51 protein-coding genes, 2 tRNA genes and 1 pseudogene (2 of these 54 running past the window's edge) are annotated in these 56821 nt (G+C 58.5%); 14 read left to right on the top strand and 40 right to left on the bottom strand.

All coding sequences use genetic code 11. From position 1 onward, the window contains the following. A protein-coding gene (locus J1G33_RS09960) for a phosphatase PAP2 family protein (RefSeq protein ID WP_032878407.1) crosses the window boundary here: on the bottom strand, positions 1-730 show its 5' portion. The gene continues 74 nt to the left of window position 1, outside the view; the window shows 730 of its 804 coding nt (coding positions 1-730); it begins with the start codon at positions 728-730; its stop codon lies off the left edge, out of view. 124 nt (positions 731-854) lie between these two features. On the opposite strand from J1G33_RS09960, the gene hslO reads away from it, so the two are divergent. Together hslO and J1G33_RS09950 are read left to right on the top strand one after the other, a co-directional pair. Then, positions 855-1757, top strand: a complete 903-nt coding sequence (gene hslO / locus J1G33_RS09955) for an Hsp33 family molecular chaperone HslO (protein WP_005783822.1) — start codon at positions 855-857, stop codon at positions 1755-1757. A gap of 179 nt (positions 1758-1936) precedes the next feature. After that, positions 1937-3478, top strand: coding sequence for a phosphoenolpyruvate carboxykinase (locus tag J1G33_RS09950; RefSeq protein ID WP_005783824.1), 1542 nt, complete (start codon positions 1937-1939; stop codon positions 3476-3478). A gap of 57 nt (positions 3479-3535) precedes the next feature. Here the strand turns inward: J1G33_RS09950 and J1G33_RS09945 are convergent, their stop codons facing one another. From J1G33_RS09945 to J1G33_RS09915, 7 genes are all read right to left on the bottom strand, one after another. Beyond that, positions 3536-4399, bottom strand: coding sequence for a DMT family transporter (locus J1G33_RS09945; protein ID WP_248128496.1), 864 nt, complete (start codon positions 4397-4399; stop codon positions 3536-3538). Positions 4400-4559: 160 nt separating this feature from the next. Then, complete coding sequence (locus J1G33_RS28080) at positions 4560-4916, bottom strand: DUF1493 family protein (RefSeq protein ID WP_223018073.1); 357 nt, start codon at positions 4914-4916, stop codon at positions 4560-4562. A 269-nt stretch (positions 4917-5185) separates the two neighbouring features. Further along, complete coding sequence (locus J1G33_RS09935) at positions 5186-5818, bottom strand: DUF1493 family protein (RefSeq protein ID WP_236648041.1); 633 nt, start codon at positions 5816-5818, stop codon at positions 5186-5188. Positions 5819-5834: 16 nt separating this feature from the next. After that, positions 5835-6317: a hypothetical protein gene (locus J1G33_RS09930; RefSeq protein ID WP_078820039.1), complete on the bottom strand. Its 483-nt coding sequence runs from the start codon at positions 6315-6317 to the stop codon at positions 5835-5837. 276 nt (positions 6318-6593) lie between these two features. Further along, positions 6594-6857 carry a hypothetical protein gene (locus J1G33_RS09925; protein WP_248090771.1) on the bottom strand — a complete coding sequence of 88 codons (264 nt, stop codon included), beginning with the start codon at positions 6855-6857 and terminating at the stop codon, positions 6594-6596. A 130-nt stretch (positions 6858-6987) separates the two neighbouring features. Next, the gene (locus J1G33_RS09920; protein WP_032878403.1) at positions 6988-7587 is read right to left on the bottom strand and encodes a putative adenosine monophosphate-protein transferase Fic; all 600 of its coding nucleotides are present in this window, start codon (positions 7585-7587) and stop codon (positions 6988-6990) included. Next, the gene (locus J1G33_RS09915) at positions 7587-7757 is read right to left on the bottom strand and encodes a YhfG family protein (RefSeq protein ID WP_003187692.1); all 171 of its coding nucleotides are present in this window, start codon (positions 7755-7757) and stop codon (positions 7587-7589) included. Before J1G33_RS09915 ends, J1G33_RS09920 begins: the two co-directional genes overlap by 1 nt. A gap of 267 nt (positions 7758-8024) precedes the next feature. On the opposite strand from J1G33_RS09915, the gene J1G33_RS09910 reads away from it, so the two are divergent. Next, positions 8025-9962: a RecQ family ATP-dependent DNA helicase gene (locus J1G33_RS09910; protein ID WP_223018002.1), complete on the top strand. Its 1938-nt coding sequence runs from the start codon at positions 8025-8027 to the stop codon at positions 9960-9962. 12 nt (positions 9963-9974) lie between these two features. Continuing rightward, positions 9975-10406 (top strand): thioesterase family protein, encoded by a 432-nt coding sequence (locus J1G33_RS09905; protein ID WP_032878401.1) that lies wholly within the window; start codon positions 9975-9977, stop codon positions 10404-10406. A 67-nt stretch (positions 10407-10473) separates the two neighbouring features. Here the strand turns inward: J1G33_RS09905 and J1G33_RS09900 are convergent, their stop codons facing one another. The 3 genes from J1G33_RS09900 to fdhD form a co-directional block, all read right to left on the bottom strand. Continuing rightward, a complete protein-coding gene (locus J1G33_RS09900) occupies positions 10474-10959 on the bottom strand; it encodes a glycine zipper domain-containing protein (RefSeq protein ID WP_005783837.1) in 486 nt (161 codons plus the stop codon). 258 nt (positions 10960-11217) lie between these two features. Continuing rightward, positions 11218-13566 carry an FdhF/YdeP family oxidoreductase gene (locus J1G33_RS09895; RefSeq protein WP_223018001.1) on the bottom strand — a complete coding sequence of 783 codons (2349 nt, stop codon included), beginning with the start codon at positions 13564-13566 and terminating at the stop codon, positions 11218-11220. Continuing rightward, positions 13563-14402 carry a formate dehydrogenase accessory sulfurtransferase FdhD gene (gene fdhD / locus J1G33_RS09890; protein WP_005783839.1) on the bottom strand — a complete coding sequence of 280 codons (840 nt, stop codon included), beginning with the start codon at positions 14400-14402 and terminating at the stop codon, positions 13563-13565. Before fdhD ends, J1G33_RS09895 begins: the two co-directional genes overlap by 4 nt. Positions 14403-14645: 243 nt before the next feature. Here fdhD and lysM point away from each other — a divergent pair, with 243 nt between their 5' ends. Continuing rightward, on the top strand, positions 14646-15086 hold the full coding sequence (gene lysM / locus J1G33_RS09885; RefSeq protein WP_032878398.1) for a peptidoglycan-binding protein LysM: 441 nt from the start codon (positions 14646-14648) through the stop codon (positions 15084-15086). A 107-nt stretch (positions 15087-15193) separates the two neighbouring features. Here lysM and yrfG read toward each other — a convergent pair whose 3' ends face one another. Next, a complete protein-coding gene (yrfG, locus tag J1G33_RS09880; RefSeq protein ID WP_103733979.1) occupies positions 15194-15856 on the bottom strand; it encodes a GMP/IMP nucleotidase in 663 nt (220 codons plus the stop codon). 87 nt (positions 15857-15943) lie between these two features. Between yrfG and nudE the strand changes: the two genes are divergently transcribed. Beyond that, positions 15944-16510 carry an ADP compounds hydrolase NudE gene (gene nudE / locus J1G33_RS09875; protein WP_005783845.1) on the top strand — a complete coding sequence of 189 codons (567 nt, stop codon included), beginning with the start codon at positions 15944-15946 and terminating at the stop codon, positions 16508-16510. Beyond that, positions 16507-17343: a 3'(2'),5'-bisphosphate nucleotidase CysQ gene (cysQ, locus tag J1G33_RS09870; RefSeq protein ID WP_005783847.1), complete on the top strand. Its 837-nt coding sequence runs from the start codon at positions 16507-16509 to the stop codon at positions 17341-17343. Before nudE ends, cysQ begins: the two co-directional genes overlap by 4 nt. A gap of 128 nt (positions 17344-17471) precedes the next feature. Here the strand turns inward: cysQ and J1G33_RS09865 are convergent, their stop codons facing one another. Genes J1G33_RS09865 through rfbB form a run of 7 tightly spaced genes read right to left on the bottom strand, consistent with a single transcriptional unit; the run spans position 17472 to position 24542 of the window. Next, positions 17472-17927 (bottom strand): thioesterase domain-containing protein, encoded by a 456-nt coding sequence (locus tag J1G33_RS09865; RefSeq protein WP_148853131.1) that lies wholly within the window; start codon positions 17925-17927, stop codon positions 17472-17474. Between the two features lie 25 nt (positions 17928-17952). Further along, positions 17953-19338 (bottom strand): sigma-54 dependent transcriptional regulator, encoded by a 1386-nt coding sequence (locus J1G33_RS09860; RefSeq protein WP_032878393.1) that lies wholly within the window; start codon positions 19336-19338, stop codon positions 17953-17955. Continuing rightward, on the bottom strand, positions 19335-21143 hold the full coding sequence (locus tag J1G33_RS09855) for an ATP-binding protein (protein ID WP_078820045.1): 1809 nt from the start codon (positions 21141-21143) through the stop codon (positions 19335-19337). The genes J1G33_RS09860 and J1G33_RS09855 overlap by 4 nt, the downstream gene beginning before the upstream one ends. A gap of 36 nt (positions 21144-21179) precedes the next feature. Further along, complete coding sequence (rfbD, locus tag J1G33_RS09850) at positions 21180-22049, bottom strand: dTDP-4-dehydrorhamnose reductase (RefSeq protein ID WP_148853126.1); 870 nt, start codon at positions 22047-22049, stop codon at positions 21180-21182. Then, on the bottom strand, positions 22046-22591 hold the full coding sequence (rfbC, locus tag J1G33_RS09845) for a dTDP-4-dehydrorhamnose 3,5-epimerase (RefSeq protein ID WP_223018000.1): 546 nt from the start codon (positions 22589-22591) through the stop codon (positions 22046-22048). The genes rfbD and rfbC overlap by 4 nt, the downstream gene beginning before the upstream one ends. Continuing rightward, on the bottom strand, positions 22588-23463 hold the full coding sequence (gene rfbA / locus J1G33_RS09840) for a glucose-1-phosphate thymidylyltransferase RfbA (protein WP_148853123.1): 876 nt from the start codon (positions 23461-23463) through the stop codon (positions 22588-22590). Before rfbA ends, rfbC begins: the two co-directional genes overlap by 4 nt. Then, positions 23460-24542, bottom strand: coding sequence for a dTDP-glucose 4,6-dehydratase (gene rfbB / locus J1G33_RS09835; RefSeq protein ID WP_223017999.1), 1083 nt, complete (start codon positions 24540-24542; stop codon positions 23460-23462). Before rfbB ends, rfbA begins: the two co-directional genes overlap by 4 nt. Before the next feature lie 153 nt (positions 24543-24695). Here rfbB and J1G33_RS09830 point away from each other — a divergent pair, with 153 nt between their 5' ends. The 3 genes from J1G33_RS09830 (at position 24696) to J1G33_RS09820 (ending at position 29282) form a co-directional block, all read left to right on the top strand. Beyond that, positions 24696-27605, top strand: coding sequence for an aminotransferase (locus tag J1G33_RS09830; RefSeq protein ID WP_223017998.1), 2910 nt, complete (start codon positions 24696-24698; stop codon positions 27603-27605). A 120-nt stretch (positions 27606-27725) separates the two neighbouring features. Further along, complete coding sequence (aguA, locus tag J1G33_RS09825; protein WP_223017997.1) at positions 27726-28832, top strand: agmatine deiminase; 1107 nt, start codon at positions 27726-27728, stop codon at positions 28830-28832. 234 nt (positions 28833-29066) lie between these two features. Beyond that, positions 29067-29282, top strand: a complete 216-nt coding sequence (locus tag J1G33_RS09820) for a hypothetical protein (RefSeq protein ID WP_223017996.1) — start codon at positions 29067-29069, stop codon at positions 29280-29282. 33 nt (positions 29283-29315) lie between these two features. On the opposite strand, the gene J1G33_RS09815 is transcribed toward J1G33_RS09820, so the two are convergent. Continuing rightward, complete coding sequence (locus J1G33_RS09815; RefSeq protein ID WP_194439843.1) at positions 29316-31391, bottom strand: TonB-dependent siderophore receptor; 2076 nt, start codon at positions 31389-31391, stop codon at positions 29316-29318. Between the two features lie 408 nt (positions 31392-31799). Between J1G33_RS09815 and J1G33_RS09810 the strand changes: the two genes are divergently transcribed. Beyond that, the gene (locus J1G33_RS09810; RefSeq protein WP_148853114.1) at positions 31800-33086 is read left to right on the top strand and encodes an OprD family porin; all 1287 of its coding nucleotides are present in this window, start codon (positions 31800-31802) and stop codon (positions 33084-33086) included. A gap of 85 nt (positions 33087-33171) precedes the next feature. On the opposite strand, the gene J1G33_RS09805 is transcribed toward J1G33_RS09810, so the two are convergent. The 12 genes and pseudogenes from J1G33_RS09805 to J1G33_RS09750 form a co-directional block, all read right to left on the bottom strand. Further along, positions 33172-34749 carry a M48 family metallopeptidase gene (locus tag J1G33_RS09805; protein ID WP_223017995.1) on the bottom strand — a complete coding sequence of 526 codons (1578 nt, stop codon included), beginning with the start codon at positions 34747-34749 and terminating at the stop codon, positions 33172-33174. 13 nt (positions 34750-34762) lie between these two features. Beyond that, on the bottom strand, positions 34763-35128 hold the full coding sequence (locus J1G33_RS09800; RefSeq protein ID WP_223017994.1) for a hypothetical protein: 366 nt from the start codon (positions 35126-35128) through the stop codon (positions 34763-34765). 37 nt (positions 35129-35165) lie between these two features. Then, positions 35166-36509: a CHASE2 domain-containing protein gene (locus tag J1G33_RS09795; protein ID WP_223017993.1), complete on the bottom strand. Its 1344-nt coding sequence runs from the start codon at positions 36507-36509 to the stop codon at positions 35166-35168. A gap of 197 nt (positions 36510-36706) precedes the next feature. Then, the gene (locus J1G33_RS09790) at positions 36707-36991 is read right to left on the bottom strand and encodes a DUF3077 domain-containing protein (protein WP_103733968.1); all 285 of its coding nucleotides are present in this window, start codon (positions 36989-36991) and stop codon (positions 36707-36709) included. A gap of 767 nt (positions 36992-37758) precedes the next feature. Beyond that, a complete protein-coding gene (locus J1G33_RS09785) occupies positions 37759-39411 on the bottom strand; it encodes a hypothetical protein (RefSeq protein ID WP_223017992.1) in 1653 nt (550 codons plus the stop codon). 1163 nt (positions 39412-40574) lie between these two features. Then, positions 40575-41896, bottom strand: a pseudogene (locus tag J1G33_RS09780) (integrase arm-type DNA-binding domain-containing protein). A gap of 172 nt (positions 41897-42068) precedes the next feature. Then, positions 42069-42144: transfer RNA gene (locus tag J1G33_RS09775), tRNA-Thr, on the bottom strand. 464 nt (positions 42145-42608) lie between these two features. Then, a complete protein-coding gene (locus J1G33_RS09770; RefSeq protein ID WP_223017991.1) occupies positions 42609-43796 on the bottom strand; it encodes a methyltransferase in 1188 nt (395 codons plus the stop codon). Continuing rightward, on the bottom strand, positions 43777-44466 hold the full coding sequence (locus J1G33_RS09765; RefSeq protein ID WP_032803763.1) for an ABC transporter permease: 690 nt from the start codon (positions 44464-44466) through the stop codon (positions 43777-43779). The genes J1G33_RS09770 and J1G33_RS09765 overlap by 20 nt, the downstream gene beginning before the upstream one ends. Before the next feature lie 38 nt (positions 44467-44504). Continuing rightward, positions 44505-45200, bottom strand: a complete 696-nt coding sequence (locus J1G33_RS09760) for an ABC transporter permease (protein WP_005783890.1) — start codon at positions 45198-45200, stop codon at positions 44505-44507. Positions 45201-45274: 74 nt separating this feature from the next. Then, the gene (locus J1G33_RS09755) at positions 45275-46027 is read right to left on the bottom strand and encodes an ABC transporter substrate-binding protein (RefSeq protein ID WP_005783892.1); all 753 of its coding nucleotides are present in this window, start codon (positions 46025-46027) and stop codon (positions 45275-45277) included. Positions 46028-46040: 13 nt separating this feature from the next. Further along, on the bottom strand, positions 46041-46814 hold the full coding sequence (locus tag J1G33_RS09750) for an ABC transporter ATP-binding protein (protein WP_223017990.1): 774 nt from the start codon (positions 46812-46814) through the stop codon (positions 46041-46043). A 556-nt stretch (positions 46815-47370) separates the two neighbouring features. Between J1G33_RS09750 and gabP the strand changes: the two genes are divergently transcribed. After that, a complete protein-coding gene (gene gabP / locus J1G33_RS09745; protein WP_005783895.1) occupies positions 47371-48762 on the top strand; it encodes a GABA permease in 1392 nt (463 codons plus the stop codon). Positions 48763-48877: 115 nt separating this feature from the next. Here the strand turns inward: gabP and J1G33_RS09740 are convergent, their stop codons facing one another. Further along, complete coding sequence (locus J1G33_RS09740; RefSeq protein ID WP_005783897.1) at positions 48878-49291, bottom strand: hypothetical protein; 414 nt, start codon at positions 49289-49291, stop codon at positions 48878-48880. A gap of 158 nt (positions 49292-49449) precedes the next feature. Here J1G33_RS09740 and J1G33_RS09735 point away from each other — a divergent pair, with 158 nt between their 5' ends. Together J1G33_RS09735 and J1G33_RS09730 are read left to right on the top strand one after the other, a co-directional pair. Beyond that, positions 49450-50415, top strand: coding sequence for an arsenic resistance protein (locus J1G33_RS09735; protein WP_223017989.1), 966 nt, complete (start codon positions 49450-49452; stop codon positions 50413-50415). 87 nt (positions 50416-50502) lie between these two features. Beyond that, positions 50503-52110, top strand: coding sequence for a hypothetical protein (locus J1G33_RS09730; RefSeq protein WP_223017988.1), 1608 nt, complete (start codon positions 50503-50505; stop codon positions 52108-52110). A 22-nt stretch (positions 52111-52132) separates the two neighbouring features. Here J1G33_RS09730 and J1G33_RS09725 read toward each other — a convergent pair whose 3' ends face one another. From J1G33_RS09725 to J1G33_RS09695, 7 genes are all read right to left on the bottom strand, one after another. Further along, positions 52133-53293, bottom strand: coding sequence for a Fic family protein (locus tag J1G33_RS09725; RefSeq protein WP_032878370.1), 1161 nt, complete (start codon positions 53291-53293; stop codon positions 52133-52135). 198 nt (positions 53294-53491) lie between these two features. After that, on the bottom strand, positions 53492-54163 hold the full coding sequence (locus J1G33_RS09720) for a hypothetical protein (RefSeq protein WP_005783902.1): 672 nt from the start codon (positions 54161-54163) through the stop codon (positions 53492-53494). A gap of 86 nt (positions 54164-54249) precedes the next feature. Beyond that, entirely contained in the window at positions 54250-54648 is a 399-nt protein-coding gene (locus J1G33_RS09715; protein ID WP_262416776.1) for a TonB family protein, read from the bottom strand. 228 nt (positions 54649-54876) lie between these two features. Beyond that, positions 54877-54952, bottom strand: a tRNA-Phe gene (locus tag J1G33_RS09710). Positions 54953-55055: 103 nt separating this feature from the next. Continuing rightward, positions 55056-55328: an oxidative damage protection protein gene (locus J1G33_RS09705; protein WP_005783905.1), complete on the bottom strand. Its 273-nt coding sequence runs from the start codon at positions 55326-55328 to the stop codon at positions 55056-55058. Then, a complete protein-coding gene (gene mutY, locus J1G33_RS09700; protein ID WP_223017987.1) occupies positions 55325-56392 on the bottom strand; it encodes an A/G-specific adenine glycosylase in 1068 nt (355 codons plus the stop codon). Before mutY ends, J1G33_RS09705 begins: the two co-directional genes overlap by 4 nt. Further along, positions 56389-56821, bottom strand: the 3' end of a protein-coding gene (locus J1G33_RS09695) for an AsmA family protein (protein ID WP_223017986.1). The gene runs 1784 nt beyond the window's last position; the window shows 433 of its 2217 coding nt (coding positions 1785-2217); its start codon lies beyond the right edge, outside the window — the gene reads right to left on this strand; the stop codon is at positions 56389-56391. Before J1G33_RS09695 ends, mutY begins: the two co-directional genes overlap by 4 nt.

The following is a 56821-nucleotide window of genomic DNA, read 5'->3' as shown; positions in this document are numbered from 1 at the left end:
TTACCCGCAACAGGAACCCCGACACCTTCGCCGCAAACGGCGTGTAATACCCCCACCCCAGCGCCAACAGCGCCAGCAGTACGCCACCTATGTAATCGTCCTGACCCCAGTGCGCGCCCGCAACCAGGCGCGGCATCATGAACAGCAGCGCCAGGCCCCAGATCACCAGCACCTGGCCGATGCGCTTGGCAAATACGGTCATGAACATCCCCCAGATCAACAGCACCGAGGCATGGTCGCCCGGGAAGCTCTGGCTGGAACGGTCCTTCAACTCCCAGGTTTTCTCCAGTCCCGGGAAAAAATCACTCATCTGAATCGCGCCGCTGATCACCATGGATGGGCTGCTGTGCTGCCAGCCCATATGCGCCGCGAGTTTGGAGAACAACATGCGAATAAACAGCAACAGCAGCAGAATGCCGAGGAAACCAAAGAACGCCTGGCGCACCTGCACGGCCTTGAACACCCAGTCGCCGCGGATCAGCAGCGTCAGCAAAATAACGCCGACCACTGCATCAAACGGCCGCAGGCTGGCCACGGCCCACACATGCAGCCAGGTCGAATTGGTTGCCAGCGGGCCATTGAGCAGATGAAACAGCCACTCGTCGAAAATCACACACAGCATCTGGCCCGTGGGCCACAGCCAAAAACACAGCAGTCCGATAGCGAGTAGATTGCAAAGAGCCCATCGCCGGAGGTTCCAGTTGGCTTGGAACAAACCCGGATTGTTCATAAACTGTCCCTCATCGCTCTATTCAGCTCCTTGAATTCAGGAGAAGTCGCACCAAGATGGTGCTAAAGCGTTTAATTTTATAAACCTTGTAATCATTTTGTCATCACTTCAGATACCCAGACCTATGACTGATCTACCGGATACCGACTTCACCCAACGCTTCATCTTCGATGAGAGCGATGCCCGCGGCGAGATGGTGTCGTTGGAGCTCAGCTATGCCGAAGTCCTTGCCAAGCACGCCTATCCGGAGCCGGTCGCGCAATTGCTCGGCGAGCTGATGGCCGCCGCGGCGCTGCTGGTTGGCACCATGAAGTTCGACGGGTTGCTGATCTTGCAGGCCCGTTCCGAAGGGCCGGTGCCCATGTTGATGATCGAGTGCTCCAGCGAGCGCGAAATCCGTGGCCTGGCCCGTTATGAAGCCGACCAGATCGCCGCGGACGCCACCCTGGCCGACCTGATGCCCAATGGCGTCCTGGCACTCACCGTCGACCCGACCGAAGGCCAACGCTACCAGGGCATTGTCGACCTCGATGGCCAAACCCTGTCGGAGTGCTTCACCAACTACTTCGTAATGTCCCAGCAGGTGGGCACCAAGTTCTGGCTTAACGCCGACGGCAAACGTGCCCGTGGTTTGCTGGTGCAACAATTGCCGGCCGACCGCATCAAGGATGAGGATGATCGTGCCGAAAGCTGGCGGCATATCATCGCCTTGGCTGATACGTTGAAGGCCGAAGAACTGCTGGGCCTGGACAACGAAACCATCCTGCACCGCCTTTACCATGAAGAGGCTGTGCGGTTGTTTGACTCGCAAGCCTTGCACTTTCATTGCAGCTGTTCGCGCGAGCGTTCAGGCAACGCCTTGGTCAGCCTGGGCCTGGAAGATGCGCAAAATCTGGTGGTGGAACACGGCGGCCATATCGAGATCGATTGCCAGTTCTGCAACCAGCGCTACCTGTTCGATGCCGCTGATGTAGCCCAATTGTTCGCCGGAGCGGGCATCGACACCCCTTCCGACACCCGCCACTAAAACGTTTAAGCACAGGTAAATCACCTGACAAACGCCGGATTAGAGGTGTTCTGACGGGAGGGCCCTACTCTTTTTGGGCTTTTCTGGCATAATCCGGCCCACTTTTTTCGCGGTAGTAGTGCGCAACTTTCTACTACAAAACGTTTGGAGCACTCGGCCATAGGCCGACGGGGAACCTCATGACGCAAGCCAATAACGCCGTATACACCGATCTGAGTGTTGACGATCTGGTCAAAGAAGCCCTGCAGCGCGGTGAAGGCGTGCTTGCCGATACTGGTGCGCTGGTTGTCGAAACCGGTCACCGCACCGGTCGTTCGCCGGTCGACCGTTTTATCGTTGAAGAGCCTTCCACCCAGGACGCCATTGCCTGGGGCCCGATCAACCGCAAGTTCCCGGCCGACAAGTTCGATGCCCTGTGGGCTCGCGTCGAGGCGTTCAACAACGCGCAAGAGCATTTCGTTTCCCATGTTCACGTAGGGGCCGCAGAAGACCACTACCTGGCCGTGAAAATGACCACCCAGACTGCCTGGCAGAACCTGTTCGGTCGTTGCCTGTTCATCAACCCGGCCCAGTACAACCCGGCCGGTCGTGAAGAGTGGCAGGTGCTCAACGTGGCCAACTTCGAGTGCGTGCCAGAGCGTGACGGCACCAACTCCGACGGTTGCGTGATCCTCAACTTCGCGCAGAAAAAAGTGCTGATCGCCGGTATGCGTTACGCCGGTGAAATGAAAAAAGCCATGTTCTCGGTGCAGAACTTCCTGCTGCCGGCCGCCGACGTACTGCCGATGCACTGCGCCGCCAACATTGGCGAAGCAGGCGACGTGACCCTGTTCTTCGGCCTGTCCGGCACCGGCAAGACCACCCTGTCCGCCGACGAAAGCCGTTACCTGATCGGTGACGACGAACACGGCTGGGGCGAAGGCGTAGTGTTCAACATCGAAGGCGGTTGCTATGCCAAGTGCATCGACCTGTCCGAGAAGAACGAGCCGGTTATCTGGAAAGCCATCAAGCACGGCGCCGTGCTGGAAAACGTCGTGATCGACGAGGCCAAGCACGCCGACTACGCTGATGTCAGCCTGACCCAGAACAGCCGTGCCGCCTACCCGCTGGAGCACGTTGCCAAGCGTTCCGAGAAGAACCTGGGCGGCGAGCCAAACGCAGTGATCTTCCTGACCTGCGACCTGACCGGCGTACTGCCGCCAGTGTCGATCCTCAGCGAAGAACAAGCGGCCTACCACTTCCTGTCCGGCTACACCGCGTTGGTGGGCTCGACTGAAATGGGTTCCGGCAGCGGTATCAAGTCGACCTTCTCCACCTGCTTCGGCGCGCCGTTCTTCCCGCGTCCGGCCGGCGAATACGCTGAGCTTTTGATCAAGCGTATCCGTGGTTTCGGCTCCAAGGTCTACCTGGTCAACACCGGCTGGACCGGCGGCGGCTACGGCGTTGGCAAGCGCTTCAACATCCCGACTACTCGCGGCGTGATCGCCGCGATCCAGAGCGGCGCGTTGATCGGCGCGCAAACTGAACACCTCGACACCATCAACCTCGACGTGCCATTGGCCGTACCGGGCGTTGAAACCGGCCTGTTGAACCCACGTAACACCTGGGCTGACAAAGCTGCCTACGACGAAGCCGCGAAGGCGCTGGCTGGTCTGTTTATCGAGAACTTCAAGAAGTTTGAAGTGAGCGATGCGATCAAGGCGGCGGGTCCTAAGTTGTAAGACTTAGCTGTTGTGAAAAAGCCGCCTCTTGTAGGCGGCTTTTTTGTGCGCGCAGGGTTAGTGGGCGATGTGCAGCAGCACCGCGCCGACCAGCACCAGCACAACCCCGAGCACCTGTACCGCCGACAAGCGCTCCTTGAAAAACACAAACCCCAGGATCGCCGCAATCCCTCCAGAGAGCGTACTGATCACCGTTACCACCGAAACCGAGCCGGCCATCGCGCCCCACGAAAACGCCGAGAACCCGCCGAGGTTCATCAGGCTCGCACCGGTCAACGTCGCGCAATTTTTCAGCGGTGGGATCTTCAGACCGTCCTTGATCTTCAGCACCATCACCACCAGCACGCACAGGCCCACCAGGTACCCCAACCACAACATGGTGATCGGCCCCAGTGCCGGTAGTGTGTAGCGACCTTGCAGCCAGAAACTGGTGCCGTACAGCGTTGCTGCGAGCATGGCGTAGGCGATGGACAGGCGCGGGTTGTTGTGGGGCGTGCCGTTGTCCTTGTGGATGCTGGACAGGACCACGCCGATCACGCACAGGGCGATGCAGCCCAGTTGTATCAGGCTGATGTGCTCACCGCTGGCCCAGGACAGCAGGGTGGTCACCACGCCATAGGACGTGACCAATGGCGCGACGATGGCGGCTTTGCCCAGGGCGAAAGCCTTGGACAGCGCGAGGGCTCCAGAGACGGTCAGCAGGGCCGCTGCGATGCCCAGGAGCCAGACGCTCAACGGCGCATCGAGGGATTTGAACAGGAAGGCCGGGAAAATGACCAGCAGCAGAGTCATGATCAGAAAGCCAAGGGCTTGGCCAAAATACACCGCGCGTTTAACGCCAACGGCGCGGGCATTGAGGCCCACGAGAAAGTCCGTGCCACCCCAGAGCAGGGCGGCCAGCAGGCCCATTAGTACGTCCATGTAAGGTCCTTGTTATGCATACCGCTCGCCAGATTAACGCAGAACCAATGTGGGAGGGGGCTTGCTCCCGATGGCGGTGAATCAGTCAGCTTATCTATAGCTGACCCACCGCAATCGGGGGCAAGCCCCCTCCCACATTTGGATCTCAGTGCTCTTGGGATCAGCTCAGGTTTTCCAAGGTCTGCGTGTCCCACCTTTGGGTCTTGATCGCCAGGTAGAGCATACCGATGGTCAGCGGTATTTTGTCGCCACGGCCTTTGGCGCGCCGCTTCAAGAATACGTCGAACATCGGCGGCTGAAAGTAACGATAAGCGTCGTAGTCGCTTAGGTCGACCCCAAAATCCTGTTCCAGCGCCTCCATGAATTGCTTGGCCTCAACGCCATCGCAAGCAAGGTCGAAGTTGAGCGAGGTTTGCAGGCTAATGGTCTTGTGTTGCGGCAGACCGATTTCTTCATGCAGCAATTGCAGGAGGTGCTGCATGACGGGGTCTTCGGGGAAGTGGGGGGCCAGGTTCATGGTGGGGGCACGTAGGAGTGGGTGAGGGGGCCTGTTACGCTTCAGGCGGTATTTGTTTCGAGTGATAAAGAGAGCCAAGCCTATCAAGAACAGTGCCAGGGGAAGGAGTTGAATGTTCAGAATGATGGCGACGTAGGGCAGCCAGAACAATAGAACCAGTCCCGTTATGATGAAGGTAACGGCGAAACGCTTTCGTAATGAGCAGTCGGTTATTTGGTAGTGCAGCAAAAGGTATAGCCCGATAAAGCACACTAATTGCAGGTAGAGGTTCATGGCTCATGGCACCTCTTCGCTTCGAGTGTCTGGGTATCCCAGTGCTTGGCTTTGACAGCCTGATAGAGCATGTCGATGGTAAGTGGGAGCTTTTCCTCACTGCCTCTTTCTACATATCGCAAATGTGCGTCAAGGCTGCGGTGTTTGAAGTAGCGGCTGTTTTTGTAGTCGCCTGATCTCAGGCCAAATTCTTGCTTCAGTACCCTCATTAATTGCTTGGCTTCGGTACTGCTACAGCCAAGATCATGATTGACCGATGTGTCGAGGGTGATCGCCTTGTGCTTGGGCAGGCCGATACCTTCGTGCAGGACTTGCAGAAGGTGAAGCATGATCGGGTCGTCAGGGAAGTCAGGCGCAAGGTTCAAGATTGGGGCAATCAACAAAGGGTGAGTGGTTTTTACTCTGCGATAGATATTCGGGGTGCTCAGCAACCCGATGCCTGTCACGAAGGCGACTATCGGCAGGCTTTCAAGCTGTGCCCCTATGGTCCAAGAAGTGGCATACAGCAGAACTGTTGGGCCTGTTATCAATAGACAGAGCCCAAGCCATTTTCTGAGTACGGGCAACTTTATTGTCTTATCAATAACGGCGGCCAGTACTAGGAAGAGAAGCAGATTGATCCACTGCATGTGTTCATTCACCGCACTAGCCACCTTGGAACTGCCGAACCATTGCCGACAATGATCGCTGAGGACCAATTCCGCCGTTGACCTGTGCGTCGACGCCGATAACAACGTCACCGGCGTGATAGCTGCGAATAATGCCTTTAATCGTCAGGCTAACAGCTGCTCCGGCAGCGAGCCCAATTGGAGGCGATACCAGGCTCATTGGAGCTGATACTGCGCCGCCGATGAGTCCTGCAACGATTTCCCCGCGAACGTTGAGCAAGTCAGCTCGTTGCCGGGTCAGCGGTTTGGAGATAGCAACAGTCATCTTGCAAGGCAAATCACGGGCAAGCATTTTTTCGTAGAGATCGACTAGTCGATGACGCACCTCGTTTGCGCTGGAGCCAGCTTCTAATAAACACAGCTTTGCCAGCACGTGTCGGTGGGTTGGTAAAATCGTAAGGCGAATCACCGTGAAAGTGATGCCATAGTGACCGACATATTGAGTCCTTTCGATGTTCACAAATTTATGCCGACAGAGCTTGGAGAGGGCGCTAGTTTCGCTCAGGCGAAAGGTATTTCCGTAGAGGGCGAGCGATTGTTTGAAGCAGTTTGGGAAGCGGACGTCGCGCCATTTGGTGGTTTCTTACAGTGGTTTCCTGGGTTTACGGCTTGATACCGATTTGGCAGGCTGAACTGGCAAAAAGTGGGAGCCGGGCTTGCCCGCGATGGCGGTGCGTCAGGTTTAAAAAATATAGCCCGATACGCCGCCATCGCAGGCAAGCCAGCTCCCACACGTTTAGCTGTGTAGCGGATCGCTTTGTGTTGGTTGGTCGGCCGCTGGTCGCATTTGCACGTGTTGAGTAGCTTCGAGCAAATCACAGCCGTCCTGAACGAGCAGGTACAGCGCATTGATGATGTGAGAAATGTCTTTGAGGTCGGCGTGTTCGAAGGTCAGGCAAGAGAAGGTTTCCACTAAATCGCTGGCGGCGCGGATACGCTGGTGGGCGGCGGATTGGATGTCATCACAGTGTTCCAATACAGATTCAAAGAAATACGCCAGAGGAGCTGGCACGTTTCTGCTGTTTTTCGGGTGACCAAGCCCGGTCGTTGAATTGGCAGCGACGAGCTGAACCTTAGAAGTGAGGTTGTTCTCGAGCAATAAACATATGGTTTAGTCGTTCGCGGTTCGATCAGGCTCTGGGAGGCTTACTGATACACCGCTCAAAAATCGCCTCCAGTCCTCGATAGTCACACGCCACCGCATCAATATTCGCGGGTATCCATGCCGCGTGTTTCACCAGCCACCAATTCACCGAAAATCCCGCATTCACGATGATCTGTTCAAAGAGGATCCGCTGAGCCCGTCCATTGCCTTCACGGAAGGGATGGATGACATTCAGATCGCCATAAGCTTCAGCGATGTGGTGAACGAGATCGGCCTGGGACGCGCCGGTATACCAATTGGCTTCCTGCATATGCCGAATGATCTTCGCCGCTTCCGGCGGGATGCGCTCCGGGGTGCAGAACAGCGTCTCACCTTTCTGGATGTTGACGCTGCGCAGTTCACCGGCCCAATCGTAGATGTCACCGAACAGGACGCGGTGGATGTGTTGCAGACGATCAAGGTCGTAGGGCGGCGGAAAAAGCGGAAGGTTGCCTACTGCAATCTCGGATAACTCCCGCTCTGCCTCGTGCAGGCGGTGTTCATCGAGCAAATCGAGGCGGTTGCGCAGGACGCTGCTACCGGGGTAGCAGTACGGGTCCTGGCCCACCCCGTATTTGTCGAGCATCAGCGTGAGGTATTGCGGTATTTGGCCAGGACGGCTTCGCGGGTCGGCAGGGGCTTGTCGACATCGGTCGGTTGGGTATCGAACCCTTCCAGGCGCAGGCTGGCCAGGTAATTGGAACGGCGGATCTTGTGATAGTGATCCTGCTTTTGCTCAAACGTCAGTTCGCTCATTGCAGCGTACTCCTGGGTAGCAAGGCTGTGATTGTAGCGCAATGCTTCAGGGGGAAGGCAGTATAAAAACCAAGTCGTAACCTGTATCAAAATCCCGCCGAAGATCTTAATTCAATGTGAGTTTTCGCAATATTCCCCGTCGGCCCTGGGCCATCCCCTGCCTGTGTATCATCCTGTCTCTTATTTCCTTGCGACCTTTCTCGATTCGCCGAACTTACTGGGCTACGTTTTTAAGCCACGTTCAGCGGTCAATGGAGTGACAGCCTTATGCACGACACCCTCCAGCAGGTCTTTGGTTATCCACAGTTTCGCCTGGGCCAGGAAGAGACGGTCAGCGCCGTCCTGGCCGGGCGTTCGGCAGCAGCAATTTTCCCTACGGGGTCGGGTAAATCTTTGTGCTACCAGCTGTCGGCGGTGTTGCTGCCGCACCTGACGCTGGTGGTGTCGCCTTTACTGGCGTTGATGCAGGATCAATTGGGGTTTCTGCAGCGCCATGGCATTTCGGCAGGCAGTATCGATTCGGCCCAGAGCCGTGATGAGGCCAACGATGTGATGGCCCGTGCGCGTTCGGGCGAGTTGAAAATCCTGATGATTTCGGTGGAGCGTTTGAAGAACGAGCGCTTTCGTAACTTCCTGCACAGCGTGCAGATTTCGCTGCTGGTGGTGGATGAAGCGCACTGTATCTCCGAATGGGGCCATAACTTCCGCCCGGATTACTTGAAGCTGCCGGACTACCAGCGCCAGTTCAATATCCCACAAGCGTTGCTGCTGACGGCCACGGCGACGCCCAAGGTAATCGCCGACATGCAGGCCAAGTTCGCGATTGCCCCCGGGGATGTGGTGACCACCGGCTTCTATCGGCCCAACCTCAACCTGCTGGTGGAACCGGTCAGCGGTCAGCACAAGCGCCGCAGGTTGGTTGAATGGATGCAGGAGCGGGCCAACCAACCGAGCATCGTCTATGTCACTTTGCAAAAAACCGCCGAGCAGATTGCCGAGCATCTGAACCGCCACGGCATTCAGGCCGAGGCTTACCACGCGGGGCTGCCCCACGATAAACGCGAGGGCATCCAGCAGCGGTTCATGGGTGGGCGCTCCAATTGCATTGTCGCGACGATCGCGTTCGGCATGGGCATCGATAAAAGCGATATCCGCAATGTGGTGCACTTCGACCTGCCAAAGTCTATCGAGAACTACAGCCAGGAAATCGGCCGTGCAGGGCGTGACGGGCAGCCGTCGGATTGCCTGGTGTTGGCCAATCGCGACAGCCTCAATGTGCTGGAAAATTTCGTCTACGGCGACACGCCGGAGCAAGAGGGCATTGGCCGTGTCCTCGAGGAGTTGCAGGCCGCACGCAGTGAAGGGCAGTGGGAGTTCCTGCTCAGGTCGTTGTCCGATCACAGCAATATTCGCGAGCTGCCACTCAAGACGCTGCTGGTGCAGTTGGAACTCAAGGGTGTGATCGCGCCGCGCTACGCGTTTTATGCCGAATACCGTTTCAAGTACCTGGTCGAGCCCGACGCTTTGCTCGCACGTTTTTCCGGCGAGCGGCAGCAGTTCGTCGCGGTGATCATCCAGGTGTGCAAGCGTGCGAAAACCTGGGCAACGGTGGATTTCGACGCGCTGTATCAACAGCACAATGCCGAGCGCAGCCGGGTGGTAAAGGCGCTGGATTACTTCCAGGAGCAGGGCCTGATCGAGCTGGAAAGCAAACAGATGACCGAGGTCTACAGTTTGCTCGACACCGATTTCGATACAGTGGTGTTGAGCGCCGAGTTATACACAGGCTTCAAGCAGCATGAAGTAACGGAGGTGGCGCGGATTCACGCCATGCTCGACCTGTTCGCCACCGAGCACTGCCTGGGGCAGCGCCTGGCGCAGTACTTTGGTGATGAAAACGCTCCCCAGCGTTGTGGACATTGTTCGGTGTGCCACGGCCATGTCGCGTATCTGCCGCCTCCGCCAAGCCTGCCGCCGCTTGTGGATAAAAGATTCATGGGGCTGTGCGGCGATTTTATCCACAGGCATCATGAGCACACTGGCGAGCTACCCAGTGCCGAGCGGCTGACGCGGTTTCTTGGCGGTATCAGCGTGCCGTTGTTTACCAAGTTGAAGGCGCGGGGCATTCCCGGTTTCGCCGCGCTGGAGGACTACCCCTACGCCGAAGTGCGCGAATGGGCCCGCGCTCAATTAGACCTACTCTGAAGAGACTTGCCGATGCCTGACTCAACGCCCCTGCGCGCCGATTACCGCTACTTCCAGCCGATCACCACGCGTTGGCACGACAACGATGCCTACGGCCATGTGAACAACGTCACCTACTACAGCTTTTTCGATACGGCGGTGAATACCTACCTGATTGAACAGGGCGGGCTGGATATTCACGACGGTGAGGTGGTGGGATTCGTGGTGAGTTCGGCGTGCGATTATTTTGCGTCGATTGCCTTTCCCGAGCGCATTGAAATCGGCCTGCGAGTGGGCAAGTTGGGCAACAGTTCGGTGCAGTATGAGCTGGCGGTGTTCAAGGCAGGCGAAGAAGAAGCCTGTGCGGCGGGGCGCTTTGTGCATGTGTTTGTGGATCGGGCCTCGAACCAGCCTGTGCCGATACCGGGGATGTTGCGCGAGGCGTTGCAGCGACTGGTGGTCTGACCTTGCGGCACCCCATGTGGGAGGGGGCTTGCTCCTCCCACATTAGTACTGAGGTGCTCTTCAGAGCTTACCGATGACGGTAGTGGTGCTTGTTCTTGCGATGCCCATAGGCATGACCACGGCCTGGATGGCCATCGCGGTAGTAGCGACGGTCGTCACGGTCGCGGTCGCGATAACGGCGGTCGTCGCGGTCACTTTCGTTACCCATGTAGTTGCCCAGTGCACCGCCCGCGCCACCGCCGGCCGCCGAGCCGATCAGTGCGCCGGTACTGCCGCCGACACTGCGGCCCACGACGTTGCCGCCAGCTGCGCCCAGTGCGCCGCCAATGGCGGCTTCGCCACGGCTGCGCTTGTCGGCGCCGACCGCACTACCACCCGCGCCGCCCAGGGCCGCGCCGATGGTCGAACCGGTATTGCCGCCCAGCTGCTGGCCGACAACAGAACCTAGAACCCCGCCCAATGCGCCGCCTACACCGGCTTCGGTGGTGCCACCGGCCATGGCTGCGCCACTGACCAGGCCAAGGGACAACAAGAGAATCGAGGAAAACTTCATTCAGGGAAACCTCAAGGGGATGACGGCGCGATCCTGAGGTTGTATCGAGCCGCTGACAATCGAAATCCGACCGGCGGCAGAGGTTGTATACAATTTGCTAAGTTGCTGTTTTCTATGGGGAACTTAAGTTGTTTTTACAGGTCTTTAGTTACTTCGGAACGGCCGCTTTTATGCAAAAGCGGCCTTTTTTGTGCCCGTAGAATATGTAGAGATTGTGCGGGCCTCGAAAGCGGTCGTTCAAACAACAAAGATCCCGGGTCAGGCCGAGCGCGCCATGATCAACCCAGTATCACTCGCCGCCTCCAGACGAATCGCGACGAACTTCGACGTTGGCGTATGGCTGCCGTCGCCGGTGCTTTCCAACGGCACCAGTGGGTTCACTTCCGGGTAGTACGCTGCCGCCTGTCCGGCCGGTATATCAAACGCCAGTAAGGTAAAGCCCTTCACCCGGCGCTCACGGCCGTCCTCCCACAGCGACACAATGTCGGCCTTCTGCCCTGGCTTGAAGCCCAGGCGGATGATGTCGGCTTCGTTGACGAACAGCACGTCACGCTGGCCCTTGACGCCACGGTAACGGTCGTCCAGGCCGTAAATAGTGGTGTTGTACTGATCGTGGGAGCGCATCGACTGCATGATCAGGTCTGGTACCCGGCCCGTGGCGTGGGTGCGTTCGTGGATCAGGTCTTTGGGCAGGATGTTAGGGCGGAAATTGGCGCGGCCCGACGGCGTGTTCCAGCGACGTGCACCGGCCGAGTTGCCAAGGTAAAAACCACCTGGGTGCTTGATGCGTTCGTTGAAATCCTTGAAGCCCGGGATGGTGTCGGCGATCAGGTCGCGGATGCGCCCGTAGTCGGCTACGAGCCAGTTCCAGTCCACCGGTGTGCTGCCCAGGGTGGCGGCGGCAATTCCGGCGAGGATCGCGGGCTCGGATTTCATCAGCGCCGACAGCGGTTGCAGTTGGCCATTGGAGCCATGGACCATGCTGAACGAATCTTCCACCGTCACCGCTTGCGGGCCGTCGGCCTGGATGTCGATATCAGTACGGCCCAGGCACGGCAGGATCAGTGCGTCTTTACCGTGCATCAGGTGGCTGCGGTTGAGCTTGGTGCTGATTTGCACGGTGAGGTCGCAATTGCGCAGGGCTTCGAAGGTACGCGGGCTGTCTGGCGTGGCTTGGGCGAAGTTGCCGCCCAGGCCGATAAACACCTTGGAGCGGCCTTCGAGCATGGCGTGAATCGCTTCCACCACGTTGTGACCATTGTCTCGCGGCACCTGAAACTGGAAACGACGCTCCAGCGCGTCAAGGAACGCCACCGGTGGGCGCTCGTTGATGCCCATGGTTCGATCGCCCTGCACGTTGCTGTGACCGCGCACGGGGCACAGGCCGGCACCAGGGCGGCCGATATTGCCACGCAGTAGCATCAGGTTGGCGATTTCCTGGATGGTCGGCACCGAGTGACGGTGCTGGGTAATCCCCATTGCCCAGCACATGATCACGTTCTTGCCTTTGGCGTACATGCGCGCCGCTTGCTCGATCTCGACCAGGGTCAGGCCGGATTGCTCGACGATTTCTTCCCATGAGGTGTCGTCGATCTGGCCCAGATACTCCAGTACGTTGGCGGTGTGTTCATTGAGAAAGTCATGGTCGAATACCGCTTCCTTGCCTTCGGCCAGCGCTTGGCGTTCCCACAGCAGCAGGAACTTGGCCATGCCGCGCAGGATCGCCATGTCGCCGCCCAGGGCCGGGCGGAAGTAGGCAGTGTTGGTCGGCTTGTCGCCGTTAGTGAGCATTTCGAGCGGATGTTGCGGGTGCTGGAAGCGCTCCAGGCCGCGCTCTTTCAGGGGGTTGATGCACACCACCTGGGCGCCGCGTTTCACCGCTTCGCGCAACGGTTCAAGCATGCGCGGGTGGTTGGTGCCGGGGTTCTGGCCCCAGACGAAAATAGCGTCGGCATGTTCGAAGTCGTCAAAGGTCACGGTGCCTTTGCCCACGCCCACACTCTGCGCCAGGGCTACGCCGCTGGCTTCGTGGCACATGTTCGAGCAGTCCGGGAAATTGTTGGTGCCGTAGGCGCGCACAAACAACTGATACAGGTAGGCGGCTTCGTTGCTGGCGCGACCCGAGGTGTAGAACTCTGCCATGTCCGGGCTGGGCAAGGCGTTGAGGTGCTTGCCGACCAGGTCAAATGCCGCATCCCAGCTGATGGGGGTGTAGCGGTCGGTTTGTGCGTCATAGCGCATCGGCTCGGTCAGGCGGCCCTGGTATTCCAGCCAATAGTCGCTTTGCTCCAGCAATGCCGTGACGCTGTGCTTGGCGAAGAAGGCTGCATCGACGCGGCGCTTGGTGGCTTCCCAGTTGACCGCCTTGGCGCCGTTTTCGCAGAACTTGACCATGCCGCTTTCCGGCGAGTCGCCCCAGGCGCAGCCCGGGCAGTCGAAGCCGCCGTTCTGGTTGGTCTTGAGCATCATGCGCAGGTTTTTAAGCGCGTTATCGCTGGTCAGCCAGGCTTGTGCCACGCTGATCAGGGCGCCCCAGCCGCCGGCCGGGCCTTTATAAGGCTTGTAGCGCGGAGTTGGGGTTTGGTCGGCTTGGTGGTGAAGGCTCATGGCTGGTGCTCCATCGCTGGGCTGTAGACCCGTGGCGCGCTTTTCTGCGGCAGGTGGATGAGATTGAGGTTGTGCCGGCGTGCCCATTGCAAGGCCAGGCCGGTGGGCGACGACAGGCTGACCAGGGTCTGGATGCCTGCACGCAAGACTTTCTGGATCAATTCAAGGCTGCAGCGGCTGGTAACAATCGCCAGGCCGCCGTCGGTCGGAATCTTTTGGCGGATCAACGCGCCGATCAATTTATCCAAGGCGTTATGCCGGCCGATGTCTTCACGGCCCAACAGCAATTCGCCTTGATCGTTCATAAACACCGCCGCGTGCACTGCTCCGCTGTACTGGCCCAACGGTTGGAACGCACTGATGCGCTGGCGCAGGCCGTCGAGCCATTGCGCTGGCGGCAAGGGCGCGCCGGGCAGCACTTGAAGGTCGGGCAGGGCCTGTTCAACCGCTTCTACACCGCACAGGCCGCAGCCGCTGGTGCCCGCCAATTGGCGGCGCTGCTGCTTGAGGTTCCAGAAGGCCCGGCTGGAAATCTGTACCTGAGCATACTGAGCGGAGCCCGCGCCGCTGATTTTTAGATCATAAATGTCGCTAACGTCGGCAATAATGCCGCTGCCGAGGCTGAAGCCGACGATAAAATCCTCAAGATCAGTCGGTGTGACCAACATGACAGCCTGACTGATATCGTTATAGGCAATGGCCAACGCCACCTCTTCGGCCAACGCAGTGCTGCCGACTTCAGTGTGTTCAAGATTGCAGTATTGGTAGCTCTGGCTGGCGGCGGGCGCGGGCGTTTCAAGGGCGGGCGCCGCGCAGGTTGGGCGCTTGGCGTTCATGGGGCAGTACCACCGACGGATTGATCAGTGTTCAGACTAGGCGCGACAAAGGGTCGCGTCTAATTGCCAGTATTGATGTATTGATAGATGGCGTCGATCAAGGTTCCCGCCCATTTCGCCGGGGGCTTATTCCAGGGACGGCGGATCTGGATACTTTTGAGTCTTTAGCCGGTTTGGAACCCAAGTCTGCTGGACTGGTCTAGTCTTGGGCATCTGGAAATTAAACCCCAAGGAGAGCGCACCATGAGTATTTTTAGCTTTATCAAAGAAGCCGGCGAAAAGATTGTCGACCTGTTGACGCCGGGTAATGCGAATGCCAGTGAGCAGCTGAAGGAGCATGTGAGCAAGGTGGGCCTGGGTAATCCAAACGTGCAGACTACGGTGGATGGCGACAAGGTCACTGTGACTGGTGAAGTGGCGAGCCAGGAAGAGAAAGAAAAGATCCTTTTGGCGCTGGGTAACATTGCTGGCGTGGCAAGCGTAGACGACCAGATCACTGTAACTGGTCCAGTAGTCGTGGCTTCACGCTTTGTTGTTGTGAAAAGCGGTGACACTCTCAGCGCAATCTCTAAAACGGTTTATGGCGACGCGAATAAGTACGACAAGATTTTCCAGGCTAACAAGCCGCTGCTGTCGCACCCGGACAAAATCTATCCAGGCCAGACACTGCGTATCCCTGAGTAATACGCAGGACAAAATGTGGGAGGGGGCTTGCTCCCGATGGCGGTGGTTCAGCACCTGATACTTGGCTGATACACCTCCATCGGGAGCAAGCCCCCTCCCACATGGGTTCAGAGCCCGACAATGAGATTGCGGTAATCCTCTACTGCCGCAAACTCTGCGGTGTCCTTCGGGCCTTTCTTGCTATCAGGCTCTTTAACTGCCAGCAAATGCCCCACGCCGAAATCCCGGGCACTGCGCAGGATCGGCAAGGTGTCATCTATAAACAGACTACGGGCCGGGTCAAAGTGGATATCGGCTTGCAACGCTTCCCAGAACTGTGGGTTTTCCTTGGGAAAACCGTAGTCATGGGAGCTGATCAATCGCTCGAAATACGGCGCCAGTTCAATGCGTTCCAACTTCAATGACAGCGAATCACGATGAGCGTTGGTGATCATGATCACGCGCTTGCCGGCCTGTTTGATCGCCTTCAGAAAAGTATCGGCATCCGGGCGCAGGGCGATCAGGTGGGCGGTTTCCAACTTGAGTTCGCGCACCGGGATCGCCAGTTCAGTGCTCCAGAAATCCAGGCAATACCATTGCAACTGTCCGGCGTTACGCTCAAACAACGGCTGCAACTCCATTTCGGCCATGGCCCGGCTCACGCCGTGCAGTTCGGCGTAGCGGTGGGGCAGGTGTTCCATCCAGAAATGGTTGTCGTAATGCAGGTCGAGCAGGGTGCCGTCCATGTCCAGCAGGACGGTGTCGATGGCGTGCCAGGGCAAAGAGGGCATGGTGCGTTCTCATGTAAGTAAAGATATCCGACACAGACAATCGGAAAAGCCACGGTATAGTAACCCGATCACGCCAAGGAGCCGCTTATGCGCCAGAAACCCACCGTCCTCGCCCGCGAAATAGTCGCCAGTAGCCGTTTGTTCCGCGTGGAGGAAGTGCAGTTGCGCTTTTCCAATGGCGTTGAACGGACCTACGAGCGCCTGGTGGGGCGCGGCGCGGGCTACGGCGCGGTGATGATTGTGGCGATGATCGACGAGGATCATGCATTGCTGGTCGAAGAATACTGCGGTGGCACTGACGAATATGAATTGTCCTTGCCCAAAGGTTTGATCGAGCCCGGCGAGGACGTGCTGGCGGCGGCGGACCGCGAGCTCAAGGAAGAAGCTGGCTATGGCGCACGGCAGTTGGAGCACATCACCGAGCTGTCGTTATCGCCGGGCTATATGAGCCAGAAAATTCAGGTAGTACTGGCCACCGACCTTTACGAAGAGCGCCTGGAGGGCGATGAGCCTGAGCCGATGCGCGTGGACAGGGTCAACCTGCGGGAGCTTTCGGCGCTTGCGCAAAACGAGCAATTCAGCGAGGGCCGAGCGCTTGCCGCGCTGTACCTGGTACGCGATCTGTTGACCCAGCGTGGAGCGTTCAACGCATGAGCGAACTGTTTTTAGGCCACCCGTTTATCGCCCCCGTGATTGAGCTGGCCCGCCAGGCCGGCGAAGCTATCCTGCCCTACTGGCGCGCCAATGTAGCCGTGACCTCCAAAGCGGATGATTCGCCGGTGACGGCTGCCGATCTGGCCGCTCACCATCTGATTCTCGCGGGCCTGACCGCGCTCGATCCGAGTATTCCGGTACTCTCCGAAGAAGACGCCGATATCGATCTGAGCGTGCGTGCCCAGTGGCAGCGCTGGTGGCTGGTGGACCCATTGGATGGCACCAAGGAATTCATTTCCGGCAGCGAAGAATTCACTGTCAATATTGCCTTGATCGAACAGGGCCGCGTGGTGTTCGGCGTAGTGTCGATGCCGACCACTGGCCGTTGCTACTTCGGTGGCGCGGGCCTTGGGGCATGGCGTTCAGATGTGAAGGCCGCACCCAAGCAGATCCAGGTACGCCAGACCCCGGCCGTGGGCGAAGCCTTTACTGTGGTCGCCAGTCGTCGGCATACCAGCCCTGAGCAGGAACGCCTGCTGGATGGCTTGAGCGAAGGTTTGGGCGCGCTGAAGCTGGCGAATATCGGCAGCTCGTTGAAGTTTTGCCTGCTGGCCGAAGGCAGTGCTGACTGCTATCCGCGCCTGGCACCGACCTCACAGTGGGATACCGCTGCGGCACAGGGCGTACTGGAAGGCGCGGGAGGTGAAGTGTTGGAGTTGAATGGTCAGCCGTTCAGCTACCCGGCGCGGGAATCGCTATTGAACCCGTTCTTTCTGGCGCTGCCAGCCAAGGCCGCATGGCGTGAGCGCCTGTTGACCCTGGCCAGATCTTAAGATCACTGCAGAGCAAAATGTGGGAGCATCGCTTGCCCGCGATGGCGGAGTGTCAGTCATACAGGTATTGGCTGATCCACCGCTATCGCAGGCAAGCCAGCTCCCACTTTTATTTTATGTAATGGCTGCTAGCGGTGCAGGACGTACTGGCCGGTAAAGGCCACTGCACGCTCCTCACTGCCTTCATTCACAATCCATGTCTGCAGCGCCAACCGCGCGCGTCCATAACGCTTGTACGTCGCCAGGAAACGCTTCCACACTTTTTCTTCCGGCGCCGCGCAAATGGCCGTCGCATCCTGCGTCACCGGCAGAGGATAGCTGATCTGCCCTTCCTGAATCACGATATGACCGTCTTCTATCCCCGCTTCGCGCAGCTTCAGGTGCAGCCAACCCCAGCCTGCCAGTACGGCGCCACAGTACAGGCTGCCACCGAACATGGTGCTTTTGTGGTTGATATTGGCTTGCAAGGGCAGGTGCAGCTGCAGTTGGTCGTGTCGCCAGTCGAGCACCTTCAGACCCATCTCCCGGGTGAGGGGAATGTCGTGGTGAAGGACGGCTTCCAGGTAACGGCTGTCGCGGCTCATAGCGGTCTCTTGGTGGTAGGCGGATTCATTCGTCGTCGGCGCTGTGGCTGGTGCTGTCGGCGAAGTTCAGACCGTGTTTGCGCAACTTGTCGTGCAAGGTCTTGCGCGGCACGCCCAACGCTTCGGCGAGGCTGCGCACGGAGCTGTGAGGGCGGGTGAGTTCGGCGGCGATCAGGCTTTTTTCGAACTGCTCGACTTGCTCGCTCAAGCCGCCGGGCGTGGACGTCAGCACGCCGGCGGCGGGATTGTCCTGGGCGCTATCGAGCGCCAACTCCAGGCCCAGGGCGAAACGCTCAGCGGCGTTTTGCAGTTCCCGCACATTGCCCGGCCAGCTATGGCGCAATAATAGCGCGCGTTGGCCCGGTTGCAGCTCATGCAGGGGCAGGCCGTGGCGGCTGCTGGCCTCGTCGGCGAAGTGCTGGAACAGCATCAATGCATCTTCACCGCGCTCGCGCAGAGGCGGGATGCGTAGCGGTGCGACGTTGAGGCGGTAATACAAGTCGGCACGGAAACGGCCCTGGTCAGCGGCTTGGCGCAGGTCTTCCTTGGTGGCGGCGATAATGCGGATATCCAGCGGAATCAGCTGATTGCCGCCCAAGCGCTCCACCACGCGCTCCTGCAACAGGCGCAGCAACTTGACCTGCACATCCAGGCTCATGCTTTCGATTTCATCGAGAAACAGCGTGCCGCCATTGGCGAACTCGAACTTGCCGATGCGGCGTTTCTGCGCGCCGGTGAACGCCCCCGGCTCATGGCCGAACAGTTCGCTTTCTACCACCGATTCGGCCAGCGCCCCGGCGTTGATCGCCACAAATGGGCCACTGCGGCGGCTTGAAAGATCATGCAGGGCGCGGGCGACGACTTCTTTGCCAGCACCGGTTTCGCCCAGGATCAGCACATCGGCCTTGGTCGCGGCCAAGGCACCAATCTGCTCGCGCAGGCGCAACATTTGCGGGGAGTGCCCCACCAGGCGCGTGCTCAGTTGCTGACGATCGCTGAGAGCCAGGCGCAGGCTGCGGTTGTCCAGCACCAGGCGACGCAAGGCCAGGGCGCGGCGCACGCTGTCGAGCAGTGCGTCGCTGGCGAAGGGTTTTTCGAGGAAGTCATACGCGCCGGCACGCATCGCCTGCACCGCCAACGGTACGTCGCCGTGGCCGGTGATCAGCAGCACCGGCAGGTCCGGGTCCTGGCCATGCAGTTCGGCCAGCAGCTCCAGGCCGTCCATCCCGGGCATACGGATGTCGCTGACCACCACGCCAGGCCAGTCGCGGGACAGGCGTGCGGTGAGGCCGGTGGCTTCGCCCAGGGGCAGGACTTTGAGTCCGGCCAGGTCCAGGGTTTGGCACAGGGCTTGACGCAGGTGTGGATCGTCGTCGATCAACACCACCTGAATCTGGTTGTCGATGCTCATACACTGCGGTCCTCGGACGGTTGCAGACTGACGCCCGGCGAGCCGGCACGCAATTTCAAGGTTAACAGCGCGCCGCCTTCCTTGTGGTTGGCGAACAGCAGTTCGCCACCAAAGGCGCGCATCAGGGTGTCGCAGATTGCCAGGCCCAAGCCCAGGCCCTGGGTGCGCGTCTTGGTGGTGTAGAACGGCTCGCTGGCGCGGCCCAGGGCTTCCATGCAAAAGCCTGGGCCGTTGTCGCGAATGTACAGGTTGACGCCCTGGGGCGTGGTTTCGGCACTCAGCCAGAGTTTGCGCGGCGGGCCTTTTTCAGTGAGGGCGTCCAGGGCGTTGGCCAGCAAGTTACCCAGTACCTGGCGCAGACGGGTTTCGCCGGCCTGCACCCATAGGGTTGCTTCCGGCAGGTCGCGGATCAATTCCACTTCCATCGAGCGCCGCCGCTTGGCCAGCAACGCCAGGGCGTCATCCAGGGCCGGTTGCAAGGCTACGCTCTCCGGTGCGTGACGATCACGGCGAGCGAATGCACGCAAATGGGCGATGATCGAGGCCATGCGCCCGGTCAGCTCGCTGATCAGTTTGAGGTTGCCGCGGGCATCGCTGGTGCGCTCATGGTCGAGGAGGATTTCGGCGTTTTCTGCATAGCTGCGAATCGCCGCCAACGGTTGGTTCAGCTCATGGCTGATACTCGCCGACATGGTGCCCAAGGCGGAGAGTTTACCGGCCTGGACCAGGTCGTCCTGGGCGCGCACCAGTTCCTGCTGGGCGTGTTCGCGCTCCAACACTTCCTGTTTCAGGCGCCGGTTCAGGCCCTCCAGGTCGCTGGTACGCTCGGCCACGCGCATTTCCAGCTCACGGCGGGCCTTGGCTTCGAAGGCGATGCGTTCCAGGTAGTGCCGACGGCGCTGCATCAACAATCCCAGCAACAGCATCAGCACCAACAACGTGGCACCGCCCACGGCGACAACCGTGCGCACCGGACGGTTGATCAGCGAGCGTGGCGCCAGGATTTCCACATTCCAGCCGGTTTCGGCGATGGCCGTGGATTGGCGCAGCCAGGCGCTGCTGCTCAGGCTCAGCGGCTGTGGGTCACGGGTGGGGTAGGGCTGTATGGCGATGATGGCCTGGCGCTCTTCGGCGGTCAGTGGCCGCGTGGCGCGGAAACGCCATTGCGGGCGCGAGGTGAGGATCACCACGCCGTTATGGTCGGTGACCAGCAGTTGTTCCGGGGTATTGCCCCACAGGCTTTCGGTGTGATCAAGGTCGACCTTGACCACCAGCACGCCGATGATGGTGTCGCCGTCACGCACCGCGGCGGCGAAGAAGTAGCCGCGCTTGGCTGAGGTGGTGCCCAGGCCGAAAAACCGACCCAGGCGCCCGGCCATGGCTTCGCTGAAATAGGGGCGAAAGGCGAAATTGCGCCCGACGAAGCTGTCTTGTTTGTCCCAGTTGGAAGCGGCAAGGGTCTTGCCAGTGGTGTCCATCAGGTACATCACTTCCACACCCGCCTGGGCGGCGACATCCTTGAGCAACAGGTTGGCATTGGCCAGGTTGGTACTGACGTGAGGTGCGTCCAGGGCGATGCGCAGGGCCGGCAAATCGCCGAGGATTTGCGGCAATACTTCGTAGCGATGCAAGGTGCCCAACAGGTTGGCGACATACAGGTCGAGAGTCTGGCGGTTTTGCCCGGCCAATTCGCTGCGGTAGTAGCGCTCGGCCAAATGCTCCAGCGGCCACAGCAGCGGTGCCAAGCACAATGCCAGCAGGGCGAGGCTGCGCCAGCGGGGTCTTCGCGGAAGGGGTGGAGTCATGGGGAGTGTGCGCCTGTGGGTACAGGCGCATTATGCCTAGTGCTGCTTGGCAAGACACTCGTGCAATGCATCTTGCCAATGGGGCTGGCTGACGTGCCATTGCTGTTGCAGACGCGAGCAATCCAGGCGCGAGTTCAGCGGGCGCTTGGCGGGGGTGGGGTAGGCACTGGAAGGGATCGGCTCCAGTTCGGCGCAGGCTTTGCCTTCGATCCGCAATTGCTCGCCAATGGCTTGGGCAAAGCCGAACCACGAGGTCTCACCTTGTGCGGTGAGGTGGTAAACCCCCCAGTCCCCGGCCTTGCCAGCCTGCCACTGCTGAATCAGCGCGCGGGTGCTGCTGGCGATGGTCCCGGCCCAGGTCGGCGCGCCGATCTGGTCGGCGACGATGCGCATCTGCGGTTTTTCCTGCAGCAGGCGCTGCATGGTCAGCAGGAAATTCTTGCCATGGCTCGAATACACCCAACTGGTGCGCAAGATCAGGTGTTCGCCACCCACGGCAGCAATCGCCTGTTCACCCGCCAGTTTGCTCTGACCATAGACACCCAAAGGGTTGGGTGTGTCGCTTTCGATGTAAGGGGCAGGTTTGCTGCCATCGAACACGTAGTCGGTCGAGTAATGAATCAGCGGGATGCCCAGTGCCTTGGCTTCCTCGGCGAGGATGCCGGGGGCGATGGCGTTGATCGCAAAGGCTGCGTCCGGTTCGCTCTCGGCCAGATCCACGGCCGTGTGAGCTGCCGCGTTGATGATCAGGCCAGGGCGGTGGGCGCGTACCTGTTGGCGGATGAGGTCAGCGTCGGCCAGGTCAAGCTGGTCGCGGCCCAGGATGACGAGTTCGCCAAGACCCTGGAGCCGCTGTTGCAGCTCCAGGGAGACTTGGCCGTGTTGGCCGGTGATTAATATTTTCATGGGAACAGGTCGGCTTCCATCAGCAGTTTTCCGACCTGGTCTTTGGCAGACAATTGCGGCGGCTCGACCAGCTCCCAGTCGATAGCCAGCGTTGGGTCATTCCAGAGAATGCTGCGCTCGGCGCTTGGCTGGTAGTAATCGGTGGTTTTGTACAGGAACTCTGCGTGGTCGCTCAACACCACGAAACCATGCGCAAAACCTTCCGGCACCCACAATTGACGATGGTTCTGTGCCGACAGGCGTACACCCACCCAGTGTCCGAAGTTTGGGGAGCTGCGACGGATGTCGACGGCTACATCCAGCACTTCGCCGTGAGTGACACGCACCAGCTTGCCTTGAGTGTGCTCAAGCTGATAGTGCAAGCCCCGCATTACGCCTTTTTGCGAGCGCGAGTGGTTGTCCTGCACAAAATCACGCTTGAGCCCGGTAGCTGCTTCAAAAGCGCGGGCGTTGAAGCTTTCGTAGAAGAAACCGCGCTCATCACCGAATACCTTTGGCTCAAGGATCAGCACGCCGGGTAGTGTGGTTTCAACTACGTTCACTGGGTCTCTCCGGCGAGGGAATACAGGTACTGGCCATAGCCGGTCTTGCCGAAGTATTTGGCGCGTTCCAGCAGATAGTCGCGGTCGATCCAGCCATTTTCGTAGGCGATCTCTTCCAGGCAAGCCACTTTCAAGCCCTGGCGGTGCTCGATGGTCTGCACGTAAGTCGAGGCCTCCAGCAGGCTGTCATGGGTGCCGGTGTCGAGCCAGGCAAAACCGCGACCGAAGCGTTCTACATGCAGGTCGCCGCGCTGAAGATAGGCGTTGTTGACGTCGGTGATTTCCAACTCGCCGCGCGGCGAAGGCTTGACGGCCTTGGCGATCTTGATCACGTCGTTATCGTAGAAATACAGGCCGGTGACGGCATAGGGTGACTTGGGCTTCGCCGGTTTTTCTTCGATGGACAGGGCGCGGCCCTCTTTATCGAAATCAATCACACCGAAGCGCTCCGGGTCTTTTACCCAGTAGCCGAATACCGTAGCGCCCGATGAACGCTCGGCTGCAGTGCGTAATTGATCACCAAAATGTTGGCCGTGGAAGATGTTGTCCCCCAGAATCAGGCACACGGCGTCATCACCGATGAACTCTTCGCCAATGATAAATGCTTGAGCCAACCCGTCTGGAGACGGCTGTTCGGCATAGGTGAAATGCACGCCAAACTGGCTGCCATCTCCCAGCAGGTTTCGGTACTGTGGCAAGTCTACCGGCGTGGAGATCACCAGGATGTCCTTGATCCCGGCAAGCATCAGCACGGATATCGGGTAGTAGATCATGGGTTTGTCGTACACCGGCAACAGCTGTTTGGACACTCCCAGAGTAATGGGGTGCAAGCGGGTGCCGGAACCGCCAGCCAATACGATGCCCTTCATCATGCGATTAGATCCTTCAAGTCGGTGTTGCCCAATCGTTCGCCCTGATAACTACCGTCCTGGACCCTGCGGCACCATTCCAGGTTATCGAGGTACCACTGCACGGTTTTGCGCAGTCCTGTCTCAAAGGTTTCTTCCGGGACCCAGCCCAGTTCGCGTTCGATCTTGCTGGCGTCGATGGCGTAGCGCTGGTCGTGGCCAGGGCGATCCTTGACGAAGGTGATCAGGTCAGTGAATTTTTCCACGCCGGCGGGGCGCTGCGGCGCCAGCTCTTCCAGCAGGCCGCAAATGCCACGTACCACGTCGATGTTCTTCTGCTCGTTATGACCACCGATGTTGTAGGTCTCGCCCACCACCCCAGTGGTGACCACTTTGAGCAGTGCACGGGCATGATCCTCGACGAACAGCCAGTCACGTACCTGCAAACCGTCGCCGTAGACAGGCAGTGGCTTGCCCGCCAAGGCGTTGAGAACAACCAGCGGGATCAATTTTTCGGGGAAGTGGAATGGCCCGTAGTTGTTCGAGCAATTGGTCAGCAGTATCGGCAGGCCGTATGTACGCTGCCAGGCGCGTACCAGGTGGTCGGATGCCGCCTTGCTCGCGGAGTAGGGAGAGCTGGGCGCGTAAGGCGTGGTTTCGGTGAAGAGATCGTCTACGCCGTGCAGGTCGCCATACACTTCGTCAGTGGAAATGTGGTGGAAGCGGAACGCGCTTTTGGCCGGTTCTGCCAGCTTCTGCCAGTAAGCCCGTGTGGCTTCCAGCAGGCTGTAGGTGCCAACGATGTTGGTCTGGATAAAATCCGACGGACCGTCAATGGAGCGGTCAACGTGGGACTCGGCCGCCAAGTGCATGATCGCATCAGGTTCAAAGCGTGCGAGTACGGCGCTGACGGCGGCCTGGTCGATGATATCGGCCTGGACAAACTCATAGCGGCTGTTGGACGCGATGCTGGTCAGCGATTCAAGGTTGCCGGCATAGGTGAGCTTGTCCAGATTGAGCACTTCATGTTCGGTATCTTGAATCAAATAGCGGATCAGGGCTGAGCCGATAAAGCCAGCGCCGCCAGTAACGAGAATGCGCATATCGGAGGGCCCTTTCCTTAGATGGACATTAAGCGAATGAAGCATAGCTTGAGTTGTGTGGGCCGGGTGGTGCAAGTCCGGCGTTTACTGGGGGTTGCCTTGTGACCCGGAACAATGGCGATATAGACGTCTGAAAAAACAAAGGTCGTCACAATGTCGTTAGCCACATTGACCCACCGCGCCAGTTTACCTTGCCCACAAGTAAGCCCCGACCAGGCGGCAAGCCTGCTCGAGCGGCATTATGGGATGAGCGGTGTGCTGCAAGCGTTGGGCAGTCAACAAGACCTCAACTACAAGATTGACAACGCCCAGGGCCGTTTTGTTCTCAAAATCTGCCGCGGTGACTACGCCGCCGTTGAACTCGAGGCCCAACACGCGGCCCTCAATAGTCTGCAAGCACATGACCATCTGCGCGTGCCCAAGGTGATTCAAGCGTTGGATGGTAATGAGCTGCTGACGGTAGACGTGGACGGGCACACCCTGCACCTGCGGCTACTGGAGTACATCGACGGCCAGCCCCTCACGCATTTACCGCACCTGGGCCGCGATGTGATCGCAGGCTTCGGTGAGCTGTGCGCGCAGATGAGCCTCGCGCTGCAAGGTTTCGAGCATCCGGGCCTTGCGCGCACCCTGCAGTGGGATCCGCGCCATGCGCAGGCGTTGATCACTCACCTGCTGGCAACCTTGCCTGACCTGCCGCAACGCGCCGTATTGGAGCGCGTAGCCACGCAGGTCGAGGCGTATGTCCAACCGTTGGCACCACGCCTGCCGTGGCAAGCGGTACATCTGGACATCACCGATGACAATGTGGTGTGCCAGCGTGATGCCCAGCGGCGCTGGCGTATCCACGGCGTGATTGATTTCGGCGATTTGGTGCACACCTGGCGGATTGCTGACCTGTCGGTAACCTGCGCGTCCCTGTTGCACCACGCTCACGGTGACCCGTTTGCGATTCTGCCGGCAATCCAGGCCTGTCACGCGGTGATGCCGTTACAGCGCGAAGAGTTGGAGGTGTTGTGGCCGCTGATCGTCGCACGCGCGGCGGTGCTGGTGCTCAGCAGTGAACAGCAGCAACGCCTGGACCCGGATAACACGTATTTAAAGAAAAACGCTGAGCACGAGTGGGAAATTTTCCATGTTGCGACGGCGGTGCCGTTTGCGCTGATGCAAGCGGCGATTCTCACTGGCGTTGGCGAGACGTTGCCACCGGTTGCCAGCCATGACTTTGCACCCTTGTTGCCGGGCCTGGTGGGCCGCGAGTTCGCGCTGATCGACCTGGGCGTACTCAGCCCGCATTGGGAGGCCGGTAATTGGGAAACCCCGGGAATAGATCGGCGGTTGCTGGCTGAAGCAGCGGCAGTACATGGGCTGGCGGCCAGCCGGTATGGGCAATACCGCTTGTCGCGTACCTGTGCCGACAGCGCGGTAGAGCCGCAGACCTTCCCCCTCCATGTCGAACTGCACCTGCCCCACGGCAGCGTGCTGCAAGCCCCCTTTGCAGGCACGCTGCGTGAAGGCGCCGATGGCTTGCTGTGCTTGCACGACCCTAGGCTGAGCCTGCGTGTGTGGGGCTTAAAAACGTCACTCACGCCTGGAGCGTTGGTGGTGAAAGGGCAAGTAATGGGGGAGGTTCACGCGCCGTTGACTGTGCAGTTATGCAGCGCCGACCTTGAACCGCCACTGTTCTGCACGCCCTCCCGAGCCTCGGCCTGGCAGGCGTTGTGCCCGTCACCGGCGGCGCTGTTGGGGCTGGCCTGCGATGCCGAGCCGGAACTGGACCCGCAGGCTCTGCTGGCCCGGCGTGATGCCAGCTTCGCCCGCTCCCAGAAGCATTACTACGTGGACCCGCCACGTATCGAGCGGGGCTGGCGCAACCACCTGATCGACATGCAGGGCCGATCCTACCTGGACATGCTCAACAACGTAGCCGTGCTGGGCCATGGTCACCCGCGCATGGCCGCGGTGGCAGCGCGGCAGTGGTCGCTGCTCAACACCAACTCGCGGTTTCACTATGCTGCGATTGCCGAGTTTTCCGAACGGTTGCTGGCGCTGGCGCCCAAGGGCATGGACCGCGTGTTCCTGGTCAACAGCGGCACCGAAGCCAATGACCTGGCGATTCGCCTGGCCTGGGCCTACAGCGGTGGACGCGACATGCTCAGCGTGCTGGAGGCGTACCACGGCTGGTCTGTGGCGGCAGACGCCGTGTCCACATCAATTGCCGATAACCCCCAGGCATTGAGCAGCCGCCCGGACTGGGTGCACCCGGTGACAGCACCCAATACCTACCGCGGCGAATTCCGCGGGCCGGACAGCGCACCGGACTACGTGCGAAGCGTGGAACACAACCTGGCGAAAATTGCCGCAAGCCAGCGCCAGTTGGCCGGATTTATCTGTGAGCCGGTATACGGCAATGCCGGGGGCATCTCTCTGCCGCCGGGTTATTTACAGCAGGTGTATGGCTTGGTTCGTGCCCAGGGGGGCGTGTGCATCGCCGATGAGGTGCAGGTAGGGTACGGCCGCATGGGCCACTTCTTCTGGGGCTTTGAAGAGCAGGGTGTGGTGCCCGACATCATCACCATGGCCAAAGGCATGGGCAACGGCCAGCCTTTGGGGGCGGTGATCACCCGTCGAGAAATTGCCGAGGCGCTGGAGGCCGAAGGGTATTTCTTCTCGTCATCGGGGGGCAGCCCGGTCAGTTGTCAAATCGGCATGGCGGTGCTGGACGTGATGGAAGAAGAGAAACTCTGGGAAAACGCCCAGGTGGTTGGCGGGCATTTCAAGGCTCGGCTGCAAGCGCTGATCGACCGCCATCCTCTAGTCGGAGCGGTACACGGTTCGGGCTTCTATCTGGGCCTGGAACTGGTGCGTGACCGACACACCCTGGAACCAGCGACGCAAGAGACGGCGCTGTTATGTGATCGTCTTCGGGAATTGGGGATTTTCATGCAGCCTACGGGTGACTACCTGAATATTCTCAAGATCAAACCGCCGATGGTGACCACCCGGCAAAGCGTGGACTTCTTTGTCGACATGTTGTCGAAAGTACTGGATGAGCAGCTGTGATAGATCGATTGTTATCGGCTATTTTGTGTAATATTCGGGATCTATAATCGTTAAGCGCTTCCAAAGCCGATTTTTATCCATATCAAGTCGGTCTTCACCCCATTCGGAGTTTTGAACGCCATGACCACCCTGCACAGTACACCTCGCGCCGATGGCTTCCATATGCCTGCCGAATGGGCGCCACAGACCCAAACCTGGATGATCTGGCCCGAGCGCCCCGACAACTGGCGTCTGGGCGGCAAGCCTGCGCAGGCCGCCCACGTGGCTGTGGCCAAGGCCATCGCCCGCTTTGAGCCCGTGACCGTTGCGGTTTCCGCCGGCCAGTACGAGAACGCCCGTGCGCGCCTGGATGTACCCAATATTCGCTTGGTGGAAATGTCTTCCGACGATGCCTGGGTCCGCGATACGGGCCCCACGTTCGTGATCAACGACAGCGGCGAGGTGCGGGGCGTGAATTGGGATTTCAATGCCTGGGGTGGTTTTGACGGTGGCCTGTATGCACCGTGGAACCGTGACTCCCAGGTAGGCGGCAAGATCCTAGAGATCGAGCGCGCGCCGCGCTATCGCACCAAAGGCTTCGTGCTTGAAGGGGGTTCGATCCATGTGGATGGCGAAGGCACCCTGATCACCACCGAAGAGTGCCTGTTGAACCGCAATCGCAACCCGCACCTGGATCGTGCGGCCATTGAAGCTGTACTGGCTGATCACCTCGCGGTGGATAAGATCATCTGGTTGCCGGATGGCCTGTTCAACGACGAAACCGATGGCCATGTGGATAACTTCTGCTGCTATGTGCGCCCGGGCGAAGTGTTGCTGGCCTGGACCGATGACCCGCAAGATCCGAACTACTCGCGCTGCCACGCAGCCATGGATGTGCTGCAAAACAGCACCGACGCCAAGGGGCGCGCGTTCATCGTGCATAAAATGCCGATCCCGGGACCGCTGTATGCCACCGAGGAAGAATGCGCCGGTGTCGACCCGGTGGACGGCAGCCAGGAACGTAACCCGAGCGTGCGGTTGGCCGGGTCCTACGTCAACTTCCTGATCGTCAACGGCGGCATCATCGCGCCGAGTTTCGATGACCCGCTGGACCACCAGGCCAAACAAATCCTGCAGAGCCTATTCCCGCAGCATGAAGTGGTGATGGTGCCGGGTCGCGAACTGTTACTGGGGGGAGGCAATATTCATTGCCTGACCCAACAGCAGCCCGCACCGCACAGAAATTGAGTGCAGTTGTAACGGTGCTTTGAGGGCGCGTGTGCGCTGCGCAACCGCAGTGTTCCAGCCAAGCCCGCGACCCAGCCAGGTCGCGGGCTTTTTTGTATCTGAATGCCAAGGCGGACGGCACATTGGCATAGCTCTTGTATCGCTGTCGGCACAGTGAATCTGTGCGATGACTGCGCAGTTCTGTCACAAACCTTGAGTAAGTTAGCCGCTCACGCAGCAGGAGAGAGCGCTGAAATGAATGCCGATATCGACCTGATGAACATGCGCACGTTTCACCCCTTGCGAGTCAACGGCGATGCGATCCATGCGTTGGCGCTGTGGTTGAAGGCAAACCGCTCGCGCCAGGTCAGTCAGGTGCCTGACTTGCGCAGGGTGATGAGAGAACGCTACCCGGTGGGGTTGTTCACGGAGGATGAAGTGCAGGCGTTATGCGAGTTGATGAGTAAGTGAAGGCACACTGCAGTCAGTGTGCCAGATGAAATATTAGAAACTGTAGGTACCGGTGACCACCAGGCTACGCGGCTCCCCTGGTTGAATCTGCGCCGCACTGGTCGCCGAGGCGTAGTAATTTTTGTCGGCAATATTGTTCAGCGCCGCCCTCACGTCCCACTCTTTCTGACGGAACCCGGCCAGCGCGTCCCAGCGCCCGTATCCCGGCAGTACCACGGTGTTGAGGCTGTCGGCGTAGCGATCACCCACCAGGGTCAAACCGGTTTCGGCGTACCAGCCCATTTCCGGTTTCCAGGTGATGAACACGCTGGCATTGCGCTTGGCCACGTCGCTGATACGTTTGCCTTCAAAGCCGTTGTTGTCCTTCTCCACCTTGGCGTCCTGCAGGCCTACACCGCCGCGTACGTACCAGTTGTCGATGATCTTGCCGGTGGCCGTCAGCTCCACGCCGCGTGAGCGTTGCTCGCCGGTGAGCAGGGTAATGGTGCGGTCCAGCGGGTCGCTGGTGCGGCGGTTGTAGAGTTCCAGCTCGTACACGGCGAGCGTGGTGCTCAGGCGGTCGTCGAACCAGTCGCTCTTCACGCCGATTTCCTTCTGCTTGGTCAGCTCCGGGCTAAGGTCGTTGACGTTCCCGGCGGCGTTCGGCGTGATACCGATCAGGCCGCCGCCCGCTGGCGAGAAGGTCTTGCTCCACGAGGCATAGAACGAATGATGCTCCAGCGGCGTCCACACCAGGCCGACGCGCGGGCTGGTGCTGTGGCTCTTCACGTTCTCCTGGGTGTTGAGCACCTTGCTGGTGGTGTCCACTTCAAAGCGGTCATAACGCAGCCCGCCCAAAAGTTGCCACTGGTCGTTCAGGCGCAGTTGATCCTGCACGTACAGCGCGCTGCTTTCGACTTCAGTGTGGTTGTAACTCGACAGTCGCATGCTCCCGGTGTGGCTCAGGCGGCGATTGGGTTGGTTGAGGTCCAGGCTGGGGACCGTCCTGGCATCCCGAGCCGAGTACAGCTTCGGGTCGCGCCGCTGGCTGCCCAGCTCGATACCGGTGAGCAGGCGATGCTCCAGGCCAAATGTGTCGAAACCACCCTCCAGCTCAAGGTTGTTGAAAACATTGCGGGTGGTCAGGTCTTGCTGCCAGTGTTGGCGGCTGACGCTGTTGGTTTTCGCGTCGTAGCCGGTCTGGTAGGTGTTGTCGAAATCGCTGTCGAGCTTGAACACACCGAGGGTGTGGCGCAGTTGCCAGTTGGCGTTGAGCTCGTAGGCGAGCTTGGAGCGCAGTGACTGGGATTTATCGTCGATGTAGTCGCCGTGATCGAAATAAGTGGTGCTGCGGCTCACATCCGCCGGGCGCCCGTTGACCCCGGGAATGCCACGGTCCGGCGTGCGGTTGTAGCGGCTGTATTCGTATTGCACCAGCCAGTTCAGGTCGGGCGTGAGCTGCCAGCTCATCGACGGCGCAAACAACTGGCGGTTGCCGCTGACGCCATCGCGAAAGCTGTTGTTGTCCTGGTTGCCCATGTTCAGACGCAGGCTGATGGTGTCGCTCGGGTCAGCGCTCAGGTCGGCATACAGGCTGCGCAAATCGTTGCTGCCACCTTGGGCTTCGATACTCGACTTATGACCCGGCGTGGGCAATTTGCTTACGCGGTTGACGATACCGCCCTGGCCGCCGCGCCCGTACAGCACGGCGGCCGGGCCCTTGAGCACTTCGATACGCTCGATGTTGTGCAGGTCGCGCACATACTGGCTGTCGTCGCGAATGCCGTCCAGATAGAAGTCATTGCTGGCGTCGAAACCGCGTATGCGCAGGCTGTCGAAGCGTGTGTCGGCGCCGCTGCTGACGTTGGGAATACCGCTTAACGCCTGGCCCAGGTCGTTGGTGCCGTAGGACCGCAGATTGTCGGTTTTTACCGAGTCGATCGCCTGGGGCACATAGCGTACGGAGGTCGCGGTGCGCGTGGCGGTGTTGGTCTCTTTGACGCGTGGGTCGTCTTCGTCAGCTTCGGCGTTGATCGAGGTCTCGGGCAATACAGTAGTCGCGCAGGCAAAACCGGCAGACAGCAGCATGGAGAGCCCAAGGGCGATGGGCGTCAGGCAAGGGGTGGGCATGGGGGTGTATCCAACAGGTTGGGCAGGAAATTTGCGCGAATGGTAATGCTTTGCATTTGCGCGTGTTATCTATTCCCTGTCGTGTCGCTGGCAGATTTGTTACTTGATGTGTTTTTTATCGGTGCCGTAGGTCATTCAATCGTTTTCAGCGTAGTGCTTTAGCTCGCCCCTTAGACGAATATCGCCTAAATACAGACGATTCACGAAATTGACACATAGTTCAACGCCCGCATAGGATTGCGCCCAACGCCTGTGGCTCACCGCCATGACTTACTCCAATAAAAAAAGGCCCGCGGCAGTTCAGTCGTCCGCGGGCTTTCTTTTTGCGGCAAAGGTCGACACCAGAAATAGCAACATGGAGCCTGGTGTCACAGCGCGTACTCAACCCGTAATAAGGAATATAAGAATATGTTGAAGCAACGGATGAGTCTGATCGCTCTGGGGATTTTGAGCGCATCGACAGCAATGGCAAACGACCAGGAGCAATCCAAGGGGTTTGTTGAAGATAGCCACCTGAACATCGCCGCACGTAACGCCTACATCAGCCGTGACTACAAAAACGGCAAGCAGGACAAAGCTGAATGGGGCCAAGGCTTCATCGGCAAGTTCGAGTCCGGCTTCACCCAAGGCACCGTGGGTGTGGGTGTGGACGTGATTGGCCAATACGCTATCCGCCTGGACGGTGGTAAAGGCCGCAGCGGCGCTGGCGGTATCGACTTCTTCAAGCAAGGTGACAGCGGTGAAGCCGCCAACGACCTGGCCAAAGGCGGCGCGGCCGTGAAGGCGCGTATCTCCAACACCGTGATCAAATACGGTCAGCAAATGCCGGCCGTACCGGTCCTGCAGTACGATAACTCGCGCTTGCTCTCGGAAACCTATGAGGGCACCTCGATTGTTTCCAAAGAGATTGCCGGCCTGCAACTGGACGCCGGTCACTTCACCAAGGAAGCTCGCAAGAGCGCCGAGGGCAGCGACAGCGGCCGCTTGAAGAGCATCAACTACATCGGCGGTAGCTACAAATTCACCGAAAGCCTGTCGGCTGCCCTGTATGCCTCCGACATGCAAGACGTGCTGAAAAAGCAATACGTCAACGTCAACTACGTGCTGGCCCTGCCAGAGAAGCAGTCGCTGACGTTTGACTTCAACGGCTACAAAACCAAGCTTGATCGCAGTTTCGCCCTGGAAAACCAAGGTGATGCGGACGCGCGCGACAACAAGATCTGGAGCCTGGGCGCGACTTGGGCCGTTGGTGCGCACAGCTTCACCATCGCTCACCAGCGCAGCACCGGCGACACTGGCTACCTGTACGGCGGCTACCGCAACGCTGGCGGCATCGGCGACGGCGGCAATACCATCTTGCTGGCCAACTCCTACTGGTCTGACTTCAACGGCAAGGACGAGCGTTCCTGGCAAGCAGGTTACGGCATCGATTTCGCCACCTTCGGCGTACCGGGCCTGACCTACAACATTGCCTACGTGCGTGGCACCAACATCGACGACGGCACCGGCCGTGGCGATGGCACCGAGCGTGAAATCTGGAACCAGTTCAAGTACGTCGTACAGAGCGGCCCAGCCAAAGACCTGAGCCTGCGTGCTCGCGCCTCGTGGCTGCGCGTTTCCAACAACGCCAGCAACTACAACGTAGGCGGTAACGAAATCCGTCTGTTCGCCGACTACCCGATCAACGTTTTCTAATTGATCGAGCGTCGTGCCTGATGCCAGGCAATAAAAAACCCCGACTGGTTCGGGTTTTTTTTATGCCAGGTGCGAATGTTGCCGCCTAGGCCTTGGCCGGTGCGAGCTTCTTGCAGTTTTCCTTGCGTGTCGGGTACTGCTCGCACTTGCGCAACACCGTTTGCACCTGCTGCACATTCTGCAGTTGCTGGTTGGCCAACAGCTTTTCGGTGATGAACAGCTCCTCCGAGCCCAGATTGCGTTCAGCCTTGTCGATCATCGCCAGGGCCGATTGCCCATCACCCCGCTTGAGGTGGTAGCTGATCATCAAGTCATAGGTGGAGGGGCCGGCCAGGGACCAGTCCTTGATCGCCTGCAACTCTTTCACCGCTTCGCTGTTTTTGCCCTGGGCCAGGCGCACGGTATAGGCCGTGCGCCGAATGCTCGGCTGGTCCTTGACCGGTGATGCCAGGGCCTTGCGGATAAACCCTTCAGCATCCGGCACTTTGTTTTTCTCCAGGGCATCGATGGCGAAGTACGCGTCTTTATAACCCTGTAAGGCCTTCGCCACTTGCGGCGTAGTCTTCATCTTCGACCAGCTTTGTGGGTTGACCCGAGCGCGGCGTTCCTGGCGATATTCGCGTTGCAAGTACTGGCGCAGCTCGGTGTCGCGGTCCATCGCCGACATGTGCGAGCGGTTGAAGTATTGCGTGGTTGCGGTGATGCCGGTGGTCAAGCCGTCCTTGACCAGCACGTCCAGCTCTTTGGTGAACTGGTTGAGATTGAACTGCTGCAGCGAATCCTGCATGGCATTCTTGCGCGCCGTGAGGAAGCCCGTGAGCAAGGGTTTCTGCTTGCCCTGGAAGTCGTTGAGGCGCTCCAGACTATGGGTGGCGGCACGCGGGGCGTAACCGGCGCGGATCATCAAGTCGGTGCCGAGCAGGTCGGCCTGGTCTTCCTGGCTGCGGCCCCAGGCGGTGCTCCATACCTGATCGGAAAAGGTATTGGCCAGTGCGGTGTACAGCACGGTGTTACCGATGGTCTTTTGCGTGCCGGCCGGGTCTTTACTGAACAGTTTCATCGTCCCGGAGCTGCGGTCGACGCCCGTATCGGCCGCTATGGTGGCCAAGGCGACCGTGGAGGCGACGGTGGTGAACATGTCTTTCTGCTGCTGGAAGGCAGCCATGCGGTCATGGTGATGCAGCAACACGTGGCTCATTTCATGGCCAAGCATCGCCGCGATTTCGTCTTCGCTGGCGACGTTGTCCAGCATACCCAGCGGCACGAACAGGTTGCCGTAAGGGTCTGCCGATGGCCCGAAACCATAACTGTCGGTGATCTTCACCTGCAGCGGCGGCAACTCCCCCGGCCAGCCCTTGGACAAGCGCGTGACAATGCCCTGCAAGTAGCCTTGCAGCATCGGGATATCCACCAGGTTCTGCTGACGCGCTTCGGCAGCCGGCACCGCCCGCCCGTCGTAGCTCAGGCGCTGTTGGCTCTGGCGCTGTGGGTCGAGCTTGTAATACTGGCGTACGTCAGTGTTGTCCACGTAGTGGCCCTGGACCCGGGATTGGGTCGAAGGCCCCACCAGGTTCAGGAACGCCTGGTCCGCGCCCTTCAAGGTGGCGCAACCGCTGAGCACCGAACTGGCCAATAGGCTGGCCGCGACTAGATATCCCTTCACCGCACCGCTCCTTTTATTGATTGCAACCGGCACCAAAACCAATGGTGGAGTTATTGCGGCTGTCTTTGGCCTGGCTTTTGGTCAGGCCCTGGCAGGGCAGGTCGACGACGTTCAGCGGCGGCTCGATGCGCAGTTCCATGGTGTCCAGCCAGACCTTCTGGCCCGCCAGCTCGACCTGCACAAGGTCCAGCGCCTGGTTGTACTGCAACACCGGTACGGGCTGGGTGGGCGCATCCTTTTTCGCCAACTCACGTTGTTGCTTGCCTTGCTCGTCCAGTACGGTCACCGGGTCGGCCAGGAACGCTTTGATACTGTGAGTTTCCGCCCAGGCACCCTGGGTGAAGAGGGCGGTGAGCAAAACGATGAGACTTCTGTTCATCCTTGAATTCCTTGAGTCAAATGACAAAACGGCACACTCAGCGGTCGCGGTCGAAGAAGGCTTCGATCCGCTCGCTGAACAACACCAACGACAGCAAAACAATGCCCAGCACGTTGACCGGGGTGATGTCATTGAGGCTCAGCAACACACTGACCGCCGCCAACATCGACATCACCAACAGCCACGACGGGCACGGCGAGGTAAAAAACCAGATTTCCTGGCGCCGCCACCGGCTCCAGGTGCGCTGGCCCGCAAGGCGACGTGCGTGCAGCGCCTTGAGCACGGCAATCAACGCCAACAGCCCGAGCTCGAGCAGGTCCAGCCAATTGAAGGGCAAGCGGGGAAAGTCGGCCGGTTCATGGTCGTAGTCCATGCCAGAATTGATCAGGTTATCCAGGGCCATGGCGTGCAAGTACACGCCGGGGAGTTGGCCATGTACCGGCGACTCAACCAGATCCCCCGTGGACGCGATATTGGCGCCCACCAGCACCAGGCGGTCGCGCAGCAACTCTGCGATCAGTGCCTGATCGTCGGGGTCGCTGACCTCCAGGTCACTGGCCGACAATGTCAGCGTATAAGGGCACCGTGCCTGGGCCGAGTCATCAAGCTTCCAGAACACGGCCTGAAAGAACTGCGCCACCCCATCCAGCAGAAAATGCCGCGCGGGCGCGCAGTGGCTGATATCGGCAATCCGCGCCTGTTCCGCCGCCAACTTCAGCCCCCACTGCACCGCAATGGGCTGGCGTTGCGCAGCGGTCTGCGCATCCTCCGGCGGCTGTTTGCAATGTTGCGTGGCACAAAACTCGCGGTACAGCGCCATCGCTGGGGTTTCCAAAAGCCCCGCCTGTGTGTGCATGGCCAGCGGGTACTTGTCGTCCACCCCTTCCCACACCACCAGCGCTGGCCGGCTCACCTGCATGAACGGCGCCAGCGTGTTGGCCTGGCCCGCTTCCCCGCGCGCCAAACCGGTATTGGCCAGCCACAGCGGGATACCTTGGCGTTGATAACGCTCAAACACATTCGCCAGCAACTGGCTGCCCCGCGCCGGGTCGCCCAACGAGTGGTCATGGCTGTACAGCAAATCCACAAACACCGCCCGAGGCTTGTACGCCAGCAAACGCTTGAACAACTTGCTCTGCTCGCCATAGGGCATTGGCCATGAGCTGTCGTTGCGCATCAGGTAGGCATCGTCGATCAACACCACTGCCACCCGCTGCTGACCAAGGTTCGGGTAGTGGCTGGCGAACATACGATTGAGCCACTGCGCCGACGCCTTGTCACTGGAACTGGCCAGGCCGAAAGGATCAAGAATCGCCAGCAACACGATGAGAGCCGCCAGCCAATAGCGGCGGTATTTGAACAGCGGGGGGTTGGACAACATCCATGTCTCGATAAAAGCGCAAGCAAGGCGGGGTTTTTAAAGGAGTGGGGAGGGGTGTCAATCGAATAAGTGGCTAAGTGCCATATTGCCTTTGGCTCGTCTTTCGCAAAAAGCCCCGACCTATTCAGGCCAGGGCTTTCCTCTGTGGGAGCCGGGCTTGCCCGCGATGACGTCAGCCCGCGCACCACGCGACTTCTTTATTGCTCAACATTCCCTGGCGACTCCAACACCTTCACCACATCATCAATCACCGCCTTGCTCATCTCCTGCAAATAATGCGACGCCCAGGCATAACGGTCCGTGTCCTGCGTCATCGCCGCATCTTCCGCGAGCAGCTTGGCGAGGTGGAGCAGGTCAGAAACGTGATGCAAGGCTTCATGCAGGGAAACACCGCTGTTGACGCGGAACAGAGGTTGGTCGGAGTGAAAGGAAAAGGGGGTGACGCCGAGGGTGGTTAACGCAGATGGATTTGGAGCGGTCATTGGTAGAACTCCCGTATCTAGTGAGAGCTACCACGTTCGTCGTTTGAACGAATGCGTGGCGCTAAGGCGCCTGCATCAAGTCGGGTTATCAGGCCCGGTCGCTGAATTGGCAGCGACGGGGAGGAGGGTAGCGTGGTGGGACGTGGGGAGCAATCGGGAAACTAGATCGATTAGGCGTCTGCTGGGTTAAGAGCAGGGATCGACTGACCAATTATTGGTTTTATGGGAGCGGCATAATTATTGGCTCTCCATAATTTTGTATAAAAGCTCGGTTGCTAGCGAAAGGCACTGGCTGAGGTGAGAAGGCGCTCGAGAGCATGCCACGCAGATCGTCGGTGGATTGGATGGCACACGAGGCTCCCGGATTGCAGTGTGTGGACAAAAAGAGGACGCGCGGAAACTACAAGGCCCTCACATTTCTGCGAGGGCTTCGTTTTGTATGGTGCGGCACCAGGAGTCAAAAGGAATCTTAAACTAATGAATTCAATCATGTTTTGTTATGCTGATATTTCATACTATCCCTAAAATTATCCTGTGATATTGGTTGGGAGTGCGCCGATAGTCTGTAACGGATTTCGCAAAGGGCTATGGGTGCGTTCAAACCAATGTATAGGTTGCTATTCATACTGTCTACAAACAGAGGGGGTGCTGTTAGATGTGGCAGCTTAAAGGTTTATGTGTAAGTAATGTTTTGGTGCTAAAGCCGCAATGTGTATAAGCTGGCTAAAGCACCATTCATGATTGGCTGGCCAGAATGCGCAGAGACCTTAAGTGTGTTTAATTTCGCTTGGATTGATCCCGTATAGAGCTTCAAATACAGATTTTACTTTATTCTCTATTACGTCTTCGTCTGTTTGCTCCGTTAGCCAAGAGAAGTCGTAGTTAAATTTTCCGTCTTGAATCACCCATTGACTTCCCATAAAACTCATCATGTTCTCACCGTAAAAATCATTAAACGCTTTCTTTATATTTTCTTCTGATTTCCATGGGAAAAGCCTTGGGACAATAGTTTGCTCATCTGCACTGTCTGTGAAGAGGGAGAGGTTACGGAGCCAAACCTTCTCGTACCCACCATCTAGGTGCGAGCCTCCACTTTTCCTAGCCAGATGCTTTCCTGTCCAGCAAAAAAATTCAGGGCACTTGAGCTTATCCAGGTTGAAAGATAAAAAATTGGCAAACAAAATTTTAACTACTGAATTCCCTTCAGAATAGTGGCTGTTCTCATGTCCTTCTAGAAGCTCGCTAATTATTTTTTGTTCGTCCTTCCATTTTTTTACAAGCTGTGGTAAGTCATAAGGGTGCTCGAATCCACAGTGCGCCACTAATAGTTGCGAAACTTCTAGGTATTCTTTTGAGCTGCATTCTTTTATGTGTGACTTCAGATATGGATTTGCTTTGACAGCATTGCATAGGCTCATGAACCGATAACTGCAGTCTAAATGATATATAAAGCTCTCAATATTGGTCACGGGTTTCGGAAAGCCGCTCACGGGGTTTAGGGATATATCACAAACTAACAGGAATAGAGAGACAATGGGGTCCCCCATAGTTTTCGGGGTTTTGCTTGAGGTGTTTTCAAGGAAAAATCTAAATGCATCTCCGTATTCATCTAGGAGATAATTTTCTTTCTCAAATTGATCAAATTGAATGCGCTCCCCTGTTGCAAAATATAGAAATTGTAGCTGGATGAATCTAGCTTGGCCCTCTATTATATCAAGACCTTTTATTGGATACCTTGGGATTGGGGAGCCGTAATAGTAGCCAGTGACTTCCTTCTCTTCTAGATCTTTTAGGCCATCATTCCAGTCGTCTGGATTAGGTAAAAATACGGCCTCGGGGTCAAAAACAGCTCTTAAAGTATTAATTGCTGTATCATAAGCAATCCTAAATGAATGGCCCGTAGATTCAAAATATTGTGTGGCTACAGTGTTTTCAATTCTAACTCCCATCATCAAGGTTCGGTAGAATGCGATGTCAAGAGAGTTATTGACTGCGGCATTTGCTGCCGCAACGTCCTTGTCTCGATGATCTTTGCCATTCCGCATTTCAGATTCCGCCCATGACCTTAACGGTTTTTTGGCATTTTTGGATTTTGCTAGCTGCTGGAGATGCTCAAGATTTGAATGTGCCTCTGCCGGATAGCACATGCTCATAATGAATCCAATTGTTGATCCAATATGCTGCCACCAATGCACGGTCTCATGTATGTAGGTTGAATAGGCTTGCAGTTCTTCGTGTGTCACTCCGCCATTTTTTTTATTGGCGGCGCTCTCAACAAGATTGTGTACTTGGTAGCTCAGCCTCAAAACATACTGAGTGGAATGATATAAGCCAAGTGAATTCCAGCATGAGGAAAACTCTTTAGTGGTTTCGTTGCGGTTGTTTGGTGTGTCCATTAGTGCATGATTTAAATCGATCATCGTATTTCCTTATATTGACCAGTTTTATTTATTGGTTTAAGTGTTGTGGCATTTGGCTCGGTTCCTAATATTTCAGATCTTACACTCGACCTCCGACTCATAGCACCGTCCGAGTGCTCACAGCCGATCACTGTGTGTCAACTTTACCGAAGTGACCACCTCCAAGCCTGTCCCGCATTGTCCATGGCTCGGCGGAACCTAGCTGCCGATCCTTCCCAAAATTTCGCTCGTATAGTTTCCCGAGCAAAACGTGACCAGACTCCACTCGAAGGTAAACGTCAATACCTCCCCCACGTCATCCCGCCAAGAATGTTTAGTGTTATCAGGGATCAAGGCCCCTGCGACCTGTGAGGGTTGTCCACTAACGCGGGACTGACGGCTCTTTACGACCGGGAGCTTGGGCATCTCATGATCTGGCCTCCTGAGCACTTCCGAGGAAGTGGGCGGGTGGAGGCTGCACTGGCTGACGAGACCGTTGCCGCGAGATCCTGAGTCAGGTGAAGGCAGTGAAGCGATGACCGGGGCGTGCCTGACTGTCAGTCAGGTGCAGTCCATTTTGTAGGCTGCGGCACCATCATCTGCATCGCTGTTGCTGGTGACTTTTCGGTGTTTGTCACGCCGATTGTCACGAGGGGGAATGCCGCAAAGCCTTGTACGAGTTGGGCTGCAGCAGCGGTAGGAGCGCCCGTCTCTTTCCGGAAGAAAGAGACGGGCGCAGGCTGGCGCAAGGAAATGGCCAAGCGGATAGGTTGCTGCAGGGCAGCTATGAAAGGGGATGAGTTGCCGCAGTGGGCACACTGTTAAAAGTAGGCATCCATCACATCGCTGTGACCATGCGAGCCGCCGGACGCTAATCGCACTTTGGGAGAACCACCACGGTGTGGCGTAGCCTTAAAGGTTCTGGCTACCTGGGTTGCTGTCAACGACAGCCCTTTGCTCGATCTTTTCTACGCCTGTGGATAAATTGGGTCAAGGCTCGAATTTTTGGGAGTTCTGCGGCTGTGGATGAAATTATCCACCGGTGGAAATCTGTGGTTTTCCACAGACAGTTGCATGGACTTTAGATTTTTTAAGTGAGGTCCATCCAAGCAGGGCGGCTTTGCAGCCCTGCTTGGATGGACCCGCGTGGACAAGCGGATCACTGAAATATGAAGACCGAGCGCTTACTCATTTGCGCCACGTTTTGCTTTTAAGCGAGTGACGTTCGGTCCGGTCTGATTCGCGAATTCGTGGGGGGTGACATGCTCCTGCCGGTTGGCCTCCAGGTACCGACTCCACCAGTTCATGATCAGCCTGCGTTCCTCGATGAACTCAGCCTTGTGGATGTAAGCGGCGCGGACGTTGTTGCGCTCCTTGTGGCTCATCTGCCGTTCAATAGCTGTCTCCGACCACAGTCCTGACTCGATCAGTGCGCTGCAGGCCATCGAACGAAACCCATGTCCACAGATATCGGTTTTGGTGTCGTATCCCATCGTCCGTAGCGCGTTGTTCACGGTATTTTCGGACATGGGCTTCCAGGGTTTGACATCCCCTGCGAAGACCAATGCGAATTTGCCTGTGAGTGCATGGATTTTTTCGAGTAGCGCCACTGCTTGCGGCGATAAGGGTACTAAATGGATATCCCCTGCCATCTTCGTACCCCTTGTGGAAAAGGGTACGCCTTCCAACGCTGGTCGAGTGTCCGGTATCTCCCAGGTACCGCGCTTGAGGTCGAACTCGCTCCAGCGGGCGAAACGCAGTTCGCTGGATCGTACAAACACATGCAGCGACAGCATCACCGTCAGACGGGTAAGTGCCCGGCCTTTATAGGTGTCGATCCGCTCCTGCAGTTCCGGCAGTCGCGATAAGGGTAGAGCGGGGCGATGTACCACCCGCGGGGCTTTGATCGAGCCTTCGAGATCGTAAGCAGGGTTTATGGTGATAAGCCGTTGGCGCTTTGCCTCGCGCATGATGCTCTGCAGATAGTTTTGTACCCTTAAAGCAACGTCGATCGTTCCGCGCTTCTTGATCGCTTCCAAGGGCTGCATAAGGTCATGGGTGTCGAGATCAACGATGGCGCTTGCGCCGATCAGCGGGAATACGTGGGTTTTGAGGCGGCTCATCACTGTCTTGGAATGGCCTGGTGCCCACTTGGCCGACATTTCCGTATGCCAGTCGAGCGCAACGCTTTCAAAGGTTCTGCCTTTGATTACGGCTTCCGCCTTGGCTTGGTGCTTGGTCTCTATAGGATCAACGCCATCCGCCAGCATTCGCTTAACTTCCAAGCGCTTGCGGCGCGCATCGGCGAGGCCAATGACGGGGTAATTGCCGAACGAGGTCAGTCCTTCGCGTCCGTCAGGTTGACGTAACGGAGCCGCCAGCCTTTGCGGCCATTGGGTTGGACTAGGAGGTAGAGGCCGTCGCCGTCGAAAAGCTTGTAGGCGCGGTCTGTAGGTTTTGCCAAGCGGCAAGCTGCGTCGGAGAGCGGAGCTGTGGTGCGCGACATAAGGGTACTCCCTTTTATCGAAGTGACCTGTATCCCAAACTCTACCCTTAAAACGGTTGGAATCCACCAGTTTCTGACGAAAACCGATGGAACGCTAAAACGAAAAAACCCGCCAGAAGGCGGGTTTTTCGGGGGTTCCAGAGATTTTGAAAGCCTTCTCTGGAACCTTGTATGGTGCCGGCACCAGGAGTCGAACCCGGGACCTACTGATTACAAGTCAGTTGCTCTACCAACTGAGCTATACCGGCGTGTTAGGGCGACGATTATAGCGATTGGAAAGGTTCTGTAAACCCCTGAATTCTGACTATTTTTGCAAAAACCAAGGTTTCTTGCGATTAGCGTGTTTTCCACACGGTGTAGCAGCGTAAAAAGCCGTCACTTCCGCGTCATGCCAGTTACCCCGCGCACCTGAGCGATCCGGCGCCCAACGAGGTTCTCCGCCCGCTGAAACCGCCAAAAACCACCCTGCAAAGTCCGCTTTATACGTTTAACGTCTGATGCTTATGCACAATCGGTTGGTAACAGCTGTCACGAAACAGCCATTTTGTGCAGCCGTTCTCAACACGCTGCAACTGCCTGTTTTGTGTGCGTTTTATTTTGTGAAGAAAAAATGACCAGCCTCGCTTTTGGCGTTCAGCGCCGATTACTACAGCTTCCGCAAAGATTCCATCAACAGAGTTATCCACAGGGCGCGTGCAGGGAACTTTGCACCTTATTCGCGCTGGGCCAGCACCATCAGGTTGCGTGGCGTGAGCGTTGGTTCGCAGAAGGTGCCGACCTCGACGTTGTAGCCCTGTTCGCTCAAAAAAAGTGCGCGATCCAGCACCAGCCACATTTCCAGTGGGCGTCGAAACAAACCCCTTACCAACTCCAGGTTTCGCACTTCGGCCAGGCGCTGCCAGCCGTAGGCTTCGAGCGCCGGCCAGTCTTGTTCACCTGTGGATAAATTCTTGAGGTTTGCCAGCTCGCGGCAGTAGTCGGCGAAGGATTTATCCAGCCAACTGGCGGGCAGAGAGGGCGTCGGCAAATAGTCGTCGCAGTTACGCAGTTGCCGCTGTAGTCGATCAAAGCCCAGGCGCCGCGCCATGGAGGTGTCCCGTTGCTGGCGCACGCGGTTGCCGGCGGTGACGGTTTCGCTCAGGGGCAATCCCAGATCATCAATCGACAGGGTTAGCAGGGATGCGCGCCCGGCGCCGGACAGTGCCTGGTAGCGCTCGGCATTGATGCGATTGTAGCAGCAGGGCGCCAGCGCCAATTGTTTGCAGCCAGCGGCGCTGGCCAGTTGCAGCAGGCGCACGTGCAGGTCGCCGCAGGCGTGCAGGGCCACAGGTGTGTGTTCGGGGTCGATCGCTACATCGGCCATCACGTCTTGCAGGCAATGGGCAGCGGGCAAGCCGTGGTGATCGCTCAGGGCTTGGCCGGACGCAATCAGGGCCGGGTCATATTCCAGGCAGGTCAACCGTTGGCCGGGTTGCAGCAGGCGGCGGCCAAGATGGCCTTTGCCGGCGCACCAGTCCAGCCAGTGGGCAGGCGTCTGGGCAAAAGTCAGTGCGGCGCCGAAGGCTTCGATCTGTTGCCACTTGCGCCCGGGCACGTCCACATTCAAACGGTGGCGAGCGGGGTCCAGTGAGTGGGCGGGTAACTTATCCACAGCACTCAGGCGCAGTGCTTGAGCGGCCAGCTGTGGAAACGGTGCAGGCGCAGGCAGGTCGTGGGGGTGGTTGTGACTGGCTTCAGCTTCGGCCAACGAACGCCGACGCAGCCACTGGGATAACTCGAGATGCTCGGTTTCCCAGGGCAACTGCAACTGAGTAAAGGGCCGTGGTCGCCACAGCCCTTGGTACTCGATCAGGAATGCATCCAGTGCCTGGAAGCGTGCCTCAACGTCCTTGGCACGCATCGACGCGCAGCCACTTTTCCAGCAGTTTGAAACCGCGCACCAGCACGTAAGCCATCAGCAGGTAGAACAAACCCGCGGCGAAGAAAATCTCTACCGGCAGGTAAGTGCGGGCAATGATGGTGCGGGCCATGCCGGTCAGTTCCAGCAGGGTCACGGTACTGGCCAGGGCACTGGCCTTGAGCATCAGGATCACTTCGTTGCTGTAGGCCGGCAGGCCGATGCGTGAGGCGCGGGGCAGGATGATGTAGAACAGCGTTTTCGGTTTGGACATGCCCAATGCCCGCGCTGCTTCGATCTCGCCCGGCGGAATGGCCTGGATCGCACCGCGCAGGATCTCGGCGATATAGGCCGCGGTGTGCAAGGTCATGGTGGCCGTGGCGCACCAGAACGGGTCGCGCAGGTACGGCCACATGAAGCTGTTGCGCACGGCATCGAACTGCGCCAGCCCGTAATACACCAGGAACAGCTGCACCAGCAGCGGCGTGCCACGGAAGAAGAAGATGTAGCCATAGGGCAGGGCGCTCACGTACCAGCGGCGCGAAGAGCGCGCGATACCCAGTGGAATCGCCAGCAGCAGGCCGGCGATCACGGCGATTGCCACCAGCTCCAGGGTCAGGGTGGCGCCCTGGGCCAACTTCGGCAGCCACTTGATGATCACGGCCCAGTTCAGGCCCAGGTCAAAGTGCGATAGCCAACCGTAGTCGCCGCTCATTGGGTGCTCCTTGCAAAGCCGCGGGCGGCGCGTTTTTCCAGGAAGTGCATGCTGGTCATCGCCAGTACGGTCAGGCCCAGGTACATGAACGCCGCAACCATGAAGAAGGTGAATGGCTGCTTGGTCACGGTCACGCCGATCTGCGCGTGGCGCATGATCTCTTCAAGGCCGATCACCGACACCAGTGCGGTGTCTTTCATCAGGATCATGAACAGGTTGCCCAGGCCCGGCAGGGCGATACGCCACATCTGCGGCATGATCAACCGGGTGAAAATCCGAAATTTCGACAGCCCCAATGCCACACCGGCTTCGCGGTGGCCCTTGGGAATGGCGAGGATCGCGCCGCGAAACACTTCGGTGGCGTAGGCGCCGAAGCACAGGCCCAGGGCGATGACGCCGGCGGCGAAGGCACTCAGCGACAGGTCGGGGTTGCCAAAAAACTCACCCAGGGCTCGCATCAGGTTGACGGTGCCGAAGTAAATCAGCAGCACCCACAGTAATTCGGGAATACCGCGAACGATGGTCGAATACGCACCGCCCAGCCATTGCAGCGGCTTGTACGGCGAAGTCTTGGCCAAGGCGCCGGCAAGGCCGAGCACCAGCCCCAGGCACAGGGCCGTGAGCGCCAGTTTGACGGTCATCAGCGCGCCGGCGGCGAGGGCCGGGCCGAATCCGTAGAGATCGAAATTCATGGTGTTTTCATATCGCGGCAGGCATTGCTAAAAGCCGACGCGCTCCCAGGAGCGCGCCGGGCAGGTCGTTCAGATCATTCGATGCTGAACGGGAAGTACTTGTCGTTGATCTTTTTGTAGGTGCCGTCTGCCTTGATCTCTGCCAGGGCTTTGTTCAGGCGCTCGCGCAATGGGTCGCCCTTGCGTACGGCGATACCGATCTTGTCGCTTTCCACCACCGGGTCGCCTTTGAACTCATAGGCCGAACCGTCTTTGCTCTTGAGCCACTCGTACTGCACGTACTTGTCGGCGAGGATGCCGTCAAGGCGACCGGAGGTCAGGTCGAGGTAGGCGTTTTCCTGAGTGTCGTAGAGCTTGGCTTCGGTGTCCGGCAGCTTGTCTTCCAGGTAGGTACCGGCCAGCGTCGCACGCTGTGCACCGATCACCTTGCCCTTCAGGTAAGCGGCGTCAGTCTTGAAGTCTGCCGTGGCTTTTGGCGCAATGAACTGCAGCTTGTTCGAGTAGTACGGGTCGGTGAAGTCAACCGCTTGCTTGCGCTCATCGGTGATCGACAGCGAAGACACCAGGAAGTCGAACTTCTTGGCGTTCAAGGCAGGGATGATGCCGTCCCAGTCGGACACATACACTTCGCACTTCTCGACTTTCATCTTGGCGCACAGGGCGTCGCCGATGTCCTTGTCGAAGCCCACTACGTTGCCGCTGGCGTCTTTATTGTTGAAGGGCGGGTAAGCCGCTTCGATCCCCATTTTCAAGGTTTCTGCCATGGCCGTGGCGCTGAACGCCATCGAGACGGCCGCGGCCAGAAGGAATTTCTTATAGGTCTGCATGCATGTTGCTCCGTTAGCGGTTGCTGGACATGAATTGTTTGCAGCGCGCCGAAAGCGGGTTTTCAAACACCTGCTGTGGCGATCCTTGCTCTTCGACCAGGCCCTGGTGCAAAAACACCACTTCGGTGGATACCTGGCGGGCGAAGCCCATTTCGTGGGTGACCAGCAGCATGGTGCGGCCTTCTTCGGCCAGTGCGCGGATCACATTAAGTACTTCCTGAACCATTTCCGGGTCAAGCGCCGACGTGGGTTCATCGAACAGGATGACTTTAGGTTGCATCGCCAGGGTGCGCGCGATCGCCGCCCGTTGTTGCTGGCCGCCGGAGAGTTGTGCAGGGTAGGCGTGACGCTTGTCGGCAATACCGACCTTGGCCAGCAAGGCCTCGGCCACTTCTATTGCTTCAGCCTTGCTTTGGCCGAGCACGCGACGAGGGGCCTCGATGATGTTGTCGAGGATGCTCATGTGCGGCCACAGGTTAAAGTTTTGAAACACAAAACCAATTTCGCTGCGCAGGCGGTTGATCTGCTTTCCGTCGGCGGCCATCAGCTCGCCGTTTTTTGCGGCTTTGAGCTTGAGCTCTTCGCCGGCTACCAGGATCTGGCCCTGATGCGGGTTTTCCAGCAGGTTGATGCAACGCAGGAAGGTGGACTTGCCGGAACCGGAGGAACCCAGGATCGAGATCACATCGCCGTCGCGAGCGGTCAGCGAGATACCCTTGAGTACCTCAAGCTCACCATAGCGTTTGTGCAAGTTGCGGATTTCAAGCGCGGGCGTGGCCTGGGCCATGTGCGGTCCTCATTGTGTTCGTTGCGATCTTCGCTGTTGGGCCGCCTTCCTGGCGAGGCGCCAAGCTAGCATAGCGTTTGGATGACAGCCAACAGCGCTGCGGACGGTTAACTGGTGGTCTGCGGCAGTGTGTCGCATCGGCGCAGTAGCGTGTCGCGCCATCAACAACCTACAGACGTTTGAACCCGAAAGATCCACAGGCTTCGCGTAAAAAAGGGCGCGATGGTGCCAGCTTTGGCCGGGTGTTGGAAGGGTTAACCGGGCAAACGGTCCATATCAGCCCGTTTATGGGGCGTCACGTACTTTTTGTGTGTGTTTTTGGTGCGCCTGATTGGCTTGAAGGTGAGTCGCACGGTAACGCTATAGCGGAATGCCATGATTCTCAAAGACTTGCGAGCGCTGATGAATTGTCCTACAGCCCGCGTCAATGGCGGCTCTGTTACATTTTGGCGCAAATCTTGCGTAAAAAATAAAGAACGCCCTGTTGGATTCTTTTCACGAGAAAGGCTGCAGGCCGGGCGAACCCGTTTTCGCAATTCCTCGCAAAGGTGTGTCAATGAGTAGTACTCAAAGCTCCAATGACCTCGAACAGGGGCTCAAGCCGCGGCATGTCACCATGCTGTCGATTGCCGGCGTAATCGGCGCAGGTTTGTTTGTCGGCTCTGGCCATGCGATTGCTGCCGCCGGCCCCGCCGTGCTGCTGGCCTACGCGGCCGCCGGTACGTTGGTGGTGCTGGTGATGCGGATGCTGGCCGAGATGGCTGTTGCGTCACCCGATACCGGTTCGTTCTCTACCTATGCCGACCGCGCAATCGGTCACTGGGCTGGGTTTACCATTGGTTGGTTGTACTGGTGGTTCTGGGTGCTGGTGATTCCGTTGGAAGCCAACGCGGCGGCGACTATCCTGCACGCCTGGTTCCCCGACGTGGCGATTTGGGTGTTTACCCTGGTCATTACGTTGTTGCTGACGGCAACCAACCTGTTCAGCGTGAAGAACTACGGTGAGTTCGAGTTCTGGTTTGCGTTGATTAAAGTCGTGGCCATCGTCGGCTTTGTAATCCTCGGCCTGGCCGCGATTTTCGGCTTTTTGCCCACCAGCCAGGTCAGCGGTGTTTCGCACCTGTTCGATACCCAGGGCTTTATGCCTAATGGGATGGGCGCGGTTCTGGCAGCGATCCTGACCACCATGTTCTCGTTCATGGGCACTGAGATCGTGACCATCGCTGCAGCGGAATCCAAGAACCCCGGCCAGCAAATCACCAAGGCCACCAACTCGGTCATCTGGCGGATTGGTTTGTTCTACCTGCTGTCGATCTTCATTGTCGTGTCGCTGGTGCCTTGGAACGATCCGACCCTGGCGGCCGTAGGTTCCTACCAGACGGTACTTGAGCGCATGGGCATCCCGAATGCCAAGCTGATCGTCGACCTGGTGGTGCTGGTGGCTGTTACCAGTTGCCTCAACTCGGCGCTCTACACCGCCTCGCGTATGTTGTTCTCCCTCGGGCGTCGCGGTGATGCACCAGCGGTGGCCAAGCGCACCAACAAAAGTGGTACACCTTATTGGGCGGTGTTGCTGTCCACCGGCGCGGCGTTCCTCGCGGTATTTGCCAACTACGTGGCCCCGGCGGCCGTGTTCGAATTCCTGCTGGCCAGCTCCGGCGCCATTGCGTTGCTGGTGTACCTGGTGATTGCCGTGTCGCAACTGCGCATGCGTCAAAAGCGTGCGGCGGCGGGCGAGAAGATCGTGTTCAAGATGTGGCTGTTTCCTGGCCTGACGTACGCCGTGATGGTGTTTATCGTCGGTACGTTGACCATCATGCTGTTCCAGGAAGCGCACCGGGTCGAGATCATCGCGACGGGAGTGTTGAGCTTGCTGGTGGTGCTGGCTGGGTTGTTCGTGGCGAGCCGCCGCAAGGCCCAGAAGGTAGGCGCAGCAGTGCTCAACTGACGGAATGTGGTGCAAATGTGGGAGGGGGCTTGCTCCCGATGCAGTTTGTCAGTCACTGAGATGTCGACTGAGACTCTGCCATCGGGAGCAAGCCCCCTCCCACATTTTGTATGTGTCAGTCTGTTGAGGCTGTCAGCGCCTGGGATGCTGCTACATAGTCCGCCTGGAACTGCGGCGATTCGATCCACGCCAACGCAGCGGCCTCGTCATCGCTGTCAGTGGCCCACTGCCGATATTCAATCAGCGCCGCCAGGATGAAGTCGGTCGCTTCCTCTTCGCCTTCCTGCTCCAGCACCAGCGCCAACAGCGGGTGTGCGAGGAACACCGCGCACAGAGCCTGCTGGCTGATCTCGCCTGCGGTGCGCATCTCGACGAACAGTTCGGTCAAGTCCACCGATTCAAGATCGATGCGGCTGTCGTCGCCGGCGAACGCATCCGGCTTGGCCGCGACGGCGCGCTGGGTGCGGTTTTGCTTGGCCTTGGTCTTTGCCCGCTGGGCGCGTTTTTGCTGCTTGTTCGGCGAAGCCATGGGCTCAACATCCTTGGGTTCTGGATCGGGGTAGAGTATTGAAGCGCAGGTTGGGGTAAATCCCAAGGAAATCCGGGCGGGGTTTGGTCGCTTATCGCGCTCGACCACCAGGCCATAGATCAATAGGCTACGCCTTTGTCATCTGCCAGAGCGTCTTCATGACCCGCGATGCCCTTGAGCATAACCAGATCCCCTTCTATTTTGTCGCCATCCTGCTGGCCGCTGCCTGTGGAGTGTTCGCGCCTCTAGTGGCTCACGGTTTGAGCGCATTGATCACACCTGCCATCGCGGTATTGATGTACGCGATGTTCCTGCAGATTCCTTTCCTCGATCTGCGCCAGGGGTTGGGCAATATTCGCTTTGTCTCGGCGTTGTTGCTGGCCAATTTTATTCTGGTGCCATTGCTGGTGTGGGCGCTGACCCGTGGCCTGTCGGGGCATCCTGCGCTGTTGGTGGGGGCATTACTGGTGTTGTTGACGCCCTGTATTGATTACGTGGTGGTGTTCACCCACATCGGCAAGGGCGATTCGCGGTTGATGCTGGCGGCCACACCGTTGCTGTTGCTGCTGCAGTTGGCACTGCTGCCGGTGTACCTGGGTTTTATGCTGGGCGCACACTCGGGTGTGGTGGTTGAGATCGACCCGTTTATCGAGGCATTCCTGTTGTTGATCGTGGTGCCGATGCTGCTGGCTGTGCTGACGGCCTACCTGGCGCGACGATCAAGGCTGGTCGACAAATGGAGCAGTGCGTGGGCTTGGTTGCCGGTGCCGGCGATGGCCCTGGTGCTGTTCGTGGTGATCGGGTCGCAAATCACATCGGTGATGCGCGACTTCGACCTGTTGCTGCCAGTGCTTGCGATCTACCTGGGCTTCGTACTGCTGGCGCCGTTGATGGGGATCCTGGCTGCGCGACTGTTTGCGCTGCCTGCGCCAAGTGCACGGGCGGTGACGTTCAGTGCTTCGACGCGCAACTCGCTGGTGGTATTGCCATTGGCGCTGGCCTTGCCGGAGGACATGCGCGGGTTGGCTGCCGCGGCGGTGATCCTGCAAACCCTCGTCGAGTTGGTGGCCGAGTTGGTCTACGTTCGCCTGATCCCGGCAGTGGTGTGGCCCGCAAGTCGATAAAAGCGTGAATGTTCAGGTTTGTTCAGGCGCTATTCAGGGCAGTGCTCGGCACCATACGCCAGCGCTTCCCACCTGACAGGTCACCCGATGGATCATCGCAACCGTTTTCGCCTGGAGTCCTTGGACCTCTTTCTGATCGCCCTGTTGTTGTTCACGTTGGGGATCTGGGATCAGCAGCCCCAGGGCTTTGATGGGCGTTGGGCGTTGTTCATGCAGGAAATGTTTCGCCACGGCGCCAGTTTTTTCCCCACCACTTACGGTCAGCCTTACGCGGACTACCCAGGCACCGCGACCTTCTTCAGTTTTGTATTCGCTCGCTGGTTTGATGCGCCGAACCACCTGGCGAATGTGCTGCCCACCGCGCTTGCATCGGCCGGCGTGATCGCGCTGATGTACCGCCTGCTGGCGCCGTTCAGTCGCCCATGGGCATTTTTGACGGTGCTGCTGACGCTGCTCACCACCCAGTTGCTCGAAAAATCGCGCTCGGTCTGCCTGGACCAGATGATCGCGCTGCTGTGTGTCGGCAGTTTCTATCTGCTGCACAGTGGCGAGCGCCTGGGGTCGCGGCTGCGGCAATTGGCGGTGTTCCCGTTGTTCGTCCTGGCCTTTGCCATTCGTGGCCCGCTGGGGTTGATCGAGGTGTGTGGGGTGGTGTGCGTGTATTGGGCGCTGGGCAGGCCGGGCGAGCGCGTCCGGCAAGTCCTGATCCACGGCGTTATCGGCCTGGTGCTGCTAGCAGTGTGCTGGTGGCTGCTGATGAAGCTTGCGCGGTTGAGTGGCGGTGATGCCTTTGCTGATGAAGTGTTCAGGATGCAGGTCGGCGGGCGCCTGGATGAGTCCGGTGAGCCGTTCTATTTCTATTTCCAGCTGAGTTTGTACCGTTACTTCCCGGTGGTGCCGCTGGCGTTGGCCACTCTGGTCGCGCTACGCCATCGCTGGCCGGAGCGCTGGGTCGACGGGCAGCTGCAACTGCTGGTGCGCCTCGGGGCGTGTGGCTTGATGATTCTGCTCGGGTTGTCGGTGCCGCACTTCAAGCGCGCTTATTACATCTTGCCGATGGTGCCGATGTTTGCGGCTGTTGCGGCCTATGGGCTGCTCCAGGCGCAAGGTTGGCTGTTGGGCGTGCGCCGTTGTTACGAAGGGCTTGTCGCAGCGTTACCGGCGTTGTGCGTGGTTGTGTTGTTTGTGTGTCGGAACGCCTGGCACAAGCAGGGCTATTGGCCGGATATTTCCCTGCCGCTGATGATTGGTGTGTTGGTGGTGTTGCAACTCGCGGCGTTGATTGCCTGGCGCCGGCCGTTGCGTCTGGTATGGCTCAGCGTGATCGCACTGGCGGCGCAATGGTTGTTGCTGGTCGCGGCGATAGAACCGGCCAAGGACCTGCAATTCGACACCCGACGGTTTGTCAGCCAGGTGGAGGCACTGCGTGAGTCGCAGCCTGGCCCTTTGGTGTTTGTCGACCTGGCCCGGGACACCTGGGCGGTGCGCTACATGATGAACCTGGATCACGATGAGCAGCCACTGTTTGTCGGGCGTCACCAGCTTGAGAAGCTGAGTGAGCTGCCCCGGCCATCCTGGGTGATTGTGCCGCGCAAGGAGACTGCGCTGTTGAAGGGCTCGCCGGTGGAGCAATTGGCGCCAAGCTTTGCGGGGCGGCTGAATGACAATCCGTTGATGGTGTTTTTGCTGAAGTGAGGGGGCAACTTGGCGGGCCTCCTCATGGATAAGGTTTGTCCAGCTGCTCAGGGATAAAGCCTTCTTCGCGCAGGGATTTGATAACCCCTCTGATCAAATAATTATTTGAGAACCCGATTGTGTACTGCCGAGCGCCTGGACTGATGGGAAGCAGCATCCCTTGGTCGACCAATTTTTTTATTTGATAGGTTCTTTGGGCGGCGGACAGTGTCGGTAGAGCGTCAGCGATATCGCCCGACTTGACCACCTTCAGTTGGATCGCGGTGCTCAGAATTTTCTCTTCAAGAGGCGTTATCCATGCGCGGTCTTTCGCCAATGCAATGGTGGGGGCAAGAATGTGCCTGGTCAGGTAGCGGTAGTCCGTCAGCCTGCTGACTTTCTCTAATTCATCTCTAATGCCTGCCAGCACATACGTACACCAAGCCTCAAGGCCTTCCTTGGTGCCTGTGTCAGCGGTGGAAAGCATCGAGTAATACTTTTCGCGGTCGATACAGAAGACTGCCGTCGGATTCAGGACTCGGCCGCCAGCGCTCACGTTGAAGCCGTACTTCATCAACATTGCGTACGTCAGAAGGCGCACGACGCGGCCATTGCCGTTGCCAAATGGGTGGATCCAGCCAAACCGGTGGTGGGCCAGCGCGACTTTCATCAGATCGTACTTGGGGGCATCCTGCTTATTCACAAAGGCGACGAGTTCTTGCATGTAGCCTGGCACCATCACCGCCTCGGGCGGGAGGTGATCGGACTGGGCAATGCTGACCCCGGACTCGCGGTAAGCACCTGGCGTACGATCACCTTCGCGTTGCAGTCCCTGGACGGTGATTGAGTGAAGCTCTCGAATCGCAAACTCCGTGAGATCAGCGCCGGTCTGCATGATGCTTTCGACGTAGTCCATGGCCTTTTCGATATTCGCAATTTCCCGCAACGGATCTGAAGCCTCGGCTGCCCCTTCGACTTTGCTTTCGATGTAGTCGGCCAGTGTCGTGTGGTTGCCCTCGATACGTGCAGAGCCCAGGCTTTCCAGCGTATGAAACAGGGCTTTCAACTGGAAAAAAACAGCAGGCGGTGTATCGCCACCCAGTTGCAGGCGGCGCAGGTGTTCCAGCTCGCTCAGAACATCAACCAGGCCCGAGTCGAACGAGGGGTTCAATAGCTCCAGATCGTGATGAGCAAACTCGGGCATATGGAAAGTATCTCCAATTGATATTTTGATTATCTCGAAAGCAGGCTGATTTGATGCCCGTAGGGAAGGCGTTAAGGGCCTGATGAGGCCCTACACTATCTCAAAAAAACAGTTCGGATAAGTGAAAAATATCCCAAATGAAACTAGGTCCGGTTGGCTTTGGTCAGGGTGCCCAAGCTGTATCCGGACGGGAGCAAGCTATTTGCAGCGATACCCCTCAGGCATCGTCACCGTGTAATTGCGCTGCACGCGGTCCTGGAAGTTCAGGTTCTGCAGGCCCTGCTGTACCAGGAAGGCTTCGACCTTGGCCGCCTGGCAATCGTCGTTATAGGACGATACTCGAAGCACATACACGGCGCGCCTGCTCGCCTCGTCCCGAGCGGTAGCCCGGAAGGTGGTGAGGGTGGTGTAGCCGGTGCGTTCCGATGTGCCTACCGGGCCATAGGAGGTGTTCGGGGTGCTGGTGCAGGTCAGTTGGTCGGTCTTTTTCTTGTTCTTCTTGCACTGCGTGGTGGTGCTGTTTGCTACCTGGCCATACTCGGTAGCGGTGTAGCGGTAAGTGACCTGCTTGCTTTCGACATCAAGGGTGATGGTCATTTTGATCGGTGCATGGTTCTTGGGAAGAGTGGTGTCGGTAAAGACATTGCGAAAGCCCTGGTCCTTCATGGCGCTGACCATGTCGCGCAGGTAATACCGGGCATTGAGTGCGTTTTCGTCGCTGCCCCCGACAGACGTCACCAGTACGGTTGCCTGGCGGTCGAAGTGATAGTCCGGATCGGGTGTCGCGTTGATCGCTACGTCCATTTGCGTGGCGCATCCACTGAGTAGTGCAGTCAGCAGTAATAGCGAGCAGAGCAAGAGGCGTGTCATGAAAGAAACCTTACAGCTGTGAATGGGGTAAAGGGTGGACGATTGAAGCCAGTGAAAAACAAGCCTCAATCGCTCTGGGGCTTAGCTTAGCCTGCGCAGGATGGGGTCAGGCAAAACACAAAGGGTGCGCGCACCTCGACTTCACCATCCTTGAGAACTGACGCAGGCGGAGCAGGCATTGGCGATGCTGCTGGAAGAGATACCTGCACGGCAGCAACAAAAAGCTCAGAGCCTGAGTGACTGATGACGCGCTGACGCAACAAGTTGCCGTGGGCATCGATGATGAATTCAATATTGACCTGGCCTTCCAGCCGCTGCGCCTGGGCGTTTGCCGGGTAAAATTTGAACAGCTGTATATGGCTTATCAACTGTTGTTCCCATAACTGCTGTTCTGCCAGTTGCTCTGGGGAAGGGGTTCTTGCGCAGGCGCCAAGCAGCAGGGCAAGTGCGATCCAGCAATACTTCATACATATTTCCTTGAGCATTTTTTGCGTCCGTACTATCTGGCGCCACAGAGTATTTCAAATCCAGGCGCTTGGAAGGCTCACTCCCTCGACGGCTTTGCCGATGGGCTTGATCGGTGCCGGTATCGTGATTGCCTTTATTCAAGGCGCTCCTGCTCGGCATCCGGGTCCAAGGTGATCCAGAGCCCATTAAATCGCAGGCAATAAAAAACCCCAAGGAACATTGTTCCTTGGGGTTTCTCGGTATTTTGGTGCCCAGAGACGGAATCGAACCGCCGACACGGGGATTTTCAATCCCCTGCTCTACCGACTGAGCTATCTGGGCAACGGGGCGCATTAAACGGGTTTTTCAGGGGGTCGTCAAGCAAGTTTTCAAAAAATATTTAATTATTACCGTCGCTTACGTGCCGACCCCGGTTTTTGATCAATTATTGAGCAGGTGGCACGTAACCTTCGGCTTGGGCGTATTCCTCGCCGGAAAAGAACTTATCCATTTCGCCGGCCAGGTATTTGCGGTCTTCGGCGTTCATCATGTTCAGGCGTTTTTCGTTGATCAGCAGGGTCTGGTGTTTCAACCAGTCACCCCAGGCTTTGGCGGAGACGTGGTCGTAGATGTCCTGGCCCTTGGCACCTGGGTACGGAGGGCGTTCCAGGGCTGGCAGTTCTTCTTTGTACTTGCGGCAGATAACGGTGCGGGTCATGACGAAACTCCTGCGTTCAATGCTTGCGCCGCGCGCTTCAGCAGTTTTTTCACCGGGGCGGCAAGGCCCAGGCGCGGCGGGGTGGCGAGGTTATACCAAAGCCAGTCGGCCTCGGCCACGTGATGGGCGGATTCCTCGACCTGGACCAGCCAGGGTTCGATGGACAGTTGGAAGTGGCTGAAGGTGTGGATCAGCCCCGGCAGTTCCTGATGCTTGCCCAGCGCGAGTGCGTGCTGGTTGGCGAGGTGGTCGAGGTCGCTCAGGTCATCCAGCTCGGGCAAGCTCCACAAACCGCCCCACAGGCCCGTGGAGGGGCGACGGTAAAGCAGGATCGCGCCCTCGGCGTTCGCCAGCATGGGCATCAGCGTGCGCTTTTGCGGGATGGTCTTGCGTGGCTTGGGGATCGGGTAACGCGTCTCCAGGCCGAGCATGTGGGCTTCGCAGCCTTTTTCCAGCGGGCACAGCAAGCAACTGGGCTTGCTGCGGGTGCAGAGCGTGGCGCCCATGTCCATCATCGCCTGGGTGTAGGCATTGACGCGCTCAAAGGGTGTAAAGCGCTCTGCGGTGGCCCACAGTTGTTTGGCCACCTTGGGCTCGCCCGGGTAGCCCTCCTGCGCGGTAAAGCGTGCCAGCACGCGCTTGACGTTGCCATCGAGGATCGGCGCGCGCAGGCCCATGCTCAGGCTGGCTATCGCACCGGCAGTCGATAGGCCGATGCCCGGCAGTTCGGTGAGCTTTTCGACGTCGCGGGGGAATTCGCCGCCGTATTCGGCCACCACGATCCTGGCGGTCTTTTGCAGGTTGCGCGCCCGGGTGTAGTAGCCCAGGCCGGTCCACAGGTGCAGCACTTCGTCTTCCGGTGCGGCGGCCAGGGCTTCGACCGTCGGCAGGGATGCCATGAACCGGTCGAAGTAATTGAGCACAGTGCTCACCTGGGTCTGTTGCAGCATGATCTCCGACACCCACACCCGGTACGGGGTGATGCCCTGTTGCCAGGGCAGGTCATGACGGCCGTGGCGGTCGTACCAATCGAGTACCGCCGCTGAAAACTGCTCGTTTCTCATCGGTTGAACAGGCCTTTCAATGCGTCTTTGAGCTTGGGATTAACCTTGTCGAGCTTCTCCTCCAGCTTCTCGTTCAGGCGATTGCCGGCAGCCTTGAGGGCGACCTGGCCCAGGCCGTCCTTGTCCAGACGGCAGGCCTTGGCGCCAAGCTCCAGCGGGCCACGGCAGCGCAGCGGCACTTCAATGCCCTGGAAGTTGGCGCCGACCTGGCAGGCCGGGTCCGGCACCTCGCGCTTGTCGCCTTCGACAATGATGCCGACGCGGTAGTCCATGCCCAGCACGCGCAAGTCGACATCGCCGTTGCCATTGACCGTCAGCCCTGGGATACGCACTTTCAGGTCAGGGTTGCTGGCCACGCCGTTACGCAACGTCAGGTTGCCGCGCAGTTCCTGGAAGGGGGTGTCCTTGCCCGGTGGCGTGCTGGCCAGG

The organism is Pseudomonas sp. P867 (assembly GCF_019891455.1).
In the GTDB taxonomy this organism is placed as follows: domain Bacteria; phylum Pseudomonadota; class Gammaproteobacteria; order Pseudomonadales; family Pseudomonadaceae; genus Aquipseudomonas; species Aquipseudomonas synxantha_A.
The sequence above is the reverse complement of the archived record's forward strand: the minus strand, read 5'-3'. Positions and strand labels throughout refer to the sequence as shown.

Bases quoted from the DNA above. Each gene is read 5' to 3' on its own strand.
- hslO (WP_005783822.1), top strand. From the start codon at position 855: ATGACTGATCTACCGGATACCGACTTCACCCAACGCTTCATCTTCGAT.
- J1G33_RS09950 (WP_005783824.1), top strand. From the start codon at position 1,937: ATGACGCAAGCCAATAACGCCGTATACACCGATCTGAGTGTTGACGAT.
- J1G33_RS09945 (WP_248128496.1), bottom strand. From the start codon at position 4,399: ATGGACGTACTAATGGGCCTGCTGGCCGCCCTGCTCTGGGGTGGCACG.
- J1G33_RS28080 (WP_223018073.1), bottom strand. From the start codon at position 4,916: ATGAACCTGGCCCCCCACTTCCCCGAAGACCCCGTCATGCAGCACCTC.
- J1G33_RS09935 (WP_236648041.1), bottom strand. From the start codon at position 5,818: ATGCAGTGGATCAATCTGCTTCTCTTCCTAGTACTGGCCGCCGTTATT.
- J1G33_RS09920 (WP_032878403.1), bottom strand. From the start codon at position 7,587: ATGCTCGACAAATACGGGGTGGGCCAGGACCCGTACTGCTACCCCGGT.
- J1G33_RS09915 (WP_003187692.1), bottom strand. From the start codon at position 7,757: ATGAGCGAACTGACGTTTGAGCAAAAGCAGGATCACTATCACAAGATC.
- J1G33_RS09910 (WP_223018002.1), top strand. From the start codon at position 8,025: ATGCACGACACCCTCCAGCAGGTCTTTGGTTATCCACAGTTTCGCCTG.
- J1G33_RS09905 (WP_032878401.1), top strand. From the start codon at position 9,975: ATGCCTGACTCAACGCCCCTGCGCGCCGATTACCGCTACTTCCAGCCG.
- J1G33_RS09900 (WP_005783837.1), bottom strand. From the start codon at position 10,959: ATGAAGTTTTCCTCGATTCTCTTGTTGTCCCTTGGCCTGGTCAGTGGC.
- J1G33_RS09895 (WP_223018001.1), bottom strand. From the start codon at position 13,566: ATGAGCCTTCACCACCAAGCCGACCAAACCCCAACTCCGCGCTACAAG.
- fdhD (WP_005783839.1), bottom strand. From the start codon at position 14,402: ATGAACGCCAAGCGCCCAACCTGCGCGGCGCCCGCCCTTGAAACGCCC.
- lysM (WP_032878398.1), top strand. From the start codon at position 14,646: ATGAGTATTTTTAGCTTTATCAAAGAAGCCGGCGAAAAGATTGTCGAC.
- yrfG (WP_103733979.1), bottom strand. From the start codon at position 15,856: ATGCCCTCTTTGCCCTGGCACGCCATCGACACCGTCCTGCTGGACATG.
- nudE (WP_005783845.1), top strand. From the start codon at position 15,944: ATGCGCCAGAAACCCACCGTCCTCGCCCGCGAAATAGTCGCCAGTAGC.
- cysQ (WP_005783847.1), top strand. From the start codon at position 16,507: ATGAGCGAACTGTTTTTAGGCCACCCGTTTATCGCCCCCGTGATTGAG.
- J1G33_RS09865 (WP_148853131.1), bottom strand. From the start codon at position 17,927: ATGAGCCGCGACAGCCGTTACCTGGAAGCCGTCCTTCACCACGACATT.
- J1G33_RS09860 (WP_032878393.1), bottom strand. From the start codon at position 19,338: ATGAGCATCGACAACCAGATTCAGGTGGTGTTGATCGACGACGATCCA.
- J1G33_RS09855 (WP_078820045.1), bottom strand. From the start codon at position 21,143: ATGACTCCACCCCTTCCGCGAAGACCCCGCTGGCGCAGCCTCGCCCTG.
- rfbD (WP_148853126.1), bottom strand. From the start codon at position 22,049: ATGAAAATATTAATCACCGGCCAACACGGCCAAGTCTCCCTGGAGCTG.
- rfbA (WP_148853123.1), bottom strand. From the start codon at position 23,463: ATGATGAAGGGCATCGTATTGGCTGGCGGTTCCGGCACCCGCTTGCAC.
- rfbB (WP_223017999.1), bottom strand. From the start codon at position 24,542: ATGCGCATTCTCGTTACTGGCGGCGCTGGCTTTATCGGCTCAGCCCTG.
- J1G33_RS09830 (WP_223017998.1), top strand. From the start codon at position 24,696: ATGTCGTTAGCCACATTGACCCACCGCGCCAGTTTACCTTGCCCACAA.
- aguA (WP_223017997.1), top strand. From the start codon at position 27,726: ATGACCACCCTGCACAGTACACCTCGCGCCGATGGCTTCCATATGCCT.
- J1G33_RS09820 (WP_223017996.1), top strand. From the start codon at position 29,067: ATGAATGCCGATATCGACCTGATGAACATGCGCACGTTTCACCCCTTG.
- J1G33_RS09815 (WP_194439843.1), bottom strand. From the start codon at position 31,391: ATGCCCACCCCTTGCCTGACGCCCATCGCCCTTGGGCTCTCCATGCTG.
- J1G33_RS09810 (WP_148853114.1), top strand. From the start codon at position 31,800: ATGTTGAAGCAACGGATGAGTCTGATCGCTCTGGGGATTTTGAGCGCA.
- J1G33_RS09800 (WP_223017994.1), bottom strand. From the start codon at position 35,128: ATGAACAGAAGTCTCATCGTTTTGCTCACCGCCCTCTTCACCCAGGGT.
- J1G33_RS09795 (WP_223017993.1), bottom strand. From the start codon at position 36,509: ATGTTGTCCAACCCCCCGCTGTTCAAATACCGCCGCTATTGGCTGGCG.
- J1G33_RS09790 (WP_103733968.1), bottom strand. From the start codon at position 36,991: ATGACCGCTCCAAATCCATCTGCGTTAACCACCCTCGGCGTCACCCCC.
- J1G33_RS09785 (WP_223017992.1), bottom strand. From the start codon at position 39,411: ATGATCGATTTAAATCATGCACTAATGGACACACCAAACAACCGCAAC.
- J1G33_RS09770 (WP_223017991.1), bottom strand. From the start codon at position 43,796: ATGCGTGCCAAGGACGTTGAGGCACGCTTCCAGGCACTGGATGCATTC.
- J1G33_RS09760 (WP_005783890.1), bottom strand. From the start codon at position 45,200: ATGAATTTCGATCTCTACGGATTCGGCCCGGCCCTCGCCGCCGGCGCG.
- J1G33_RS09755 (WP_005783892.1), bottom strand. From the start codon at position 46,027: ATGCAGACCTATAAGAAATTCCTTCTGGCCGCGGCCGTCTCGATGGCG.
- J1G33_RS09750 (WP_223017990.1), bottom strand. From the start codon at position 46,814: ATGGCCCAGGCCACGCCCGCGCTTGAAATCCGCAACTTGCACAAACGC.
- gabP (WP_005783895.1), top strand. From the start codon at position 47,371: ATGAGTAGTACTCAAAGCTCCAATGACCTCGAACAGGGGCTCAAGCCG.
- J1G33_RS09740 (WP_005783897.1), bottom strand. From the start codon at position 49,291: ATGGCTTCGCCGAACAAGCAGCAAAAACGCGCCCAGCGGGCAAAGACC.
- J1G33_RS09735 (WP_223017989.1), top strand. From the start codon at position 49,450: ATGACCCGCGATGCCCTTGAGCATAACCAGATCCCCTTCTATTTTGTC.
- J1G33_RS09730 (WP_223017988.1), top strand. From the start codon at position 50,503: ATGGATCATCGCAACCGTTTTCGCCTGGAGTCCTTGGACCTCTTTCTG.
- J1G33_RS09725 (WP_032878370.1), bottom strand. From the start codon at position 53,293: ATGCCCGAGTTTGCTCATCACGATCTGGAGCTATTGAACCCCTCGTTC.
- J1G33_RS09720 (WP_005783902.1), bottom strand. From the start codon at position 54,163: ATGACACGCCTCTTGCTCTGCTCGCTATTACTGCTGACTGCACTACTC.
- J1G33_RS09715 (WP_262416776.1), bottom strand. From the start codon at position 54,648: ATGCTCAAGGAAATATGTATGAAGTATTGCTGGATCGCACTTGCCCTG.
- J1G33_RS09705 (WP_005783905.1), bottom strand. From the start codon at position 55,328: ATGACCCGCACCGTTATCTGCCGCAAGTACAAAGAAGAACTGCCAGCC.
- mutY (WP_223017987.1), bottom strand. From the start codon at position 56,392: ATGAGAAACGAGCAGTTTTCAGCGGCGGTACTCGATTGGTACGACCGC.